40 protein-coding genes are annotated in these 52,586 nt (G+C 46.4%); 23 read left to right on the top strand and 17 right to left on the bottom strand.

The window, feature by feature from the left end:
* Positions 1-314: 314 nt before the first annotated feature.
* Entirely contained in the window at positions 315-1,061 is a 747-nt protein-coding gene (locus QUA42_RS18380; protein WP_333138909.1) for a 5-formyltetrahydrofolate cyclo-ligase, read from the bottom strand.
* Positions 1,062-1,178: 117 nt separating this feature from the next.
* On the opposite strand from QUA42_RS18380, the gene QUA42_RS18375 reads away from it, so the two are divergent.
* A complete protein-coding gene (locus QUA42_RS18375) occupies positions 1,179-3,866 on the top strand; it encodes an AAA-like domain-containing protein (protein WP_333138907.1) in 2,688 nt (895 codons plus the stop codon).
* Between the two features lie 46 nt (positions 3,867-3,912).
* Here QUA42_RS18375 and QUA42_RS18370 read toward each other — a convergent pair whose 3' ends face one another.
* Complete coding sequence (locus QUA42_RS18370) at positions 3,913-4,377, bottom strand: COP23 domain-containing protein (protein WP_333138905.1); 465 nt, start codon at positions 4,375-4,377, stop codon at positions 3,913-3,915.
* A 347-nt stretch (positions 4,378-4,724) separates the two neighbouring features.
* Between QUA42_RS18370 and QUA42_RS18365 the strand changes: the two genes are divergently transcribed.
* The 5 genes from QUA42_RS18365 (at position 4,725) to QUA42_RS18345 (ending at position 13,196) form a co-directional block, all read left to right on the top strand.
* Positions 4,725-5,222, top strand: a complete 498-nt coding sequence (locus tag QUA42_RS18365) for an HNH endonuclease (protein ID WP_006633674.1) — start codon at positions 4,725-4,727, stop codon at positions 5,220-5,222.
* A gap of 238 nt (positions 5,223-5,460) precedes the next feature.
* On the top strand, positions 5,461-6,735 hold the full coding sequence (locus QUA42_RS18360) for a bifunctional oligoribonuclease/PAP phosphatase NrnA (protein WP_333138903.1): 1,275 nt from the start codon (positions 5,461-5,463) through the stop codon (positions 6,733-6,735).
* Between the two features lie 874 nt (positions 6,736-7,609).
* On the top strand, positions 7,610-11,251 hold the full coding sequence (locus QUA42_RS18355; RefSeq protein WP_333138901.1) for a diguanylate cyclase domain-containing protein: 3,642 nt from the start codon (positions 7,610-7,612) through the stop codon (positions 11,249-11,251).
* 70 nt (positions 11,252-11,321) lie between these two features.
* The gene (gene sixA / locus QUA42_RS18350; RefSeq protein ID WP_333138911.1) at positions 11,322-11,816 is read left to right on the top strand and encodes a phosphohistidine phosphatase SixA; all 495 of its coding nucleotides are present in this window, start codon (positions 11,322-11,324) and stop codon (positions 11,814-11,816) included.
* A gap of 234 nt (positions 11,817-12,050) precedes the next feature.
* Positions 12,051-13,196 carry a citrate synthase gene (locus tag QUA42_RS18345; protein ID WP_333138899.1) on the top strand — a complete coding sequence of 382 codons (1,146 nt, stop codon included), beginning with the start codon at positions 12,051-12,053 and terminating at the stop codon, positions 13,194-13,196.
* 353 nt (positions 13,197-13,549) lie between these two features.
* Here the strand turns inward: QUA42_RS18345 and argZ are convergent, their stop codons facing one another.
* The 3 genes from argZ to QUA42_RS18330 form a co-directional block, all read right to left on the bottom strand.
* Positions 13,550-15,664 (bottom strand): bifunctional arginine dihydrolase/ornithine cyclodeaminase, encoded by a 2,115-nt coding sequence (gene argZ, locus QUA42_RS18340; protein ID WP_333138897.1) that lies wholly within the window; start codon positions 15,662-15,664, stop codon positions 13,550-13,552.
* 377 nt (positions 15,665-16,041) lie between these two features.
* Positions 16,042-19,194, bottom strand: a complete 3,153-nt coding sequence (locus tag QUA42_RS18335) for a PAS domain-containing protein (protein WP_333138895.1) — start codon at positions 19,192-19,194, stop codon at positions 16,042-16,044.
* A 585-nt stretch (positions 19,195-19,779) separates the two neighbouring features.
* On the bottom strand, positions 19,780-20,718 hold the full coding sequence (locus QUA42_RS18330) for a glycosyltransferase family A protein (protein ID WP_333138893.1): 939 nt from the start codon (positions 20,716-20,718) through the stop codon (positions 19,780-19,782).
* 309 nt (positions 20,719-21,027) lie between these two features.
* Between QUA42_RS18330 and QUA42_RS18325 the strand changes: the two genes are divergently transcribed.
* Entirely contained in the window at positions 21,028-22,236 is a 1,209-nt protein-coding gene (locus tag QUA42_RS18325; RefSeq protein WP_333138891.1) for an argininosuccinate synthase, read from the top strand.
* Between the two features lie 285 nt (positions 22,237-22,521).
* Here QUA42_RS18325 and QUA42_RS18320 read toward each other — a convergent pair whose 3' ends face one another.
* The 3 genes from QUA42_RS18320 to QUA42_RS18310 form a co-directional block, all read right to left on the bottom strand.
* Positions 22,522-23,991: a GTP-binding protein gene (locus tag QUA42_RS18320; protein ID WP_333138889.1), complete on the bottom strand. Its 1,470-nt coding sequence runs from the start codon at positions 23,989-23,991 to the stop codon at positions 22,522-22,524.
* Positions 23,992-24,179: 188 nt separating this feature from the next.
* Entirely contained in the window at positions 24,180-24,590 is a 411-nt protein-coding gene (locus QUA42_RS18315) for a hypothetical protein (RefSeq protein WP_333138888.1), read from the bottom strand.
* A gap of 183 nt (positions 24,591-24,773) precedes the next feature.
* On the bottom strand, positions 24,774-26,894 hold the full coding sequence (locus QUA42_RS18310; RefSeq protein ID WP_333138887.1) for a hypothetical protein: 2,121 nt from the start codon (positions 26,892-26,894) through the stop codon (positions 24,774-24,776).
* Between the two features lie 252 nt (positions 26,895-27,146).
* On the opposite strand from QUA42_RS18310, the gene QUA42_RS18305 reads away from it, so the two are divergent.
* On the top strand, positions 27,147-27,977 hold the full coding sequence (locus QUA42_RS18305; RefSeq protein WP_333138885.1) for a type II CAAX endopeptidase family protein: 831 nt from the start codon (positions 27,147-27,149) through the stop codon (positions 27,975-27,977).
* An 81-nt stretch (positions 27,978-28,058) separates the two neighbouring features.
* Positions 28,059-28,433: an S-layer protein gene (locus tag QUA42_RS18300; RefSeq protein WP_333138883.1), complete on the top strand. Its 375-nt coding sequence runs from the start codon at positions 28,059-28,061 to the stop codon at positions 28,431-28,433.
* An 81-nt stretch (positions 28,434-28,514) separates the two neighbouring features.
* On the opposite strand, the gene QUA42_RS18295 is transcribed toward QUA42_RS18300, so the two are convergent.
* From QUA42_RS18295 to psbH, 4 genes are all read right to left on the bottom strand, one after another.
* On the bottom strand, positions 28,515-28,781 hold the full coding sequence (locus QUA42_RS18295; protein WP_333138881.1) for a DUF3146 family protein: 267 nt from the start codon (positions 28,779-28,781) through the stop codon (positions 28,515-28,517).
* Entirely contained in the window at positions 28,778-29,440 is a 663-nt protein-coding gene (pth, locus tag QUA42_RS18290; RefSeq protein ID WP_015176009.1) for an aminoacyl-tRNA hydrolase, read from the bottom strand. Before pth ends, QUA42_RS18295 begins: the two co-directional genes overlap by 4 nt.
* A complete protein-coding gene (locus tag QUA42_RS18285) occupies positions 29,441-29,701 on the bottom strand; it encodes a TatA/E family twin arginine-targeting protein translocase (RefSeq protein ID WP_172189683.1) in 261 nt (86 codons plus the stop codon).
* Positions 29,702-29,852: 151 nt separating this feature from the next.
* Positions 29,853-30,056 (bottom strand): photosystem II reaction center phosphoprotein PsbH, encoded by a 204-nt coding sequence (gene psbH, locus QUA42_RS18280; RefSeq protein WP_015176007.1) that lies wholly within the window; start codon positions 30,054-30,056, stop codon positions 29,853-29,855.
* 213 nt (positions 30,057-30,269) lie between these two features.
* On the opposite strand from psbH, the gene psbN reads away from it, so the two are divergent.
* The 7 genes from psbN to QUA42_RS18245 all read left to right on the top strand — a co-directional run bounded on the left by psbN (position 30,270) and on the right by QUA42_RS18245 (position 37,143).
* On the top strand, positions 30,270-30,401 hold the full coding sequence (psbN, locus tag QUA42_RS18275; protein ID WP_006633693.1) for a photosystem II reaction center protein PsbN: 132 nt from the start codon (positions 30,270-30,272) through the stop codon (positions 30,399-30,401).
* Between the two features lie 246 nt (positions 30,402-30,647).
* Entirely contained in the window at positions 30,648-31,748 is a 1,101-nt protein-coding gene (gene aroC / locus QUA42_RS18270; protein WP_333138879.1) for a chorismate synthase, read from the top strand.
* A 1-nt stretch (position 31,749) separates the two neighbouring features.
* Positions 31,750-32,661: an MBL fold metallo-hydrolase gene (locus tag QUA42_RS18265; protein ID WP_333138877.1), complete on the top strand. Its 912-nt coding sequence runs from the start codon at positions 31,750-31,752 to the stop codon at positions 32,659-32,661.
* A 561-nt stretch (positions 32,662-33,222) separates the two neighbouring features.
* Positions 33,223-34,218, top strand: a complete 996-nt coding sequence (locus QUA42_RS18260; protein WP_333138875.1) for a hypothetical protein — start codon at positions 33,223-33,225, stop codon at positions 34,216-34,218.
* Between the two features lie 865 nt (positions 34,219-35,083).
* A complete protein-coding gene (locus tag QUA42_RS18255; RefSeq protein ID WP_333138872.1) occupies positions 35,084-35,683 on the top strand; it encodes a class II aldolase/adducin family protein in 600 nt (199 codons plus the stop codon).
* Positions 35,684-35,945: 262 nt separating this feature from the next.
* Complete coding sequence (locus QUA42_RS18250) at positions 35,946-36,500, top strand: Npun_F5560 family protein (protein ID WP_333048655.1); 555 nt, start codon at positions 35,946-35,948, stop codon at positions 36,498-36,500.
* On the top strand, positions 36,493-37,143 hold the full coding sequence (locus QUA42_RS18245) for a hypothetical protein (protein WP_333138871.1): 651 nt from the start codon (positions 36,493-36,495) through the stop codon (positions 37,141-37,143). Before QUA42_RS18250 ends, QUA42_RS18245 begins: the two co-directional genes overlap by 8 nt.
* A 44-nt stretch (positions 37,144-37,187) precedes the next feature.
* Here the strand turns inward: QUA42_RS18245 and QUA42_RS18240 are convergent, their stop codons facing one another.
* Positions 37,188-37,532: an STAS domain-containing protein gene (locus QUA42_RS18240; RefSeq protein WP_333138869.1), complete on the bottom strand. Its 345-nt coding sequence runs from the start codon at positions 37,530-37,532 to the stop codon at positions 37,188-37,190.
* A gap of 346 nt (positions 37,533-37,878) precedes the next feature.
* On the opposite strand from QUA42_RS18240, the gene QUA42_RS18235 reads away from it, so the two are divergent.
* Together QUA42_RS18235 and QUA42_RS18230 are read left to right on the top strand one after the other, a co-directional pair.
* Positions 37,879-38,502: a DedA family protein gene (locus QUA42_RS18235; protein ID WP_333138867.1), complete on the top strand. Its 624-nt coding sequence runs from the start codon at positions 37,879-37,881 to the stop codon at positions 38,500-38,502.
* A gap of 298 nt (positions 38,503-38,800) precedes the next feature.
* Positions 38,801-38,986 carry a Uma2 family endonuclease gene (locus QUA42_RS18230; RefSeq protein WP_333138865.1) on the top strand — a complete coding sequence of 62 codons (186 nt, stop codon included), beginning with the start codon at positions 38,801-38,803 and terminating at the stop codon, positions 38,984-38,986.
* Between the two features lie 799 nt (positions 38,987-39,785).
* Here QUA42_RS18230 and purM read toward each other — a convergent pair.
* On the bottom strand, positions 39,786-40,814 hold the full coding sequence (gene purM, locus QUA42_RS18225) for a phosphoribosylformylglycinamidine cyclo-ligase (RefSeq protein WP_333138863.1): 1,029 nt from the start codon (positions 40,812-40,814) through the stop codon (positions 39,786-39,788).
* Positions 40,815-41,285: 471 nt separating this feature from the next.
* Between purM and QUA42_RS18220 the strand changes: the two genes are divergently transcribed.
* The 3 genes from QUA42_RS18220 to QUA42_RS18210 all read left to right on the top strand — a co-directional run bounded on the left by QUA42_RS18220 (position 41,286) and on the right by QUA42_RS18210 (position 45,601).
* A complete protein-coding gene (locus QUA42_RS18220) occupies positions 41,286-42,386 on the top strand; it encodes a septal ring lytic transglycosylase RlpA family protein (protein WP_333138861.1) in 1,101 nt (366 codons plus the stop codon).
* A gap of 195 nt (positions 42,387-42,581) precedes the next feature.
* Positions 42,582-44,171, top strand: a complete 1,590-nt coding sequence (locus tag QUA42_RS18215; RefSeq protein ID WP_333138859.1) for a bifunctional pantoate--beta-alanine ligase/(d)CMP kinase — start codon at positions 42,582-42,584, stop codon at positions 44,169-44,171.
* Between the two features lie 494 nt (positions 44,172-44,665).
* Positions 44,666-45,601: a polysaccharide deacetylase family protein gene (locus QUA42_RS18210; protein WP_333138858.1), complete on the top strand. Its 936-nt coding sequence runs from the start codon at positions 44,666-44,668 to the stop codon at positions 45,599-45,601.
* A 377-nt stretch (positions 45,602-45,978) separates the two neighbouring features.
* On the opposite strand, the gene QUA42_RS18205 is transcribed toward QUA42_RS18210, so the two are convergent.
* Positions 45,979-47,046 (bottom strand): FAD-dependent oxidoreductase, encoded by a 1,068-nt coding sequence (locus tag QUA42_RS18205; protein WP_333138856.1) that lies wholly within the window; start codon positions 47,044-47,046, stop codon positions 45,979-45,981.
* A 272-nt stretch (positions 47,047-47,318) separates the two neighbouring features.
* Here QUA42_RS18205 and QUA42_RS18200 point away from each other — a divergent pair, with 272 nt between their 5' ends.
* Complete coding sequence (locus QUA42_RS18200; RefSeq protein ID WP_190659331.1) at positions 47,319-48,164, top strand: YaaW family protein; 846 nt, start codon at positions 47,319-47,321, stop codon at positions 48,162-48,164.
* Between the two features lie 43 nt (positions 48,165-48,207).
* The gene (locus tag QUA42_RS18195) at positions 48,208-49,707 is read left to right on the top strand and encodes an O-antigen ligase family protein (RefSeq protein WP_333138853.1); all 1,500 of its coding nucleotides are present in this window, start codon (positions 48,208-48,210) and stop codon (positions 49,705-49,707) included.
* Between the two features lie 831 nt (positions 49,708-50,538).
* Here QUA42_RS18195 and QUA42_RS18190 read toward each other — a convergent pair.
* Both QUA42_RS18190 and QUA42_RS18185 read right to left on the bottom strand, forming a co-directional pair.
* Complete coding sequence (locus QUA42_RS18190) at positions 50,539-50,772, bottom strand: hypothetical protein (protein ID WP_333138851.1); 234 nt, start codon at positions 50,770-50,772, stop codon at positions 50,539-50,541.
* A 55-nt stretch (positions 50,773-50,827) separates the two neighbouring features.
* Positions 50,828-52,586 (bottom strand): tail fiber domain-containing protein (locus QUA42_RS18185; RefSeq protein ID WP_333138849.1); only part of this gene is annotated, 1,759 nt, incomplete at its 5' end.

The following is a 52,586-nucleotide window of genomic DNA, read 5'->3' as shown; positions in this document are numbered from 1 at the left end:
TACGTCAATATACTTACACACAGAAAATTATTTAGGATTGTTTATAAATATAGAAAATCATTTAGGATTGCTATAGCTATATAAAATTACCTTCTTTTTCTTCTTGTTTGCTTCGCGTCCTACCCTACGGGAACGGCTTCGCCGAACGCGCCTTCGCGGTTCGTTAAATAAATAGTAAAATAAGAAAATAATCAACTACACCATACAGTAACTTGTCGCGTGAGTCAGACGAAGTTTTATGGCGCTTTTTCAAAGCTTTAAAGCTGAGGCACTTGAATTTCCTAACTTTTTATGTAAAAAAACAAAATATTTATCTAATCTTGCTGCCTCAACTTTCGCAAAATTGGAATTTGTTCCAACTGTTCCGGCCGTATACTATCCCAGTTTAACCCCATTGGACGCGGATAACTTGTATTAGTTTCAATTACCTCCTCAGCAGTAACAATCCAATTCAGTGCCCAATCGTGGGCTTGCATTGGTAAACGCGAATCTGCGACTATTTGCAAAGGATGCACTGTTGTGACAATTGGCGTATCGATTTGTACTAACCCGAATTCCTTCAACATAGCCAATTCCAAATCCGCAAATCCTGCACCTTTACCGGTTCTTCCACCGTTGGTGCCTGCCGCTACACAGCCGACTATTACTAAATCAATCAGCTCCATCTCTGCAAAACTTACCAATTTTCCGCAAGCAAGTGCTTTGCGGGCGATCGCACTTTCGGCAATAGATATATTTTGCCGCTGCAAATCTTCAGCAGTTAACTCTACAAAACAGCGATCGTCTGTCAATCGCGGTACTGCCATATACAGGCGTTTTCCATCTTGCAAAGCTTGCATCCGCACCGGAATTTGCGCCGAATCAGGATTGCACTTAATCGTTTTTGCTTGTTGCCATATTGGTAAAATTGCCAATCTTTCGGCCGCCCACTCAGCACCCAAAAAGTTGGGGATATGACCAAACGGATCGCCAATAGATACGGCTTGCTGCTTCAGCAAAAACCAAATTTCAGCTCTTAACTGGTCTTTGTCTTGGTGATATCCTGTCCAATCAGTTTTCATACTGTATTGTGCTACAATTTATCATACAGAATTATGCTTTAATACCGCCTTACTTCTTCAGTCCGCGAAGGCGGATTTTGTTTGTGTAGTAGCGGTTTCAACCGCCGAATAACTTATATGAATTTTACCACAAAGCCCAGTTACTATCAAGTCGGTGGCAGTCTCACCAATAACGCTCCCAATTATGTGAAGCGGCAAGCCGACGACGACCTTTATAACGGATTGAAAGCCGGGGAATTTTGCTATGTTTTGAATTCGCGCCAAATGGGCAAATCTAGCTTGCAGGTGCGGACAATTCAGCGGCTGAGAAATGAAGGAATTGCTTGTGCTGCGATCGACATTTCGGAAATTGGCAACCGCGGTGTCACTCCTGAACAGTGGTATGCTGGTTTGCTACGCATTCTGGAAAATAACTTTAACCTGTCGGATATTGTCAACGTGCGGACTTGGTGGCGCGATCGAAATTTTTTAACCCCGGTTCAAAGATTGAGCGAATTCATCGAAACCGTACTGTTACCAAACATTTCCCGCAATATTGTCATTTTTATTGACGAAATCGACAGTATTCTCGCCCTAGATTTTCCCGCCGACGATTTTTTAGCCTTAATTCGATCTTGCTACAACAAGCGCGCCAATAATTCAGAGTTCGATCGCCTAACTTGGGCTCTTTTAGGCGTAGCATCGCCGACGGATTTGTGCCGCGAGCAAAATGCCAGCAGCAATACCCCTTTTAATATTGGCAAGGCGATCGAATTAACTGGTTTTGACGAAACAGAAGCTCAACCGCTAGCAGCGGGGTTGGCAGACCTTACAGACAGCCCTCATGAAGTTTTGAGAGAAGTATTGTATTGGACGGGCGGGCAGCCTTTTTTGACTCAAAAGCTGTGCAAACTTCTTTTTGAAAATGCCGAATTAATCCAAAATCCCCAAGAGTGGGTGGAGAAAGTAGTGCGCTTGAAAGTCGTGGAGAATTGGGAAACTCAGGATGTGCCCGAACATTTGTCCACAATTCGCGATCGGCTTTTCAAAGAAAACCAGCGCATTGTCAGGAGACTGGGATTCTATCAGCAAATTTTAGAACAAACTGAAATGGTCCCCGATGGTAGTGCCGAACAAATGGAGTTGCGATTAAGCGGATTAATCGTTAAGCGGGGGGAAAAATTAACAATTTCTAATCCTATTTATGAAGCTGTATTTAACAAACAATTAATTGAAGAAAAATTAGAAAAACTCTCGCCTTACTCGGAAGCGATCAAACTCTGGCTAAATTCTAGCTGTGAAGATGGTTCTCAACTGTTGCGAGGGAATGATTTGCAGTCAGCATTAGTTTGGGCGGCAGGAAAAAGTTTGAGAAACGAAGACTTTCAGTTTTTGACTGCTAGCCAGAAAGTTATTTTGAGCGAGCAAAATAAGCTGCTGCATTCAGCTACACTCGAAACCAAAAAAGCTGTCTGTGATGCCGAAAAAGCTTTGAGTGAAGCTGACTCTGCCAAACAAAAAGCCAAACAGTGGATCGGCATCGGTTCTGCGGTACTGGCAGCATCGTTACTGGCAGCGATCGGCTTTTCAACTCTCGCTTACCAGCGGTTTAAACTAGCACAAGCAAGTATTGAAATTGAACAAAATGGCAGCGATGCTTTACTGTTAGCCGTATCTCAAAAGACAGAAAACAGCGAAGCTTTATCAGAAGCTTTATTGAGGGCGATCGCCTCCGGTAAAAAATTAAAAACTTTGGTAGCCCACAAACATAAGCTAGAACAATACCCGGCAACTAGACCGCTGTTAGCTTTACAAATAATTCTCGATAAAATTAGCGCAACACAGCAGATTAAAACCTCATCAATTCCGAAACCAAAAATAACGTGGCAAGCTCATAAAGGTGCCGTTACCAGCGTCACTTTTAACCCAAACAGGCAGATTTTAGCAACCGCAGGAATAGATGATCGAGTTCGGCTATGGAACTTTTCCGGGCAAAAAATTGCTGAATGGAAAGCTTTGCAGCAGTCAGTTAATATGGTAAACTTTAGCCCGAATGGTAAATTTTTAGCGACCGCCGGAAGGGACAGCACAGTTAAAATATGGAATTTATCAGGTAAAAATATTGCTACTTTGAAAGGAATTCAAGGCTCTGTTACCAGCATCAGTTTTAGTCCCGAAGGAAAGTTATTAGCGGCGGCAGGGATAGACAGCTATGCTGCAATTTGGGATTTGTCTAAACTGCCACAATTAGTATCACCTAGCCTGAAACTCCCAGGTCACAACGGCTTAGTGAGAAGCGTAAATTTTAGCCCAAAGGGCGATTTCATAACGACTTTAGATGGCAAATCTACAGTCCGACTTTGGAATTTGTCCGGCAAGCTGAAAAAAACACTGCCTATTCAGGCAATTGGGATCAGTTTCACTCCGGCTCAACACCAGTATCGGTTTGCTACAGTAACATTGAATGGCAAAGTTGGGATGTGGAATCTGTCAGAAAAAGAATTAGTTAAGGAATTTCAAACCTTGCATTTTGATGCGAAATCAATTAGTTTTAGTCCCGACGGAGAACGGCTGGCTACAGTGGGAATTGACAAGACTGTACGGCTGTGGAATTTAGCGGGGCGGCAGGTTGCTCAATTTGAGTTTGAGGAGAATGTTGTTAGTGTCAGTTGGAGTCGAGACGGAAAGCAAATTGCTGTAGCTGGAAGCAACGGCACTGTCTGGCTGAGGCAGGTTGAAGGGTTAGAAGAATTGCTGAAGCAAAGCTGCAATTTTTTCACCACTCAACCGAAGTATTTTACAAGAGTTTCAACTCTCTGCAAGTAGGACACGGCAATGCCCTGTCCTACCCGTAGCTAATGAGTTATTACTATCAATTTACTTTAACAGGCGAAACACTTACATTAGGATTTGTAACTCTTTTTAAGAGTTCTTGTCGGGCTTGTTCTGGATTTTGGCCTTTGGGTACTTGATATAATAATCTACAGGAACCATCTTGAGGATTAGCTGCACAAATAATTACTTGACCTGTGGTCGATGCACCTGCTGTGACAATATTCTCCCAGCTTCCTTGCGGTTGCGAGTTGTTGAGAATTCCTGATACTCTGGTACACCGAGTAATCGCATCTTCTCCAGATTCATTGAAATAGTTATCAGCTAGCCACAAAATAACGGGAATATTTTTGCCTTGTTGGACAGCAATTGTAGCGGGGCGGCCGCCAGCAGCGCCGCAGAAGAATGAAGGCGTTTGGGCCAAGGCTGGACTGTTTGCTAAAATCGGAGCCGCAAGAGCAATAATTGACGCGCTAAAAGCTGACTTTAAGAGCCAAAATTTCATGAGCAGTAATAAGCTTTTTCATTTAAGGTTACTAATAGTCTAAAAAGTTAAACTGTTTGTTGCCGGGAAGATTAGGCATTTAGAGAAAAAAATAAAATTTATTCTGCAAATTTTTGCGATCATCGCACACACTGACCTCATCTAAGCCAAAACTCCGGGAAAAAAGCTCGCTGACCAACACCAAAGGCAGAAAATAGATGCAGCCCTAGGGGGCGCAGGCGCCAAGGTATAGGGTAAAGGAGTGGTTTTTCAGCGTTTTTTGCTGAGCCTCGCTGTTCTTGATGCCGTCCCACCTAAAGTGGAACCTGTGTTAACATCGAAAAAAATATTCTCTTTAATAATCAACAATGGGCAATGTTCTGGTGCTGAACGCCTCCTACGAACCCCTTAACATCACCAATTGGCGAAGGGCGGTAGTTTTGTTGCTGAAAGGAAAAGCAGAACAGGTAGAACACAACGGGAAATTTATTGCGCCAAACTTCCCGCTACCAACTGTGATCCGACTCCGGCATTACGTCCGAGTTCCCTATAAGGATATTCCGCTAACCCGCCGGAACATCTTGCACCGGGACGCACACTCTTGTCAATACTGTAGTTATACGGGGGACGATTTAACCCTGGATCATGTAATTCCCCGATCGCGCGGAGGGGGGGACAGTTGGGAAAACCTCGTCACCGCTTGCGTGCGCTGCAATGTCAATAAAGGCAGCCGCACGCCGAAAGAAGCGGGAATGTCGCTGCGCTATCCGCCTAGGAAACCTCACAGCGGTCTTTATTTTGAAGTCACTAAACACGTTAAGAGCGGTATGCACAAAGAATGGCAAAAATATGTAATAGGCCTTTAAAACCCCTGTCAGCGCAAGCGCGGGGGTTTTTTGCGGGAGTTATTAGTTATGAGATTGCTTGGTTCCTGGCAACACACACTCTCTGCATGATTTAAAAAAGTAAACAGAAAATTTACGCTCTTAAATCAGGTTTGTCGTAAAAAGTATGGGCTTTGACAAACAGGCATCTACAAAGAAGCCGGGTTTAAGATCGAATGTCGTGCAAATCCTGAAATAGTTAAATTGTTAATTTTCAACGATGAAAGACCATCTCCCTAACAATTCCGATGAAACATCCGGCAACCGCGAAGGTGAACTTGAGGCCAGCAGCGAGGCTGTACCCGGAGTGAGTGCGCCTGGGAAACGGCGCAGCAAAGCCGAAGTTGCTTCTGAAGAGAATCGCGGCCGTCTCCGCGAGGAATTGCACGATCGCAAAGTTGAGCAATTGCGCCAAATGTTCGATCGGCACAAAGGCACTCGCCAGTTAATCTTGCTGCAAGATTTTCCCGACCCCGACGCACTTTCAAGCGCTTGGACGTACAAATTAATTGCCGAACAGTACGATATCCAATGCGAGATTATCTACGCCGGCGCCCTCAGCCACCAAGAAAACATTGCCTTAGTTAAATTGACAGGGTTGCCGTTGCAGCGGTGGACGCTGGAAACAGTAAAAACTAAGGATTTGTCGGTGTTTCAGGGCTGCGCTTTCATCGACAACCAAGGGACGACTTGTAGCTTAACCGAGTTTATTTTAGCCGCGGGAGTTCCGATCGCCTCCGTCATCGACCATCACAATTTGCAGGGGGAAATGAACGCAGAATTTATCGATTTGCGCCCTCAAATCCGCGCTACAGCCACGATTTTTGCCGAGTATTTACAGGCTGGACTTCTAACTCTCGATGCCAGCGTCAGTCTGCATATCAAATGTGCTACAGCTTTGATGCACGGTTTACGATCGGATACGATCGCCCTCAGACAAGCTCAGGAGGAAGACTTTTTAGCTGCGGCTTATTTGAGCCGATTTTACGACCCCCAGTTGCTGAATGCGGTGTTGCAGTCGTCTCGTTCTAAGTGGGTGATGGATGCGATCGAGCGATCGCTCAAACACCGCACGGTCCAGAACAATTTTTCGATCGCCGGCATCGGCTACCTGCGCTATGACGATCGCGATTCTATTCCCCAAGCGGCGGACTTTTTAGTAACAGAAGAGAACGTACACACAGCCGTTGTCTACGCAATTGTTCACGACAAAGACGAAGAAATTGAAGTAGTAATTGGCTCGCTGCGAACTAATAAACTTACTCTAGACCCCGACGAATTCATTAAAGAAGCCTTCGGTCAAGATGCTCAAGGACGCTTTTTTGGTGGCGGCAGAAGTCAAGCAGGAGGTTTTGAAATTCCGGTGGGATTTCTTTCTGGTGGGAATGAGAAGAGCGATTATGCAAGGTTAAAATGGGAAGTATTTGATGCTCAGATTAAGCAAAAATTGCTTAATTTAATTAGTCCTAAAGATAATCCTGTTTACGACCATTAACTCGGGAGTTTATAGGTGCGGTGTTGATTCCAGCAACCGTCTGGGAAGGCGATCCCTTTTCGACCTCCGGTTGCTACCAGGTTTTGACGTATTTTTTTATCATTCCGAGCAAAATCTTAACTTGGCAATCTGTCCTGCCCGCACTCTAACTCTCATCAACCGGGTTTTTTAACTCTTATTGAGGGTTTGAACTCACGCCCAGTGCACCTCTGTAATGAACAGGCTTTCCGGCCTGTTCCACAAAAATTAAATTTTCTTGGGGGGAGTAGGGGTTGGGCAGGAAAACCCGCGCATAAAAAGCTTATTGAAAATGGTGCAAGATGTCAGTTTGAACGAAGTAAGGGGGTTGAAAAACCCGGTTTATCCCTCCAGTACTAACAGTAATAAATTTTCTCCGCTTGCCCTAAAATACACACCCAAGAAACCGGGTATTTTAACTATTGTCAAGGGATGCAACGAAGTATATTCGTAAAAAAGCCAGGTATTGGGAAAAATTTAGTTTGCTTTAATTTACTAAACTTCACAACATAATTCTTAAATTATAACACTTCTACAGGGTTAATTTTTTGATATTTCCTTATAAATTAGCTAAATCAATCATAATTTATTAGAGTGGGTGCAGGATATTTTAGATAATAATTAGCAAAAAAACGCTTGAGAACAAGCAAAATAGATACAGAAACACCTAAACTATTGACTAAATGACATAAAAATAGGAATTCCGTATCTTCAACAAACTCTGGATTACAACCTAGATATGGGGTTTTATTCCTAACTTAAGCCAGGGATTATTACGAGGAAAAACAAATTATTCTATTTATTTGTTGCGAGGTAGAATACTAGAAAATAGCTTAACAGAAAAAGGAACACGGAGATGTCTACAAAACAGACTTTCTCTAGCTCGTTAGAGAAAATACTAGAAAAAATTTCAGAAATTGCACTTCAAATCAACGAGGTCGGCGATCGGGAGACAATTTTGCAATGTGCGCTAGAAGAAACCAGGGTGCTGCTGCAAACAGATCGCGTAATTATTTATCGCTTCCTATCCCATAGAGATGGCGTAGTATTTGCGGAATCCGTTGATGCCCAGTGGTCGCGAATCCTAGGAAAACAGATTTATGCTCCTTGCTGTGAAGCTACCTGGGTAGATCGTTACAGCCAGGGACAAACGAGCAGCATTTCTGATACTCACAGCGGTTCTCTTCAAGCTTGTGATGTCGAATTGCTCGATCGCCTCCAGGTTCAGGCAAATTTAGTTGCGCCAATCTTGCTAGATGGCAAACCGCAGCAATCTCCGAAGCTTTGGGGACTGTTGATTGCTCATCACTGCCGAAGTCCGCGTCAGTGGGAACCTCTCGACGTTCAGATCCTGCAACAGGTTGCAATGCACATCGGGTTGACGATGCGGCACTTGGAATCTCACCGCCCGGTACTGGGGCCAAATCAACCGCCGGAACTCGAAACAGAACCAAATCAAACTGCGACCAGTACAGAAAGCGCGCCCAGAGTCAATCATCAAAATTGTCTACCACTAGAGTTTGCCTATTCCCTGAGCGGCGATATTGTCGAGCTCAAAGCTTTTGACTTGTTGCAAAACCCGATCTGGATATTTGATATTCAGCATTTGCAAATGCGGTGGGCAAACCAAGCATCCTTGTACCTGTGGAATGCTTCTAGCCGACAAGAACTTGTGAGCCGCAACTTTAGCGATGTGTCAGAGTCTACTGGGATTCGCTTGCAGACATATCTGCAGCAATTTCAGCAAGGCAAAACCTTGTCCGAGCAGTGGACGTTTTACCCGGGCGGTCAGCCTGTTTCTGTCCGCTGTCGGTGTTCTGGGATCAGGATTGAGGGCGGGCGTTTGGCAATGCTAGTCGAGGGTACAGTCGAAAGCGCCGATCGAATGGAGCCGGAAATCCTGCGATCGATCGAGGCACTCCGGCACACCACGCTCATGGTTTCCCTGTACACCCTAGAAGGCTTACCGCTGCTGGAAAACCCGGCGGCATTGCGCTGTTATGGGGATGCGCTGCACCCTCGCTCTGCGTCAGATAATGCTTTTCTAAGCCACTTTGTTGACCCTCAGGTAGGAGAGCGCGCAATGGGAGTTCAAAGGTACGGCGAGGTATCGATCACTGAGGCTCAAGTGATTACTCTGGCTGGGATTCGCTGGCACAGAATCGACGTGCGGTGTACCAAAGACCCGGTAACAGGCAACCCGATGTTGGTCGTCAACGAAAATGACATTACCGCTCGTCGCCAGCAAACAGAAACTGCCCTGCAACAGAATGAAATCAGGTTGTCAGAAGCCCAGCGAGTTGCCCAAATCGGTAACTGGGAATGGGACGTGATTAGGGGTAAAATTTCCTGGTCTCCCCAACTATTTGAGATTTTGGGACGCGACAGGGCAATGGGCGAACCTACCTATGAAGAAAACCTGCGGCTTTACCATCCCGAAAGTGCCAAACAGCTACACCTGGTAGTTCAACGAGCGCTGGATCGGGGAGAGCCTTATCTATTGCGCCTCCAAGTCTTGCGCCCGAATGGTTCTATCCGCCATACTGAAGCCAGAGGACAGGCCGAACTCAATGCAGAGGGACAAGTCATTCGGTTGTTTGGTACATCCCAAGACATTACGGATCTTGTCAAGGCGGAAACAGAACTCAGAGAATTGAGTACAGCTCTTGCTAATGCAGTTGAGGGCATCTCGCGGCTGGATATTTTCGGACGATACCTCACCGTTAATCAAGCCTACGCGAATATAGCAGGTTATCAGCCTGAAGAAATGGTTGGTATGAATTGGCAGAAAACAGTTCATCCCGACGACTGCGACAGGATGATGGCCGCTTATCAAAAGATGCTAGCCGAGGGCCGAGTGGAGGTTGAGGCCCGGGGTATCCGGAAAGATGGCTCGATCTTTTACAAGCAGGTGGTGATGTTGGCGGCCTACGACTCGCAGGAGCGATCGATCGGGCATCACTGCTTTATGAAGGATATCACCGATCGCAAGCAAGCAGAAGCAGCATTACAACTAGAGTTCCAGCGTCTGAGTAGAGTGATTGCTACCCAACAGGAAATAGCCATCCGCAATCCCAATCTCGATGCAGTCATGGCTGTGATTGCAGAGAGGACTCAAGATTTGACCCGCGCCGATGGAGCAGTGATTGAAATGGTTGAAGGGGATGAAATGGTGTATCGGGCAGCCAGCGGTATCGCCAGCGCCTATGTTGGATTACGGCTCAAAGTAGGGACAAGTTTATCAGGAAAATGTATTGCGACCGGTCAAATCATGCTTTGCGACGATTCAGAAACGGATGCACGGGTGGATCGGGCTGCCTGTGAGCGCATTGGTCTGCGGTCAATGGTGGTTGTTCCCTTGTTCTATCAAGACGATCGGGTTGGGGTCTTAAAAGTGCTTTCAGCTAAACCCTCTGCCTTTACAGAGTCAGATATCCAGACTTTACAACTGATGGCCGGGTTTCTGGCAAACAGCCTGCATCTGGCTTCAGAGTTTGAAGCCAAAAACATTCTCCTGAGTCAATTACAGGAAAGTGAGGAACGCTACCGTTCTGTGATTACTAGCATGACAGAAGGTGTCGTACTCCAGCTAGCAAACGGACAAATTACTGCGTGTAATGCTAGTGCCGAAAGAATTCTCGGGCTGACCCCCGAGCAAATGATGGGGCACACATCCGTAGATTTAGACTGGCGAATCGTTCGGGAGGATGGCCAACCGTTCCCGGGCCAACAGCATCCGGCAATCCTCACCCTGCGCACGGGACAAGGGCGATCGAATGTGGTGATGGGCATTCACAAATCGGATAAAACGCTGACTTGGATTTCGATTAATTCTCAACCGCTGTTCCATCTCAATCAGTCTAAACCCTATGCAGTAGTGACGACTTTTGCTGATATTACAGAACGGAAGCAGGCAGAGGAGATGCTGATAAATCAGGCTCAGGGAGACAGATTAATAGCCGCGACAGATGGCTTAACACAAGTAGCAAACCGCCGCTGTTTTGATGAGCGATTGCAGTCGGAATGGCATCGGCTGATGCAGGGCAAACAACCGCTTTCGTTGATTATGTTGGATGTAGATTATTTCAAGCGATATAACGATTTATACGGACATCAAGGTGGGGATACTTGTTTGGTGAAACTAGCCAAAGCCGCAGCAGCCGCGGTTAAACGTTCTACCGATTTGTTTGTGCGCTATGGGGGCGAAGAATTTGCGGCTCTCCTGCCGAGTACGGATGCTGCAGGGGCGATCGCGGTTGCTGAGTCGATGCGTCAGGCAATCCGACATTTGGCAATTCCTCACGAGCAATCTGATGTGAGCGCGATCGTGACCGTTAGCATGGGAATTGCAACTGTGATTCCCACTGCGGAAACATCACCAGATGAACTCGTTGCCGTCGCCGATCGAGCATTATATGATGCGAAACGACAAGGGCGCGATCGCTACACAAGCGCCAACCAGATGACGGTGCCAGATTTCAAGACAGTTGTAGAATAGGCAAAAGATGTCGATCGCGCCAAACTTCACCTATAAGTTCGATCGCAAAGCTATCAAAAGGACAGCGACAGTGCATTTATATTTGATCCGTCACGGCATCGCAGCCGACCCCGAAAAATATGATACAGATTTAGAACGCCCGCTGACTAAGGAGGGCGATCGTAAAACCCGGAAAATCGCCCAGCGGCTGTACGAACTCGAAATTCAGTTTGACCTGATTCTCACCAGTTCCCTACTGCGGGCGCAGCAAACCGCCCAAATCCTGCAAACAGTCGGTTTGAGTTCCCAAATAGAAGAATCCGCCACCCTTGCACCTTCAGGAGACATCGGAAACTGGCTGGAGTGGTACAAACAGTGGCAGGAAATAGGTAGCCGCAGCTTGGCCCTGGTGGGTCACCAACCAGACTTAGGCCACTGGGCAGAAACTTTGCTTTGGGCTCGATCGCAAGATGCCCTGATTCTCAAAAAAGCAGGCATCATCGGGTTAATCCTCCCTGAAACAGGCTCCCCAGTGGGCCGCAGCCAAATGTTTTGGCTAACTGCGCCCAAGTTTTTGCTGCACTAGAAACAGCGAACCGCCCCGACATTAACAGGACGCGCCAGCCCTCTTAAAACCGCATTCTGGGACGGAGAAACCGGGTTTGAGGGGCGACAATATGCAGCGGTGCGATCGGCCTGTCTGTTGAAAAACTCGGTTTCCCAAGCGCAATTAAATGATTATTTGTCAAGACTGCGACACTATCTTGGTTTCTGGTAATGTACTTTTATGTAGATTGAACTCACACAAAACGGTATCGCAATGGTCGTCGGCGAATTCAAACCAGGTTTAGAAGGTGTTCCCGCCACCTTGTCCAGCATTAGCTACGTCGATGGACAAAAAGGGTTGCTGGAATATCGCGGGATTAGCATCGAGGAACTGGCATTGAAAAGTTCCTTTCTTGAAACTTCATATTTATTGATCTGGGGTGTACTTCCGACAAAGGAAGAACTAGAAGCTTTCGAGCATGAAATTCGCTATCACCGCCGGATCAAATATCGCATCCGCGACATGATGAAATGCTTTCCAGAAAGAGGACATCCCATGGACGCCCTGCAAGCTTCAGCGGCCGCCCTGGGCTTGTTCTACTCCCGCAGAGCTCTGGCTAACCCAGCATACATTAGGGAAGCTGTAGTGCGTCTGCTAGCGAAGATTCCCACAATGGTAGCAGCGTTCCAGCAAATGCGACGGGGAAATGACCCGGTGCGGCCGAGGGATGACTTGGACTACTCGGCTAACTTTCTTTATATGCTCAACGAGCAAGAACCCGATCCCCTGTTAGCTAGAATTTTTGACACTTGTCTGACTCTCCACGCTGAACATACAATTAATGCCTCTACATTTTCGGCAATGGTAACAGCTTCGACGCTGACAGACCCTTACGGAGTGATTGCTTCAGCAGTTGGCACTTTGGCAGGGCCACTGCACGGGGGAGCTAATGAAGAAGTGATTGATATGTTGGAGCAAATTGGTTCGGTAGAAAATGTGCGGGCTTTTGTCGAGAAGAGCGTGGCAAATAAGGACAAAATCATGGGCTTCGGTCACCGAGTTTACAAGGTGAAAGATCCGAGAGCAACTATTCTTCAGAGGTTAGCGGAACAGTTGTTTGAGAACTTCGGCCACGACGATTATTACGACATTGCTATCAAGTTGGAAGAAGTGGTTGAGGAGAAATTGGGTCACAAAGGAATTTATGCAAACGTAGATTTCTATTCTGGTCTGGTTTACCGAAAAATGGGAATTCCGCTCGACTTGTTTACGCCGGTTTTTGCGATCGCCCGCGTTGCTGGCTGGCTGGCTCACTGGAAGGAACAACTAGAGGCAAACCGCATTTACCGCCCGACTCAAATATATACGGGGACTCACAGTGCCCCTTATATTGCGATCGAGGACAGACTCCCATCCTAAAGCAAAATTATCAAGCCAGATCTGAAAATGGCGAGAAGAATTGTTTTGCTTTCGTGAAGTGTTGAATTAAAAATTGCTTTCGCCTTCGGAGTCACGAAGCAATCTCTGTCTGCCACAAGCTGCCGTGCTGGGTTGCACCCCTCTTGTATGTTGTGTTGTTTGTTGGCGACAATAGTAAGAAGTGACGATTTTCAGGAACTCCGGTCCTCAGGCTTGCGGGTCTGAGGTTTTTTATTGGAATATCAAAGTTGCAGCCGATTTAGGGGCGAATTCACCAAATAGGTAAAAGTGGAGGCAGAGCCTCCGCATCTGCGTTACCAGGAAAAGCCTGGTAACGAGTAGACTAGCTAAATCTAAACAGATTGAGTTACATGATGGCGGCTGGTCAATTTATCCAATTGATTAACTAACAAACTTAGGAACAATCCCACATCGGTAACAACTCCAATAGACTCGATCGAACCCCGATCGCTCAATTTCGTCACCACCGCCGGATTAATGTCTACACACACCATCTTCACACCAGCCGGCGTCATATTTCCCACACCAATTGAGTGCAGCATAGACGACAGCATTAACACCATATCCGCACCTCGTAACAGCTCAGTATATTCTTCTTGAGCCTTAACTAAATCCATTTGCGTGTCAGGAAGTGGCCCGTCATCGCGGATCGAACCGGCAAGAGAAAACGGTATATTATGCTTCACGCACTCGTACATCACACCGTTAGTAACCAGGCCTGCTTCAACAGCTTTTGCTATACTGCCGTAACGGCGCACAGCATTAATTATTTTCAAGTGATGTCGGTGTCCACCGCGCACAGCAACACCGCGTTTCATGTCAACCCCTAAAGAAGTTCCCATATTCGATTGTTCCATGTCGTGAACTGCGATCGCATTTCCGCCCAACAACGCTTGTACGTAACCTTCGCGAATCAAATGCGCTAAATGTTCGCCACCGCCGGTGTGGATCACAACAGGCCCAGCGGTAACTACAACTTTGCCACCGCGATCGCGAATTTGGCGCAATTCCCAGGCTACTTGTTCCACCACCAATTCTACGCGGCGCTCGCTAGAAACGCTGCCGGACATAAAGCTGAATTCTTGAGAATTGCGCTGTTCCCGCGATTCTGTTTTGCGGATGGTGCGGATGCCGACCACATCAACAACGACTTTTTCTCCTACTTTTAAGTCGCGCAATAATTTGCATTTAGCCACTGGGCCATCAGCAGTTTCAGTAATAGCAACAGCACCATCCATCCGCTGATTTTGCGCTTTCACCCACTGACCGTTTACCCGCACTTCCGTGGGATAAATTGTACTCACATAAAAGTCGTCTGGACCGACACCATCTTGCACTACAGGTTCTAAAATAGCGTCGCAAATCTCTTGTGGTGGCGGGACTGCACCCAAGTCAATCAGCATTCCCATGATTTCTTCCATCACATCGTGGGAAGGAGCCGAAACTTTAACGTCCGCAGATGATGTGCTTTGCCGCTGCTCTCCTAAATTGAAATTGAGCACTTGGAAACTGCCGCCGTTTTCGATAATTAAGTCTAAAGCACGACTGATTAAACCGGCATCGAGCAGGTGGCCTTCCATGCGAATTGTGCGGCTTTCTACCATTACATTTGCCGATCGATCTTCTTGCACCGGTTCCGTTACCCGTAGCGTCAAACACTTACAGGCGCCGCCCGCTTTCAGAAATTCGGTCATCGGCGTTTCAATTACTTGAAAACCGGCCTTAGTAATGCGTGATTTTAAGGCTTCGCTAACCTTGTTCATTACCACAACTTTGTCAATATTGACGGCATTACAGGCAAAATTTGCGGCATCGGCTTCTTCAATAGCAATGCGTTTTTCCGGCGCAACTCGCATTTCGATTAAGCGGTTGGAGTAGGAGTCAAATGCTGCTGGATAGTAGAGCAAATAGCCACCTGTCAGAGGACAAAAACAGGTATCTAGGTGATAGAAACGTTCGTCAACTAAACGCAGCGAAAGCACTTCAATGTTGAGCCATTTTGCTAGTAACGGGTGCGAGTCGAGTTCGGAACGGAAGCCGTATCCTGCCCACAACCAGCGTCCTTCGCGATCGAGCAAGGCATCACCAGCGCCCTCAAACGGCAAGTCTTTCGGGAGTTCGTGCACGGTGAAACCTTTGCTTTCAAACCATGCTTTGAAATAGGGTTCTTCGCCTTGGCGTTCTTTGTGATAGAAACGGCTGAGGACGAAGGTATTGCCTAAAAGTAAGCCTGCGTTGGCGGTGAAAACCATATCCGGCCAGCCTTTTTCGGGCGGTACGAGGTCTACAACGGCGTTGTCTTTGAGGACGTGGTAAAGTTTTTCCCACTGTTCGACGGCGCGATCGCGCGATGATTTGTGCACATTTCCTTCCATCCACGGATTAATCACGTAATCCACATCGTAGTGGTCGGGAGCACACATGAGGAAGCGAATTGAGTCAGTCATAATTCAGTTAAAATGTGGTAGACGCTACAGCAGACGTATGTTGACAGAGTTTGTATAATAGCAACTGTAATATTCACTACTAATTTTAGCAGCCCAACCTCTGGAGCCTCAAAAGGCTAACTCTTGATTATATCATGTTTAAGATGAGATTACATTAAATGGCAGACCGTTGGCAAGAAATACTGGAGAAAATCTCAGGTTATGACGCACTCTAAAATAGGTTCTGAGAGACGATTAATATGAGCTCCGTTGAATTGCCCCAACTCTTACGGTCGGAGCGGGTTTAAGCTCATCTTTGGCTTATATTATAGATGGTTGGTGAACCGCCCCCTACAATAATTATGGTTAATTTACCGCACATGATTTAACAGCTTATCCTAACTTTCAAATTTTAACTTTTGCGAAATCGGCAGTTCGATCGCAAATTCTGTTCCTCGACCAACTTCTGAATGACACTCCAACTTACCGCCGTGGGTGTCTTTAACAATTTGGTAACTAATCGATAACCCCAAACCAGTGCCGCTGCCGATCGGTTTTGTAGTAAAAAACGGGTCAAACATCCTTGACTGAACTTCGGGACGGATACCGGGCCCGCTGTCAGAAATCCGCACACACACTTGATTTTCGCTGCTGACTTCAGTAACAATGCGAATCTGGTTAACTTTGCAAGTACAGTTTGCTGAGGACTCTTCCACAGCGTCGATCGCATTCACCAGCAAATTCATAAATACCTGGTTTAATTGAGCCGGATAACACTCGACTTTTGGCAGTTTGGCATAATTTTTAATGACTTGAATTTCCCCACGTTTTACCTGTGACTGCAATCGGTGCTGCAAAATCACCAAAGTGCTCTCTATCCCTTCATGAATGTCTATTACTTTGCGAGCTGTTTCGTCGAGTCTTGAAAAATTTCGCAACGACAGCACTATCTGCTTAATTCGGTTAGCACCTTCTTGCATTGAAGCCAGGATTTTGGGGAAATCCTCAGCGATAAAATCTACTTCGATGTCTGCCAATTCTTCGTCAATTTCGACAACGGGCTGGGGATAGTGTTGCTGGTATAAATATATCAATTTTACCAAATCGCGAGCGTACTGTGCGGCGGGAATAATATTGCCGTAGATGAAGTTGACGGGGTTATTAATTTCGTGAGCCACTCCCGCTACCATTTGCCCGATACTTGACATTTTTTCGGCTTGAATGAGCTGAGATTGAGCCTTTTTTAATTCTTCCAGAGTTTGTTCTAACTGTTGCGCTTTTTCTCGTTCTCGCTGTTCGCTAAATTGCAAATCTGCTTCGGCTTGTTTGCGATCGCTAATATCAATATGCGTGCCCGTCATCCGCAAAGGATTTCCCGAAGCGTCGCGTTCCATCACCTTCGCTTGAGCTAAAATCCACTTCCACTCGCCGGATTTGGTCAGCATCCTAAATTCCACTTCGTAAGTAGGATTTTTGCCTTCCAGGTGAGCATTTAGCGCTGCTTTAGCCGGAGACAAATCCTGTGGATGTACCAGTTGCTCCCAGGATGCAAAAGTATTTACTATTTCCTCTACTTCATACCCCAGCATCATTTTCCACCGCGGATTAAAATAGACTTCTCCTGTGGCAAGATTCCAATCCCACAAGCCCATGGCACTGCCTTCAAATGCCAGATAAAAACGTTCTTCGCTAATTTGCAAAGCTGCTTCTGCTTGTTTTCTATCGCTAATATCCATCACTGTTCCCAACAGTTTGATTACTTCCCCGCTTTCGCTAAAAACAGCTTCTCCCCTTCCTTCGACGTATATAATTTGAGCGCTAGGATGCAAAAATCGGAACTCTCTTTTGTAAGAAATTCCTTGTGAGATAGTCAGGCTGACTGTTTGTTGAAATAATTCTCTGTCGTCGGGATGACACATCTTTAACAGTTGGGCAGATCTCGGTTCAGTTGCGCTTGAGTCAAGACCAAAAATGCGGAATACTTCTTCTGACCAAGTAATTTTATTGGTGACTAAATCAAATTCCCAACTGCCGATATGAGCAATTTTCTGGGCGGCTGCGAGACTAGCTTCGCTTTGTTGAAGTTTAAGTCGTTGTTGTTTATCTTGTTCGAGAAGATTGGCTTGAGCTCTGGCAATTCCCATTTGTGCCGCTACAGCTTTCAATAATCTGCTCTCATCTTGCGTCCAGTGGCGGGGGCTATCGTACTGGTGCAAACATATCATTCCGTTAGCTTTTCCCTGGTAAGAAGTGCGGATGGATATCATTGACTTCAAACCTATTTGAGAACACAAATCTCTGACATTTTCTAGCAGCGGTTCGGCAAAAACATCATCAGAAACTACAGCTTGATCTTGGGATAATGTAAATTGAGCGTGAGGATTGCCATGTACAGGAATTTGTAGATCTAAAAGCGATTGGGATGCGGTTTTTCTGTACTCAGCCACATTAGATAGGCGGGGAATTGCGAGTTCTGTGTAGGTGTGAATCAAGCAGCAATCGGCATTAAAAATTCGACCTATTTGGGCGGCCGCTGTTTGAAAAACTTGATCAGGCTTTAAGCTGTAGCGAATTTCCAGAGTAATTGTTTCTAGCAGAAATCTTTGCTTGATTTGCCGTTCCAAAGCAGCTAAAGCTGTTTTAAGTTCGAGTTCTGCTTGTTTGCGAGCGCTAATTTCAGCAGCAGTTCCCAGAATTTTCCAAGGTTTGCCATCCGCGGTTCGGGAAAACACGCTCTCCCGGCTCAAAAACCAGCGATATTCACCATTCTTGTGCTGTATCCGGTATTCAAAATCAAAGCTTTCGCCATCTTTTGCTATCTCAATTTTTTTTCTTTGTTCTAAGAATGCAGGGATATCGTCAGGGTGTATTAACTTAGGAATAAATGTGGCTGCCATCTCCTGTATTTCTTCAAATGTGTAGCCAATATCGCTATAAATTTCGCGGTTTATATAGAGACTTTTATCTTCTATCAAATCGTAAACGTACAATAGATTAGGATTCGTTTTAATTACTGCCGACAGCCAGTGCTGGCTTTCTCGTAGTTGTGCTTCGATCCGCTTGCGTTCTTCTATTTCAGCTTCTAGCAGCGCATTTTTTGCTAAAAGTTCTTTAGAAAGCCGACTGAGCAGCAGTTGATTTTCTACGCGAGCCACAACTTCTTCTATTTGAAACGGTTTACTAATGTAGTCTGCCCCCCCCAACGAAAAAGCTTTGACTTTATCAAAAACTTCATTTAAAGAGCTAATAAAAATCACAGGAATATGTTTGGTTTGCGGACAAGCTTTTAGCTGTTCGCAGACTTGATAGCCATCCATACCGGGCATCATAATGTCCAGCAAAATCAAATCCGGTGGACTCGACCGAGCAAAGTTAAGAGCCAATTTGCCATCTCGTGTCGGCCGCACTTTATATCCTCGCTTAGACAAAAGCTGGGATAAAAGTCGCAAGCTTGCTGGATGGTCGTCCACCATTAAAATATTTTCTTGTAAGACAGTGTTTTGAAGTCTAAGTGTTTCTAGTCTTGGATTTTTATTGTCAGTTGTATTCACAGCAGACCCTCAAACTATTCAAGTTGTATATGTGGGAATATTTTTAAAGTCATTAACCGCTTGTAGCTAACACTCTCAGGTAAACCAGCACAACTATTGGCTCTATAGCACACTCCTAAATTATCTGTCATTGTATCAAAAGTAATGCTCGTTTGAAAATGTTGGTGGCTCAAATTATCGGAGCCGACTGAGAAAACAGCCTAGATGCCTCAAATCACAGGCTAAGCAAGGAGTTTTGATTAAAGGTCAAACTTTTTTTTACAAAGTCTATAACCCGGTTTGGACTCCCTTTATCTGGTGGCTTTGTGTCGTTTTTTTTCAGTAGATATCCTCACTGGAAAGGTTAATTAAAACAGGCAGAACATGGGTGTCAACTTAAGACTAAAGTTCTTGTTTTTTTTGGTTTGTATCCAAGTCTTGAATTCCCTAAATCCCCATTCTTAAGCAGTGCAAGGGCAGTGTAGGCATAATTGTCAAACAGTAGTCAAACAGTATACCTTTACTAATTATGAGCTTAAGTTGACACCCATGGCCACTGAAAAACCCCAACAATATCTTATATTTTATGGGCGCTTTCGGGCTGATTTATGGTATCTTTGTCTCGGTCGGCAATTCCCCACCAGCGGCGTACACGGCTTTCACGTTATACCAATTCAGAAAAATCCGAGCAATTTCTAAAGCTAGCTGGGGCTTGCCTTGGTCAATCAACCACTGCAAAAAAGGAGTCATCGTTCGCTCGTTAAGCATCCCCCCTAATGATAAAACTCCCCACAGTATTTGGTGCAAAACAGTCATTTGAATCATCATCCGTACTTCCCAACTTGGGTGTTTTTGATAAAACAAAACTCCCATTCTCCCACGCTGAATTTCTCGGTCAATCATGCCCGGAATTTGCTCTAAACTAAAAGGGGGATGCCAGTGATAACCGACAGCAGCCGGACATTTAATGAGTTTCAAACCTAATTTTTTTAACCTAACTCCCAACTCTAAATCTTCCCATCCGTACAGTTGAAACCGAGTGTCAAAAAGTCCAGCATCCAGCAGCCAGTGGCGGGCGATCGCCACATTTCCCGTAGCAAAATAAGCCGCCGAAAAATCGGTGATTTTGTAAGGTTCTGAGGTAGGATTGTCGAAATTGCAAGTATTAATCACGCTGCCGTAAGTAAAAACAGCATCAGTATCTTTGTAACCCTGTAGTAAAGCATCGGCGTGTGCTTGCAAAAAATGCTCTGTTACCACCAAATCGCTGTCAATAAAAATAATCGTATCGCCCTTAGCATCTTCAACGCCCAAATTCCGAGCCGCCGCCGGGCCTTGGTGAGATTGACAGATCGATCGCACATGAGGCAACAAGTCAGCATTTGCCACCAACCACTCCAGCGTCCCGTCCGTCGAGCCGTCGTCCACGACTATTACTTCATACTCTCTGACAATCTCACCGAACTGCTGATTTTCCAAAGCCAGTAGACATTTTGCCAAAATCGGTTTACGATTATACGTCGGAATTACAACACTAAAAAACACCGCTTTTCCCCATCGCCACAGTTACCGTATCCCACGGTAGCAGATTTTCCCCAGCAACTCCCGCGGTAAATAGCCAAGTTTATCAAAAAAAGAATATATAAATCTGTACTATTTCTGACAAGAATCGATCTCAATTAGGTGCATAATGAAAAGTCGGTTAAATCGGATATCTTGCACCATTCTCAAGAACAGGCTTTCCGGCCAGTTCCCCAAAAATGATATTTTTTTGTGGGGTGGCTATCTTGCCCGCCCTGAAAAGCTTAGTGAAAATGGTGCAAGATGTCAGTTAAATTCAGGATGTAAAGAGCAATGAGTCGCGCTAAAAAAGTTGTGCTAGCATATTCCGGCGGAGTCGATACCTCCGTCTGCATTCCTTACCTCAAAAACGAGTGGGGTGTGGAAGAGGTAATTACTCTGGCTGCGGATTTGGGACAGGGAGACGAATTAGAACCGATCCGCAAAAAAGCTTTAGCATCCGGTGCTTCGGAATCTTTAGTTATTGATGCTACCGAAGAATTTGTCAAAGACTATGCGTTTCCAGCGATTCAAGCTAACGCACTTTACGAAAACCGTTATCCCCTTTCGACTGCCCTGGCTCGCCCGCTGATAGCTAAATTGTTAGTAGAAGCTGCGGAAAAATACGGTGCAGATGCCATCGCCCACGGTTGTACAGGTAAGGGAAACGATCAGGTACGGTTCGATGTGTCGATCGGCGCACTCAACCCCAAGATTAAAATCTTAGCACCAGCGCGGGAGTGGAAAATGAGCCGCGAGGAAACCATCGCATACGGCGAGAGATGTGGCATCCCGTCGCCGGTAAAAAAGTCTTCGCCTTACAGTATCGATCGCAATTTATTGGGAATGGCAATTGAAGCCGGTATCCTCGAAGATCCTTGGGCAGAACCGCCGGAAGAGGTATATTTGATGACAAAGGCGATCGAGCAAACTCCCGACACACCCGAATACATAGAAATCGGTTTCGATTGCGGAAATCCTGTCAGTTTAAACGGCAAAGAGTTATCACCAGTCGCCTTAATTTCTCAGCTAAACGAAATAGTTGGAAATCACGGAGTCGGCAGGATTGACATGATTGAAAACCGCCTCGTCGGGATTAAATCGCGCGAAATTTACGAAACACCAGCGATTTTAGTTTTGATGCACGCGCACCGAGACTTAGAAAGTTTGACGCTGACCGCAGATGTGACGCGGTACAAGCGAGGCATCGAAGAAACCTACAGCCAAATGATTTATAACGGTCTTTGGTACAATCCTTTGAAAACAGCTTTAGACGCATTTATTCAGGACACGCAAAAGCGAGTAACTGGAACCGTGAGGCTCAAACTGTTCAAAGGAAATGCGACTATTGTCGGTCGCAAATCTGACAATTCTCTGTACAGTTTCGACTTAGCAACCTACGGCGCAGAGGATGAATTCGATCACAAAGCTGCCGAAGGATTTGTCTATGTTTGGGGACTACCAACCCGCATTTGGTCGGAGAAAAATAGAGGTTACAAATAGGAGCGAATTAGGGTTGAAAACCTGATGTTAAGCCGCCGATTCGTGGAATTAGAGTAGGGTGTGTACGGCGCACCTTATTTGCCGCAATCGCCCAACCTGTGCCAATTGCCTAAGTCCTGAGTTAGTAAGATACAGTAATAATTGGTAATTGGTAATTGGTGGTTATCCTAATAATTTGTTAAATTGTCTTCCGACAAATTTAGCGTTGAAGCAGGGGTTTAAACCCCTGCCGCATTGTGGCAGGGCGACGCCAGGATTGGTGGCTCAACGTAAAACAGCCGATCGCTAAGATTTCTGTTTTTCCACACTTCCCAAATCCAATTTAGCCCGCAACTCCTCCTTAATCCGATTTAAAATAGAATCCTCATCCAAAGAAGACAAAATCTTGCTCACCACAGCCTTTGGCCCATCATCTCCCCAAGAAGCACCATTAGCCAAATAAGCCTTAGTAACTTGACCAATTCCGTAGGAAGAAACCCCCGCGATCGCAGCTTGCGTCACCGCCACAGACAAATAAGGCCCTAAAGCCAAACCCCCCGTCGCTGGCGTCGCCAAACCCAACAATCCTTTCAACGAGCTCAAACCAAAATTAGCCAACAATTCGCCGGCCGTAATCCCGCCCATACTAATCGCAATCTTTTGCAGCAATTCCACGGCGCCCGCTTCCGTCATCGCAATGCCGTAAACTTTAGATAAAGTTAAGATCATCACCACATCAATTACCGCACCGCTAAGAATATCAACTACAGTAATTGGATTAAGTGCGATCGCCACAGCTTTAGTCATTACCCCGTTCCAGATAATTCGATTAGCCGCGTCATCTCGAATTTCCATTTTTCGCTGCACCAACTGCTCGTTAATATCCCCTGCACAGAGCATCGTATTCAGGGCAACCAAAGATTTGCCTTCCCGGTCTAAAATCTCCAAAATCTTTAATTTTAAATCTTGCACTTGTGGCAAACTGCGAGTCATTTGCACACCCATACTGCCGTCGGGACGGCGCACCGCCCTCGCCGTCAAAGGGGAAGCCGCCGCCATCACAATTTCATCGGGAGACAACAATTCTCTCACGCGATCATCTCGAATTTTATGATAAATTGCCAGCCTGTCTGCATCAGGATACTGGTCAATTTTATTAAACACTAATAACATCGGTTTTCCGGCTTCCCGCAACTGCGAAAGTGCTGCGTATTCCACCTTCGTAATGTCGCCAGCAACTACAAACAAAATCAAATCTGCTTGTTGAGCAACGCGGCGGGCTAAAAGTTCGCGAGTTTCGCCGTCAACTTCATCTATTCCCGGAGTATCGATTAATTCAACTTGCGACAAACGGTAAATAACTGGCGAAAGTCGTAGCGTAGCGGGGTGTAAGCCATCCGGTAAATTCTCATCAATACCCTCTCCGACATCCCACTGCCCGATAGTCGTAGTGCGAGTCACGCCGTGAGTCGGGCCAGTTTCAAACACATTTTGACCCAAAAGCGCGTTCAAAACCGAAGATTTTCCCCTTCCCACCATCCCAAACACAGCTATTTGCACGCAAGCGCGCTCTAGCTTGTCGAGCATTTTCTCCAACCCGCCAATTTCTGGTTCTAGTCCAGTTCGCTCTTGAACTGTCAAGTCGAGATTTTCTACTATATCTCGCAGAGCATCTTTAGCGTGGCGCAGGTTGAGTTCTGCCTGAATGTCTGCGAAGCTTAAAATTGTGTCATCTAATTCTTGATCGACATTGGAAAAATCGGAGGCTTCCGTCATTGTCACCTGGCTTGTTAAGCTTGTTTTACCTAAATTTGCAATTGATACGATACCATTCTAGCTGTTTCTGCCTGCTGCGTACAGCCCGCACCAGTTCCCAGCTTCAAAAAATCAGGATTGCAAAATTAGGAAATAACCTCACAATGTCAATGTTTAATCTGATGTAGAATCGAGGAATTGCTAAATTGCTAAAGCATCGGCATTTCTTCCTTGGATGCTTGCAACTCCATTTTGCCGTTAAGAATCCAGACATCAACAAAAGGAGTCTCTTGCACTCGAATTTCCTTGGTTTGCGTCTCGCCACCCTCCACCGTCACCTTCAATTTAACGGTGGATTCTTCAACAGGAACTTCCACCGCATCCGCGAAGGAAATCGTCAAATCTGTAGTCACGCCTGACTTGCGATAGACTTGCTGTCCGTTGACTTCTATAATGACCGTACTATTGCTGAAACCGTCGCGAAGTTTGATGGATAAACGCATATTGGTACTCGCTTGGTAATGGTAAGGGTTTAAAAAATCGGCTTGGGGACGATCGGGTACGCAGGTAAACCCGATCGCCAAAATTGCTAACAGAATTATTAAGGCTCGAACAAACAACAGACTTATCCTTAATACAGTGAGGTTTTTGTCGGTAGTGTTTTGTACAAATTCAAGACTTAGGCGATGAGTTGAAAACACTATTTGTAGTGGTAAGGTGGGCACTTCCCACCCTACAAATAGTGTTTGTGCGTCTACTAGAAATGGTAAAGCAATCTTGAGAGTAATGCAGCAATTTAAGGCTTACTTTTTGTCTGCATATCGCATTGTCTTGACTTCCATTGCTGAGATTTTGCTCAAGGTTTTGTTGACCGCATCCTCATCTCCGATTTTAGCCTGAACCTCGGCTAAACAGGAAAGGGACATCTGTGCCGAAACAGGGTCGAGAATATTGGAATCTGCAACTGCTGTCAGCAACTTAGCGCTTTCATTCAAGTTCGGAGGGCGTACAATCAGCCGGTTTTCACGATCGTCCGTGATCGTTTTAAACTCACGGCTAGCGTTGATACCCTGCACCATCCGAACATAGTTTGCCATTGGCTGTTTCGGATACTTCGCCAGAACTTCCTCAAAAGCATCGTTACCACTTTGCAAAGACTCATCATCCGAACCCAGCAAATAGAACAAAGTACCCTGTTCGTCGCCCATAAACAGAGCGGCCAGTTCTTCCTCAATTGGCGTCACAGGATAGCGAACTCGAATAGTCAGGATATCGGAGAATACCTGCGAACCGTCCATAGCCCCATAGACCGCCCGTACCTGGTAATTTCCGGGTAGATCGAAATAGAGTCCATCTTTGCCATAGCCGATATACGCGCTTTCAGGAATCACATCATCGCGGGCGATCGTACTTTCTTGCTGACCAACTAAATGATCGATTAGCGGTTCATAAACAACAACCGCGCCACTAGGCTTGCGAATCACGATTTTGACCAAGCCGTAATTCGGATGCAACCAAGTATGCACCCGGCGCCCGCCCGCAGTCGTCGTTCCCAGCATTAATTGCAGTACCACAGGCTCACCCAGCGCGAAGCTCTTTTGGTTGGTAGAGATCCTGAAAGTCAGTCCCGACTCATCGCGAATGGGATCGGCCATCACTTCCTGCCCCAGACCAGAGCCGACTGTAAAGTTGTTTCCACCCACGATAATATTGTTGCGGAACGCATGGCGGAGATGGATTACCTCCTCATTGTCGAACTGAAACGCAAACTGGCTCCAGTAGGTGGCCTCGCCACCTGGTGCTGGGTAATTAAAGGGATAGTTCATCCAAGACAGCGCCAAGGGGCGATTCGTACCAGGGGGCGTCGCCAAGGACTTTTGCCACGAGTGAAGTAAGTTAAAACTATGTCCCAGCTCGTGAACGTAGGTATAGAGCTGCAATCGCAATTTTTCGGCAGTTTCCCCGCCAATACCTTGATGAAATACGGCGCAACCTTGCCGCTGCTTCCCTTGCTGGTCAAACATGATGCCGTAGAGTCCAGGGCCGTTGTCGTGAAGTTGAGCAACTACCTGCCAAACAGCCCACTGCGGCAAATCCTGCCACAAGGTGAAGTGTTTTTGCATCGAAGCGTGCAGTTCGGAGTTGCTCCATTTAGCACCCGCACCAGCTTCATCGATATTGATAACGTTGTTCCCTGCTGTTGGGATCATCTCGATCCCAGCTTCTGCATAGGAACTGACGACGCTGAGGTTGCGCGCTGGCCCCCCCGACGGCAGCGATCCGGTGTTGTAGCTGCTGAATGCGGGAGTGACAACATCGGAAACCCGGTCTGTTTCGAGCCGCAGACTTCGGAAATAGATAGACTCGAAGACACAAGTGTAAGTTGCTCCGGCTACTCCGCCATTTGTGAAAAATTGCACCGTTGCTGGCGCCTGCGGCTGGAAGATGACCTTTCGTGCAATTGTTACCTGCACCACCGGAGATCCGGCGGCAAAGCTAAAGCTTCCGAGACCCTTGATGACGACTTGAGAAGCAGTTACCGTTATCGTCGGCGCATCGACGATAAAGGAGCCAAAATAGGTGGTCGTACCGCCGCTGATTTGGAAAAAGTCGCCGCTTAACCGCTTCATCGGTCGAGTGCGGTCTACGTCAACCCGCAGTTCGAGTTGAAAGCTGCCTAATGTACCGCGGTAGCGCCCACTGACCGGCCGTTTGGGGATGGGAATTGGCGTCGGAAATGGGATAGGTGCGATCGGTAACGGTGGGATGCTAGGTATTGGTGCAGTTTCGCCCTGGATTGGATGCGTTGGATCGCTAATTCCAGCCTCTATTGCTGCGATCGCAGCGATGTCATCGACTGACATTTCTCCAAAAGAAAAGTCACTACTGGTTAAATCGATACTTGTAGGATCTTGCTGTGACATTTTGATTTATCCTTCCATATTCTGATACTCCATATATAAGTGGCAGTGTTGGCGAGTTTACAGTCGCTTTTTCTAGTGACGCTTATTTGTGCTACACCAAAAGTAGTGCCCTCGGGGGTTCGTCTCCTCGATGCTGTCGGTAAGGCAAGGAGCTATAGCCACAGCAAGTTGACCGTTTCACTGATGCGCCCGGCCCGTGTTATGTTTATTTTTACTAAAAATTAAAATTTCTCAGCGAATAACTTGTAAGCAATGACTACCCGGAGCAAAATAGCCACGTATCCATTTCTTTTACGCATCGCAATTTTTCTGTTAATTTTGCTCTCAATCTGGTTGCCGTTAGCAGTACCAATTTACTTGTTAGTTAAAGATAGTAACCTCGCAACTATTCTCACAATGGGATTGCTGTTTGCTGAGTTTCTGTTCCTAGTGCCGCGCTGGGGAAAACAGGTTTACGGACAAACCCAATTACTCAAAAGTTACGGGTTAATCAATACGCGAAAAAACGGTTTTGAGCTTTTAATTGGATTGGCGATCGGGCTTTTGCTCACTTTCAGCTTATTTGCGGTGCAAGGGCTGTTCGGCTTAGTCGCGTGGCAAAATTATGATAATTTGCCTAGAATCATCGCAGAAGGGCTGTTAAGCGCCCTTGGAGTCGGTTTTGCGGAGGAGTTGGTATTCCGTGGCTGGTTGCTGGACGAGTTGCAGCGGGATTACAATTATAAAATATCTCTGTGGGCGAATAGCCTGGTGTTTGCCCTATCTCATTTTATCAAACCTGTAGGGGCAATGCTGGGGAGTTGGCCACAGTTTCCGGGGTTGTTGTTGCTGGGTTTGATTCTGGTTTGGGGAAAAAGATCGCGCCAAAATCGCCTCGGTTTGTCGATCGGGCTTCATGCAGGTTTAGTCTGGGGATATTACATAATTAACATCGGGCAGTTAGTGCGATATTCGGCATCGGTTCCTGACTGGGTGACAGGAGTTAACGGCAATCCGCTAGCTGGCGCAGTGGGGCTGTTGTTTTTGAGTGTCTTGGCCTTGGGAATGCGAAAAATGTCTGAACATTCCAAAGGTTTGTATTAAGGACCAAGAGTCCTTATTTCTAACAAGTTTTAGGACTAAAGTCCTCACTACCACCCAACTAATTCAGAAATTTATAAACTTATGAAACTCAGCATCTTTGGCACTGCTACACTATTAATTTATACAGGTTTGTTAGCTCCGGCAAACGCACAAAATACCGCACAAGTCAAGCCAAATAATTATTTAGTTCAAGTGCAGCAAACGCGAGAACAAATTCTCAATGCTTGCGTGCAGAATCGGGCTGAAACCCTGCCAAATCCTTTTACCGATGTACCTTCCAATCACTGGGCTTACAAAGCTGTTTTGACAATGTATTATTGCGGCCCTTACCGAGAAGCGACGCCACCTGCTTTAATTAAAGAATTACGGGAATCGGGAGATTCTATTAAAGAAAGTTTCCCTTCCCGATTACCGTTTCCCAATTCCCCATTACAGCAATTTCCCCTGATTAACTAAAGAATTACTGGAATCGGGAGATTCTACTAGACGAAGTTTTTATTCCCGATTACCTTTTCCGCATTTCCTATTACCAATATTTTAAAACTGGGCCCGAACCGTAAACGAATAATCCCCACCTGGTTCTAATTGATAATCCCATTTTTCCAGAAAGCGGTGCAGCGGTTCCTGAATCAATGCCCTACCCTGAGAAGGCTCAAGTATCAGTGTTTTTTCTGACGTGAAACGCCACTGAAACTGCCACTCAAAATTGCCGGCACTTACTTCACCCTCAATCGTGCCTTTTTGCCAAGATTGGCCAGTAACCCGGACATATGCAGTTGTTTCAGGCAAACGTCTCGAACTCACCTTTTTGTTTCCGCGTTTGTTTCTGCAATTGTGCGACTATTGTAAAGGCTCATGGCTTTTTCTACTCCTTGGTGCAGACTTAGTTCCACAGCTTCTACAACCAGTTTAAGCACTTTTTCTACTAACTGACTTTCCTCTGAGGAAAACTTTCCTAACACGAAGGAAATCGTATCTTTCTCATTTTTAGCAGCATCGTTTTGAGGTTTGCCGATGCCAATCCGCAAGCGGGGAAATTTGTCTGTGCCCAAATGAGAAATTGTCGATTTCATGCCGTTGTGTCCGCCGGCAGAACCGGCAAGCCGCATTCTCAATTTCCCGATCGGCAAATCCATATCATCGTATACTATTAATACCGACTCTGCAGGTATTTTGTACCAATCCGTCGCTGCCCGAATTGCTTGACCGGAGAGATTCATGTAAGTAAGCGGTTTCAACAAGCGGATTTTCTGTCCCCGCGGCCGATTTCCCTCGCCAAATATGCCTTGAAATTTGCGATTTTCCGACAGCGAAATCTGCCAAGATTTAGCCAAGGCATCGACAGCATTAAAGCCTATGTTGTGTCGGGTGCGATCGTATTTAGGTTCGGGATTGCCTAACCCAACAATTAGCTGGGGAATCACTAACTCCGCTGGTGTTTCCGACTTCTGAGTGTTGTTCATTTAACTGTCTGTGCTATCTTCCTTGGGAGTAGCCGCCGCGAGTTTTTCAGTTTCCGGTTTGCTGCTAGTTGCTACTGCTTCTTCTAACTGCTTGGCTTCCCGTGTGAACTCCGACTCAAAATCCCGCGAAGCATCTTGAAATCCCCGAATTGCCTTGCCCATACTCCGGCCGATTTCGGGTAATTTTTTCGGACCGAATACCAATAGGGCGATCGTAAAAATAACGGCCATTTCGGGCAAACCAATGCCAAAAATATTCATGGTTTTTCTCCAGCAATTTGTTTAGTTACTTCTTGTTTATTTATGGCAAAAGTAATCGGAAAGGGTAAGGAAAAACGGGAAAACTTAGCTTTTGCCCTTTCTCCTCAACCCTCAGCTTTTACTTTTAGCCTTACTGTTTTGTGATCAATTTTTAGCGGCCTAGGCTCGACCAATCCATATCCACACTCTCCAGAATCAGAGAAGAGTTGTAGATTTGCAAAATAATCAACAAGAACACGAAAAACAGTCCAATGAAAACGCTCATCAACAGCGTGGTGCCCCAACCCGGAGCGACCTTGCCGTACTCTGAGTTAAGGGGTTTGAGTATATCTCCTAACCAAGTCCGTTGTGCCATAAGTCACCTACAATGAATCTCTACAGAGAAGTTTGACATATTTTCACCGCTAATTGCGATCGCAATTTCTCAGAAATGCCACATGGGGGACTGGGAGAAGGCGGAGTGGGGGTTGGCGGTCATACCGTATTGCGCCTAAAATCACTAGACTTTCAGACGGATTGTTATTTTTTGTAATATTATAGAGTGGAGCACTCATCATCTATCAAAAATATGGAACCCGCAGCAGTTCTAGGCATTTCACTGGGCGTGTGTCTGGTGGCAATCACCGGTTTCTCGATCTACACCGCTTTCGGTCCCCCCTCTAAGGAATTGAGAGATCCTTTTGAAGAACACGAAGACTAAAGAAGAAGGAAGACACAACACGGATTCGGACACGGATACACGGATGAATTTAAGTGTGTTTCCAGATATCTCCTATTCTCTGTCTCTCCCTCTCTCTCCCTGGTAGATATTCTTCTAGGGGTGGGAAGGGAGTGATTCTGTGGGGCGATCGCCTGTCGCCTACTCGTCAATGGTATATTTTTCAGAAATACAGTAAATCTCTATTCCATTTAAGCTAAAAATTATTAAGTTTCAGGGCAAAGCATAATGGGCAATACCTTTGGGCATTTATTTCGGATCTCGACATTTGGCGAATCTCACGGCGGCGGTGTCGGAGTAGTAATTGACGGTTGCCCGCCCCTAGTGTCGATCGACGCATCGGAAATTCAAGCCGAACTCGATCGCCGCCGCCCCGGCCAAAGCAAAATTACCACACCTCGCAAAGAAGCAGATACCTGCGAAATTCTGTCGGGGGTGTTTGAAGGAAAAACTTTGGGAACGCCGATCGCAATTTTAGTCCGCAATCAAGACACTCGCCCCCAAGATTACGGCGAAATGGCGACAACTTACCGCCCTTCCCACGCTGATGCTACCTACGATGCTAAGTACGGAATTCGTAACTGGCAAGGCGGAGGTCGATCGTCCGCGAGAGAGACAATAGGTAGAGTAGCAGCAGGGGCAATTGCTAAAAAAATTCTCAAACAAGCAGCAGGAGTCGAAATAGTCGGCTACGTCAAACGCATCAAAGACTTAGAATGTGTCGCCGACCCAGGCACTGTTACCTTAGAACAAGTAGAAAGCAACATCGTCCGCTGTCCAGATGCCGAATGTGCCGAAAGAATGATTGAACTCATCGAAAAAGTTCGCGACAGTGGAGATTCGATCGGCGGTGTAGTCGAATGCGTCGCCCGCAATGTACCCAAAGGACTGGGAATGCCCGTATTCGACAAACTCGAAGCCGACTTGGCAAAAGCCATCATGTCCTTGCCCGCCAGCAAAGGCTTTGAAATTGGTTCAGGGTTTGCCGGGACTCTGCTCAAGGGCAGCGAACATAATGATGAATACTATACTGATGATAAGGGTGTAATTCGTACAGTGACGAATCGCTCTGGCGGAATTCAGGGTGGCATTGCTAACGGCGAAAATATCATTTTGCGGGCGGCATTCAAACCAACTGCAACAATTCGCCAGCAGCAGCGCACCGTTACCCGAGAAGGCGAAGAAACGCTGCTGGCTGCCAAGGGACGGCACGACCCTTGCGTTTTGCCAAGAGCTGTGCCAATGGTGGAAGCGATGGTAGCTTTAGTGTTGTGCGACCATCTGCTGCGCCATCACGGACAATGTGGAACCTTAAAGCCTGAATTTTAAAATGGAAATCAGCTTGTCCTCTGTAGCGGCAACTCCCCTTGATTGCCCTCAACCCTCCGAATCAATAAAAGGTATAGATGATTTTGTAGTACAGTTTTGGGGCGTACGGGGCAGTGTTCCGACACCCGGACAGGAAACTGTTCGCTACGGCGGCAATACTTCTTGTTTGGAAATGCGAGTCGCTGGCAAACGCTTGATTTTTGACGGCGGAACAGGCTTGCGGATGCTGGGAGACCAGTTGGTGCAAGAAATGCCCGTGCAAGCTTATATGTTTTTTACTCACTATCACTGGGATCACATTCAAGGTTTCCCGCTGTTCGCCCCAGCTTTCATCCGCGGCAATAGCTTTGATATTTACGGGGCGACTCCGCCGGATGGAGATTGCATGAAAAGGCACTTTGTCGAACGGGTCCTGCACTCGAATTCGCCGGTGCCGCTGATGGGTTTGCAGGCAGATTTGAATTTCTACGAACTCCATCACAACCAGACGATGATGCTGGACGATATTGAGATTAGGACGGGTTCTCTGAATCACCCGAATACTGCTATGGGCTATCGGGTGACTTGGCAGGGACGATCTGTTGTTTATTGTTCGGATACTGAACATTTTCCCGATCGGCTAGATGAGAATGTCTACAATTTAGCCCTCGACGCTGATGTGCTGATTTACGATGCGATGTACACAGACGAGGAATATCACAACCCCAAGTCTCCGAAGGTGGGTTGGGGACACTCGACTTGGCAGGAAGCGGTGAGAATGGCTAAGGAAGCGCGGGTGAAACGAGTGGTGATTTTTCACCACGATCCGGCTCACACAGACGATTTTCTCGATCGCATCGCCGAAGACGTGCAAATCGCTTTTCCGAAGGCTGTCATGGCCCGCGAGGGTCTTATTTTGCCGATCGGCTTCTGAACTTTCGCCTCTGACGATCGATCGAACCATCAACCGATCGAACCATAATTGTTATGTGAATATGTGGATCTGGGAGCGAGACCAGCTCCACAATTTTTTTTAATACGCAGCAAACTCTTAACTGCATGGTATAATTCTTGCTTGTTAAGTTTTTAGGTCGAGTATTTAAGGTTTTTTTTATTCTTCAACCGCGTCCGCAAGACGCCAAGACGTAAGATAATTGGAGAATTGCCAAGGGTGAAAAGGAGACTGTTTTGAATGTCAACAAACACGGGGAGGCGAGGCGATCGCACGCCTGAGTGCTAGTCTGATGCCAGTAGACTTCCAGAAGCCTTGTTACAGATTAATTATTAAGGACAAAAACTGAAGTTATAGCTCGGATCAAATAAAAGCGCAATCGGTTTTTTCGGATCGTGAATATTGACAAGTCTCAAAAGCTAATAGCTTTTAGATAGAAACTGAGAAAATTTTCAGCAGTCAATTTGACTAACCAGAAAAAAACGATGGTTCTTGGGTTTGGCAGGAGCTGCGGCAAGCGAATGTTATGACTTGACTATCAAAATGGGAAATTTACGTTTTAGATCTTCAGCACATCAATACAGATGGATTGCCTTAGGCAGTTTTGCTGTAATTATGGGCATTTCAGGCGCCCTGGCCTACCGCCTCGCCCCGCCCCCCGGATTCATGGCTCAAGGCACTCTCACTTCTAATAATCCGCCAGTCAAATTTTCGAGTACGGGCACGACAATTCTCAAGCAGGGAGAGCAACTCACCCCAGAGGTTCTGCTGGCAGATAATGTTGTCAAAGCAGTGGCAGATGCAGTTAAGCTGTCGCCCCAGCAAGTGCGACAAAATGCTAGTGTCAAGATTTCTAAGCCGGAACAACCCCTAGAGATTGTGGTTGGATATCGCTCGCTCGATCAGGAGCAAGCAATCCAAACGGTGGATATGTTGATGAAGGGCATGGTGGAAAAAAGCCGCCTGATTAACAGATATCGGTGGCAATCAGTCAATCAGTCGCTCAACCAACGCTTGGCACAAGTCACTCAAGACCTGAAACAAGCTCAGCAAAAACTGGACCAATACGAAAGAGAACGCGCTCGGCTGTTGCAGCAAATGAAGCTTCAGCAAGACTTTTACAACAAAACTCAGCTTGCAATGGCGGATACGCAAGCTTCGGAAAAAGAAATGGTCAGCAGTTTGGCCGCCGCTACAGTGCCACAAATTGTGGCGACGCCCACGAGCGATCCGACAGTGCCTCTGATTGTGGGAATTGGCTTACTGTTGGCGATTTTGGTCAGCCGCGGTTTGATTCCTTCAGTGGCGGATTGGAGATACAAAGCAGCTTTTCAGCGAGAAGAGAGCGAAAGGCTCCAAAGTGCTTTGTACCGACTGATCAAAGAAGGCCGGGGCGAAATAACTCTGGTGCGGTTTGCGATGGAAACGCGGCTGTCGCCGGATGTCGCTCAGCGTTTTTTGAACCAACAAGCTGAAGTCTTTAATGCCAATTGCGAAATTAAAGACGACGGCAGCATTTTGTATCACTTCCACATTTAAAGGGCTGCGAGCGATCGCGCTCCACAGAAGACTTTAGCCGATCGGGGCATCACTGCTCGATCGGCTAGTTTTTTTCTTAATAGGACTTATATCTCGTTCGGTCGATCGACTATCCCCCTTTAGGTAGGCGCGGGTTTACGGGATCTATAACTTATACTACTACTACAGATTTGGGTCAACCCGCCAACGCCAGCTCGCGTTGCGGTGATTATACCCGACATGATATTACGCTCAACCCGGTTTCTTAGCTTGTAGGATGCCCTGGATCTGAAAATTGCTCGATTAACGTGTTGACTAACGTAGAACACCCGAAGATTGCGCCCGTTCCTCCCAGACTGGCTAAAAAATATTTTTTGTGTTCCGCTTGCTTTTTACTTAAATATAGATATAATCGTAAAAAATAAGTAAATGTACGGTTGCTTTTTACCGGAGTTACCGGATTAAGGGGTACTTTATCCTTAAATATTTATTAAGGTAGAGTTCAACTCAGTAGAAATGCTGTAGTATAGAGAGATAAGTGATCAGGGACGTTATGTAGTTTCACATCAGAAACTCGAAAGGGCAAAAGCCTGGAATCAAACTGCCTGACTGAAGGCGTACATTTTCATATTGAACTTTTGTAATCACCTAGAGGCTAAACCATGATTTTTGGAATAATTGGTTCTTCTTTCGTAGCTTACTTTTTACTAATGTCGATCGCTAATTACGGCGACACTGGAATGTAGATTAGTTAAGGCACTTATGCACGGAGACATAAGGCAGCAGGCAAAAAAAGCTGTTTGACAACTTCTTGACAACTTTAATTAAGTCTCAGCTTCGGCAATGTCTGTCGTGTCAGAGTCGTGTCTGATCAAACTAAAAATGGATGGATGAAGGAGTCGTTAAGTACCGCTGTGACTGGGAAGAAGCAGACCCTGTAGCTGCCCGGAACATAGCAGATTTGATGGACTGGCGCGATCGGCTCCACTCTTGGGGATTAATTGGCGTCTACGAAAATGGCATAGGGTTTGGCAACGTCAGCGTCAGACTCGGCAATTCTTGCCAATTCGTGATTTCGGGAACCCAGACTGCACACTTGAGGACTCTGGGACCAGAATTCTACTGTACTGTTACCGAATTTAACTTAGAACAAAATTTCCTCGGCTGCCGGGGCCCCGTACAAGCTTCGTCGGAGTCCCTGACTCACGGGGCCCTGTATCTTCATAGACAGGATGTGGGCGCGATAATTCATGTCCACAATCCTAAACTATGGCAGCAACTGCTGTTTAAGATTCCTACTACTAGAAAAGAAATACCTTACGGCACTCCCCAGATGGCCTTAGAAATGTTTAGACTTTTTGAGGAGGAGAATTTGGCAGAGCGCCAAATTCTGGCGATGGCCGGTCACGAGGACGGCATTATCTGTTTTGGCAGCACCGTGGACGAAGCTGGTAAAGTGCTTTCGGCTGTGATTGGTTACAGATGAGATCTTGCACTATTCGCAGAAAAAGCTAAGAAACGGGGTTTACTCACCAAAAACCTAGGATTTTACCTGTGTCTATGGCGAGAAACTAAGGTGATGACGTGGATGGCTGATTTGAGTTAGACTGAGCTTTACCATTGACATCGGGCCGCTGGCTCGATTTAGCCTAATGGGTTCAAAACTTTTGAAGTGCCTCTTGCCTCTGCGGTAAGGGGAAGATATTTTTAAATAGAAACACATTATATAACAAAAGCTGAGAGTCATCGTGAATCAAACTAAACTTGTAAGCTCAAAAGAATTGCAATCAGAGGTATCTCGTCTCACCGAAGAGCTGCAAATGCGCGACCAATTGGTGCAACAGTTATCTCAAGAACTTTTCCGGCTGGTGAAGGGCAATTCTAGTTTTGTGCCGGCGCCGGAAGTTTCCGATCGCCACCAAGCTCAAATGCAGGCAATGCGGGAACAACTCCAAGCTGTTGAAGAACAGGTGGGTTTTTATCAAGAACAAATCGCCGAGCGGGATGCTGAGGTTTACCAACTGCGGCAGTCGGTGCAAGAATTGACGGATCGCTCTAGGATGCTAGAACAGGTGGTTCAGGAATTGCCAGGGGTTTACCGCCAGAAGTTTGCCGAGCGCATCGAGCCGATTAAGGAAAAGTTGGAGCAACTGCAAAAGGAAAACCGCCAGTTGCACACAGAGTTGCAAAGCGTAACTTACCGTCTAGCTGTGCGGAACCGCAAGGCTAAGGGCTTGGATCTGCCGAGCGTCGATGCTGAGGACGATCGAGGAATTCAAATGCCGAGCTTTGGCAATGTCTAAGGTTTTGATTGTCGCGGGTGGTGAGAAAGGCCCGGCCACAAGTCTCAAGGCGGCGATCGCTCAATCTCATCCTTTAACTGAAGTAAATATCTGTGGGGTTTCGGAACTCAATTCTGGCGCGATAGCTTCGGATGGGGCGATCGTTTGTCCTTTGACGCTGGATGTGCCAGAAAATTTGGTTTTTCCGGCTCAAGATGTGTTTAGATTTTGCGGAAATGTTTCGCTGGCGCGCGATCGAGTATCTCAGGACTTGCTTTTTCCCGTCGGGGGTGGCAATTTGTGGCTGCCTGTGGTGTTGACGGCAAAGGGGCCACTGTATGCTGAGGTGATCGGTGGGGAACCGGACAAGCAGTCTGGCGAGTTGAGTTACTCTCAGCCGGTGCATTTGTCGGATGTTTGGCGACAGCAGTTGTATGAGTTGGCTTACGGCTTGCTGAATCTTTTAAATGCGCCGCCTGCGACTTATTTGATGCAGTTCGGGTTTGTAGGGGAAAGGATTTGTTTCGATCGACTTTGGCCTTTTCCGGCTGCACCTGCGATCGCTTCTGTCGGCGTTCAAGTGCCGGATTTATTTCTTTGTCATTGGTATTGCTTGACAAATAAACCTATTTATGATATTGAAATTAACTCTGCGGTTGCTTGAAGTCTCTTGGAAATTTGAGATTTAAACTAGGGATCTCATTTTAATCAAGCAACTAAAGCCGGAGTTTCAGTGGAGATAACTTGCTCGAAACTGTCGAAGATTTCAAAGAGTTGGTCGAGTTGAGTAATTTCAAAAATTAGCTTGACTGTGGCTGAGAGGTTGCAGATGACGAGGCGGCATCCCCGGTGGCGGGCGGCGTTGAGTCCGCCGACTAAGGCGCAAATCCCGGAACTGTCGATGAAATCTACGGCGGCCATGTCTATTACCCAGAGTTTGTGGCGATCGGGCACAATCTCGGCTAGCTGTTGCTGGAGGAGGCTGCCGGCTTGGGAGTCGAGGCAGTTGTGAGGTTGAAGGACGATGGGTGGGTTGAGGTTGGGAAATTCCATAGCAGTTATCCTACGATCGTAAAGTATGAATAAGTTAGTTTAGTTGCTGACTCTCAAGAGAGACTCAGGGAATTTCAGCGTATGTTTTAGGAGGCGCGATCGGGCTAGGGAATCGGTGGGGAGATGCGTTGTGATAAATTTAGTAGAAAACTGACTAGCGATCGCGCGGAACGCAACCGCAACAATTCTCTATTCCTCTAGTATGCCTGAAAGGCTAATTTTTAGTTGGATTAGCGATCGCGACAACAGTGTGTTCTTCATCACAGCGAAAGATTGCACTATTGGCTGAATCGAGCCAATATATAAATGTATTGAGCTTTGCAAAAGTTTACGAAGGCAGTATCGAATGTCTTTTGAGTTTTTATCGTTAGAGACTATTCAGCAGTTTGCGCGTGATTACGGCTACTGGGCAGTGTTTCTGGGAATTTTGCTGGAAAATCTGGGAGTTCCTCTTCCAGGCGAGACTATTACGATTGCTGGCGGGTTTTTAGCTGGCAGCGGGGAACTGAATTACTGGTTTGTGCTCGGCAGTGCGATCGCCGGTGCTACATTGGGGGGAAATTTTGGTTATGCGATCGGCAGGTACGGCGGCTGGCCACTGCTGCTGAAGCTGGGACAATTTTTCCGCTTTCGAGAAGAACAACTGTTTGACTTAAAAGAACAGTTTAGCAAAAATGCAGCTAAAGCCGTATTTTTGGGCCGTTTCATCGCATTGCTGCGAATTTTTGCTAGCCCCCTAGCAGGTATTGCAGAAATGCCTTTTTGGAAATTTTCGCTGTTCAATATTCTGGGTGCTGCAAGCTGGGCATCTGTAATGGTAAGTTTGTCCTACTTCTTGGGACAAGTTGTGTCTTTAGAGAAATTGGTAGCTTGGGCTGCTCAATTTGCGGTATTTGCTTTGCTGTTAGCAGTTGCTTGGATTGCAATTCCTATTTGGTTGGAGTCGCGGAGTTTGGACAAGACTAAGTAAGATTAGTGGTTAGACTTTTTGCAAGAATTCGGGATTTTCTGTTTTTAACCGCAGACAAACGCAAATGAACGCAGATATTATCTATTTTTGCAAAAAGTCTAATGGTTGCCAATCCCCTATTAATAAGTCATGACTTCTGTCCTCACAATCATCAAGTTTGTAGGGATAATTTATGGCATCACAATCATCAAGTTTGTAGTGAGTAATTCGGTCATGAATAGGGAAAATATTAGTCAACAAAGACTAAAGTCCTTACTACAAAATATTTTTATTGGTAATTAACATAACATCATATAAAGTGGAAGTCTTATCTCCCACAACTGAGGCGTTTGACAGAGGAGATAAATTTGCGGATTATCGATTGCTCTCAACTATACAAGAATATGTATTCATCAGTCACCCAGTGATGAATGTGGATTGTTACCGTCGGGATGCGACCGAACGTTGGGTTTTTTCTTCCTGCGGCGAGGGGGAATGTGTATAGTTGGCTAGTATGAATTTTCACTGTCCAATCTCTGGTTAGTATGAGGATGTTCCTCGATTGAGTGAAATAGGATTTCAAAAACTCGATCGCTATAATTATAATTCACAGACTGCTGCAAACAAGGGAGGAGAAGAAGTGCGATCGCAATAATCAGGATGTTCGCTGAAAGGCGATGTAATAAATACTCTAGCTCTTCAATTACTTTAAACAGTCCATTAGCAATATATTCAGGACTTACGTAATCAAGGGCGTTAAATCAAAGCTTTGAGATTCCTTCAATAGGCTATTTTCGGACAGAAAATAGTAGTATACATTTCTAGATTCTCTGGATGTTCCTGAATACACCAATTAAACACCTTATTTACGATGCAACCCAAAATTTAAGCAATTTTAGCTTGATCAGTTCGGTCATTTAGAAATAACAAAAGCATATTTTTTGATATAAAATTTCCTTTTTTATCTTATTTTAATGCTTATTGCAGTTGCTCTATTTGTTTGGGAGTAAGAGAATTCTTGGCGGGTAGTTTTGCACTAATTAACTCAAATAATTTGGAATTATACCGTATTTAAAAGCACAACAGATTATTTCTATCTAATTTAAAATTGTAGCAACAAGTCATCTGTTGTGAATTCCTTTTTCTCTTTCTTCCTCTGTGTCCTCTGCGGTTACTTTCATAATTATAAATTTAACCGCAGATATACACAGATGAAGGCAGATTTAGATTGTCTGTTAACGAATAAAAAAAGCGAAGCAATCTTCAGACCATGTGATTGCTTCTTACTAATTACCCATTACCCATTATCCATTATCCACGATCAATTCTCCTTTCCCCTCAATCACTTCCCCGATCGCGAACGCACCAATTCCCTGAGATTCAAACCATTTAACAGCCTGTTCTACTTCCCTGGAATCGAGCAACAGCACAAAGCCAATCCCCATATTAAAAGTATTGAACATATCTGCTGTGGCAACTTGGCCCGCTTCAGCAATCCACTGGAAAATTGGCAAATTTGGCCAGCTATTGCTGTCGATTTTCACAGATTGATTTGCTCCCAAACAGCGGGGCAAATTTTCCGGCAAACCGCCGCCCGTAATGTGAGCCATGCCGTGAATATCTAAACCGCTCTTAATTGCTTCGAGGACTGGTTTAACATAAATTGTAGTCGGAGTTAGCAGCACTTCTCCTAAGCTTTGGCCGCCTAACTTTTCGGGTTGGGAATTCCAATCAAAACCTAAATCGCCCGCAATTTTTCTCACCAAACTAAAACCGTTGCTGTGTACGCCCGAACTCGCCAGCCCCACAGCCACATCTCCTACCCGCACCTGCGAACCGTCTAACAATTTACTCTTTTCGACAATTCCCACACAAAACCCAGCCAAATCGTACTCACCCGCTTGGTAAAAACCGGGCATTTCTGCCGTTTCCCCGCCCAACAAAGCACAGCCCGCTTGCTTGCAACCGTCAGCAATCCCGGCCACCACGGCAGCTAATTGTTCGGGATTTAACTTTCCCGTGGCTAAATAATCGAGAAAAAAGAGGGGTTCGGCCCCGGATGTCAGTACGTCGTTGACGCACATCGCCACCAAGTCGATACCTACCGTGTCGTGCCGATCAAGATTGTGGGCCAATTTCAACTTAGTCCCAACGCCGTCAGTACCCGAAACCATCACCGGCTCTTTTAAACCCTCCGGGACGCTGAAAAACCCGCTAAACCCGCCGAATCCGCCCAAAACTCCCGATCGGTGCGTGCTCTTGACCATACTCCCGATGCGCGAGACAAAAGCTCTGCCCGCCTCAACATCCACACCTGCTTCTCGATAATCCATAAGTCCGCCAAATCGATTTCTTCTAATTTTTAGTTTATTCCCATAACAGTTGACAAACAGCTTTTTTAAGACTAGCCATTTCGTAGCCCACAAAATACACTAAATTTTTGTAAATTTTTGTAAATTTTTCCGTAATGACTGAAACCGCTGTAAGCACTGGAACTAAAGGATTTTATGATAGAGGGTTTTGAGAAAATTTCATGAAGATTTGGTGAAAATCGCGATCGCAGCGATCCCCAACCACAAAAGTTTGTGGTAGTCTGTTGCAGTTCGTGAACAAAACACAAATTGCGGATCGAGTACGAGTTGTCAAGTGTCAGGGAAGTTTCCGCCAATTTTTTTTGGGGCGGAAGCATTAAAGCAAAAACGCACCCGGATACTTTGCTTTGACTCACGGGGGAATGGCGAAGGGCAAGAGAGAAATCCTTGACGCCCGCCGCCAAATGGCCAATCCTCCAATCTCGGTTGGCAATGGCTATTCACAAAAATGGACGTATGAAGGAAAAATTTGTTGGTGGTCTACTCGCTGTCCTGTTAGTTCCTGTGGTAGGAACGGCATCCTCTTGTCACGCACAAGCAACAGGTGCCGACAACCAAAACTCTCAGGTTTCCGAGCAAGTAATTGCCACCCAACCGTCCCAGCAGTTAAACGCTACTCGGGTCGAAGCGCAAAAAGTCGGACAGTATCAGTATCAAGCAAGAGCTGAAATTGCCCGAGACTCGATCGCCAAAATTCAGCCCCACGACTTAGGCGGGCGACAAGCAGCGACAGTCTACGTGCGAAACATTCCAGTCATCACCTTTCTGAACGCGAATCCGGAAACAAACACGCCTTTGGGAGAAACTGGCAACAGCCAAGCCGGTGTTAGCAGTCCGTCAAAAGTAGCGGGCGCCAGAGAAAATCCCAAAGTTGGAAACATTGCCAGCAACTCTAGCAACCAAGAACCCGATCCAGTTTGGCGGGCATCAAGCTTAGCAGCAAGACTCAATGAGCTAGCCCGCAACAACATCGATCCCAACAGCATTACCGTTAAGTGGGAAAAAGGCGATAGCTACATTATCCAGGCAAACGGCGAGGACTTGGTAAACATCAACGCCGAAACCATCCTCCCCGACACCACCAGCGACTTTAGCCGAGACGCCCTGCAAGCAACCAATCGCCTCCGCCGACTTCTGGGCAACGCCCCACCCCTGGAAGAAGTCGCAGGCCAACCCCAACCAGAACGGTCCGTGCTGTCTCTGGGCCCAGTTCAAGTGCGCCTCAGCGGCTGGGCTTCCTGGTACGGCCCAGGATTTAACGGCAACCTCAGCGCCAGCGGCGAGCGTTTCAACCAAAATGATTTGACCGCAGCCCACCCAAATTTGCCATTCGGAACTAGAGTCATGGTGAGAAATCTCGACAACGGCCGCACCGTGGTTGTCCGCATTAATGACCGCGGCCCCTATGTGGGCGATCGGCTCATTGACTTGTCCGCCGGCGCAGCCAACGTGCTAGGAATGATCAGCAGTGGCGTTGCCAGAGTGGAAATCGAAGTGATCGAACCGCCACAGCAAACAACTGTTGGACGCTGAAGGCCACTCTCAGGCAGAATACAAAAGTTATCCGAAGTGTAGAAGGCAGAAAGTAGAATAAAACTGACATCTTGCACCATTCTTTGTGGAAGAAGCCCGAAAGCCTGTTCTTGAGGATGGTGCAAGATGTCAAGTCGAACAAATTCTGACAAATAAACTCTGCATTCTGCCGAATGCCTTCAGGAGATTCTACCGGTGCGCCTGTTTACTACCATTGCAGCACTTCGCTGCTACTTAAATTTACAAAAGTCTGCTGAACCTCATGTGACAGTCGGTTTGGTGCCGACGATGGGAGCTTTGCACGCAGGACATCTGAGCTTGATCCAGCGGGCAAGGCAAGAAAATGCGGTCGCCCTGGTCAGCATTTTTGTCAACCCGCTGCAATTTGGGCCGACAGAAGATTTTCAAGATTATCCTCGGAATTTTGAGCAAGATCGGCTGTTGTGCGAACAAGCTGGGGTTGACGCCATATTTGCTCCCTCAGCAACGGAAATGTTCGGCCATCAAGCAGTCGGCGCAGAAACAGAGCAAACCGCCCAAAAACAGATAGAGATTCACCTTTCATCCTTAACTCAAGTAGTGCCGCCACCAGCCATGACATCGGTTTTGTGTGGCAAAGCAAGGCCCGGTCATTTTCAGGGAGTCGCGGCAATTGTTACTAAACTTTTGAGTTTGGTGCAGCCGACAAAAGCTTATTTCGGTCAAAAAGACGCCCAGCAGCTAGCAATTATTCGGAAGCTGGCCTTTGATTTTAACTTGCCTGTAGAGATTGTCGCTTGTCCGATCGTCCGCGAAGAGTCCGGACTGGCAATGAGTTCTCGCAATCAGTATTTAACAGCAGAGCAAAAACAGCAAGCCTCCGTACTCTACCGCGCGCTGCAACAAGCCTCGGAAACTTTTGCTTCAGGGGATCGCAGCGCAGCGGCCGCACTCGCTGCCGCCCACGCAGCAGTCGCAGGAGAGTCCGCAGTAAAGCTCGAATACACCGAACTCGTCGATCCCGACACTTTGACGCCGTTGCAGGTTGTGGAAACAGCGGGACTTTTAGCCGTGGCCGCCAGAGTTGGCTCTACTCGTTTGATTGACAATATAATTCTCAGGAATCGTCGGCCCATTGTGGCGATCGACGGCCCGGCGGGAGCAGGCAAATCTACAGTAACTCGCCTTGCAGCAACAGCTTTGAACTTGTTTTATCTCGATACCGGCGCGATGTATCGGGCGCTGACTTGGCTGGCATTGAAAACAGACACGCCGATTTCCGACGAATGCGCGATCGCCGAATTAATCAGTTCCAGTTATTTGGAATACAACCTCGATCCCGCATCAAAGATGTTGAAGATTAACGGCGAAGACGTAACCGAGGCAATTCGAAGTTTGGAAGTGACTTCCCGCGTCTCGGAAATGGCGGCAATTCCCGCCGTGCGGCAGTTTCTGGTGGAGGAACAGCGGCGCTGCGGCACAAAAGGCGGGATTATAGCAGAAGGCCGCGATATCGGCACTAACGTCTTTCCCGATGCGGAACTCAAGATTTTTTTGACGGCTTCGGTACAAGAGCGATCGCGCAGGCGGCTGTTAGAACTTAAAGATACCGATCGGGCTAATATTAGCTTGGCCCAATTGGAACAAGACATCGCCCTGCGGGACGAAAAGGACAGCACCCGCGAGGTTGCACCTTTGCGTAAAGCGGCGGATGCTGTGGAAATTCAAACAGACCATCTGACTGTTGCTGAAGTTATCGATCGGATTGTCGGCTTGTACAAAGAGAGAATCGGCCCTAAAAGTTAATTTTACGACCCTGAGGGCGCGCGATCGCCCTCATATCAAATCGGGTTAAACTCACATCTTGCAGCATTCTCGCTTAACAGGCTTTCGGGTCTATCCCACAAAGACTAAATTTTATTGTGGCGTGGGATCTTCTAGCCCGCCCTTGAAAGGCTTATTAACAATAGTGCAACATCTCACGTTAAACCAACTTGCAGTGTCAGGTAGGGACGCGCGCCGCTGCGGGCTGAGTCTTTAAGAATATCGTGCCATGAATCCGATTTGAGCACCGTCCCCCTGGCTGGGAAAAAGTTCAACCATCCCGCGTTTTCATGGGTTAGGGCATTTCTGGCGCACAAATCTTAAATTTTTTTATCCGGACGGACTTACCCACGATCGGTTATTTCCAGTAGCATTTTTACTGGCAGTCCAATTTAAGATTATTCTCTTAAGTGGATTAACTTGATATCAACATAAAATCTCAAATTAACTGTACAAGGTGTGAAGGAGACAATGACGTGACAAAATTGAAACGGCTGTGGAGGCGGCGAAAAAATTTAATCGTTGCTTTGATGGCAGCAACAGGAAGTTTTTTGCTGGGTGTGACATGGCCAATTAACTTCCGGGCCAATCAGCCATTGCAACCGATTCAGGCGCAAGTCTTAGCCGTATCCCAGTCGCAAGAACAACAGCCGATGTCCACTATTAATAAGTTCTCCCAGGCGATCGCCAATCGAGTTCAATTTTCCCAAAATGCTCTAGCCCAAGTGCAGGCAATCCGATTTCAATCAGCCGTACCGTCGCAGTTTCAAGGTACAACCATTCGTCATGCGAAACTCGACTCCCAGCGCAAGGCGATAGCCCTGACATTTGACGACGGCCCCTGGCCGAAAACAACTACACAAATCCTAGATATTCTCAAGGAAAATAATATTAAGGCTACATTTTTCTGGGTAGGAAAATACCTTAAAAATTCTCCCGAAATTGGCCAACAGGTCGCAGCAGCCGGTCACGCGATCGGCAATCACACTTGGAACCATGAATACCTTCAGTATAACGAAGACGGTGCCGCTCGCGAGATCGATCGCACTTCATCCTTAATTGAGGAGTTGACCGGCATCCAAACATCCATGTTCCGCCCACCGGGAGGCATTTTAAACAATGGATTGGCCACTTATGCTCAAAATAAAAATTATGCCGTTGTGATGTGGTCTGCTGATTCTTTTGATTGGCGAACTCTTACGGAATCTTTGATAGACAACGTGATGAGGCAGGCAAATTCCGGCGGCATTGTGCTGATGCACGACGGCGGCGGCAATCGAGCGAGAACTGTCAAAGCTTTGCCGGATATTATTGCTCGATTGAGAAATGAAGGGTACAGTTTCGTAACAGTTCCCGAGTTATTGCAGATGCAAGAACAAGACTTAGAACAGCAGGAAACTGCACAAAAATAAAAATTGGGAAAAGTGGGATATTACACCATTTTTCCATTTTTTTGTATGTCGTTAGATTAATTTTTCATAACTCTAGCCGAACGAAGAAGGAAGAAGTAGTAACCGCGCCCGATTCCAGGCGACCTTCTTAACTACTGAAACCATTGCTATAATTGCATTTCCCTTCTTCCTTCTTCCTTCTTCCTTCTTCCTGACATCCGTTACATCCGAAGAAAGCGAATCCGTTGCCGAACTTCCTTATTCCTTCTTCCTAACATCCGTTATTCATGCCGGACGGTATTATCAGGTTCGAGGGCAAGGTGATTTTCTTGGCTAAACCCAGACGGGATGGCAATCATAGCGTTAGAGGAAAAATCGATACATTAACTTTAGCCATATTACCAATTTAGGGTTGAATCTAATGGCAAATCCTGCAACTGAGAATTCACCCAAATAGCCGCCGCCAAACCCGATCGCAAAGCAGCTTCTATTTGACCTTCACCGCACAAATCCCCCGCACAAACTAGCGGCAAATTCCCCCCAGCAGGCAAACAAGAAACAGGCAAAGGATTTCCACAAAAAGCATAGCGCCAGCGGTGAACCTGCAACCATTCTGGCTTTTTGAGCCAAGGGATTAAATATTCAGAAGCTCTCGAAAGCAATTCCTGACCGACAGTTTCCAAATCAGCAGCTTCTAAATAGCGTTCTGCAAAATTTGCGCTGCTGTGAACCACAAACACCGGCGGCTGCAGATTGAGCCGTTTGCTGTTGTCCAAACCAACCCAAGCTAAATCAGCATTATCGGGAAAAGAAACAGATTTCCACTGCGGATTTAGATTGCTTAAATCTTGCTGTTTTGCCGCAGAATAGCCAGCCATAACAGTAATGCAAGGGTCGTACTCCACAGAACGCAATTTGTCAATAAAATCAGATTGCAAACCGATTTCAGCATCCAAAAACATTAAAGCTTGAGGTGCAGGAATTGCCACCACAACAGCCTTAGCAATCAATTCTTGAGGCGTCTGTAAATTGTCATTAGTGACTTCTAGGGAAAGATGCCACATTTGGTTATCTGTAGTAGAAATAGCTTGTACGCGGCGGCCAAACCAAATCTCTAAATCCTCAGCCAGATACTTACCGATAGCATTCATACCCGCAGGTGCGACATAACAAGAATTAGGAATAGCAGAAAGTTCTCCCTGTATGAATTCCCAGACAGTATCAGTCCAGAGTTTGAGGATATCCCGATCGACCAAAGCGTCAATTAACCCCTGCACCGCCTCCCCCTGCGGTTCCAGATACCGCGCGCCGTGATCTGCCCTAGTACCCTGTACGCGGCGGGTAGCAACACGTCCCCCCGCGCCGCGAGATTTCTCAACAACAGCCACAGAATAACCAGCTTGACGCAACCGTTGAGCGCAACTGAGCCCCGCCATACCCGCACCAATCACCGCAACATCGAACATAATCAATCAGTCAGCCTTGTGAATCTAAACATCAGCTTAAAGGCTGCGAGCTGAATTTGTACCTTACCCACGACTCAAAAGAGCCGTAGCTTCCGGGGCCCGACGCCATCGCCCTGCACCAAGTAGTAGAATAAAGGACAGCACGAATCCATGATTAAGACCAAATCAAAAAATGCCACTGTAGGTAAATCCTAAATCCTAATGGTTGTCAACCAGCAGCAATCTAAAATCTAAAATCTAAAATCTAAAATCGCATAGGGGAGGGCCAAATTTTGGACGAACTCAGAGCAGCACTCGAATTGACAACAGAAGAAGAATTGCAGCAACTAACAGAACTTCTGTTCAGTCGCAAGTTTAACCCTTTAGATTACGTGCAAACCCCCGCACCGATAGATGTACAAAGTCGCGATCGCCAAGCATGGCTCGACGCGGTAGAACAGCGGTTTCGCTATCTTGCAGCCGACGGGTTGACGGTACTCAGAGGGCGAACCCAACAAGTAACTTACAGACAAGCACTAATTCAAGTTTGTCGCTATCTCAAAATCCCTTATCCCAGACAGTTGTCAACCACCGACTTAGAGGCAGAAGTATTTCTGCACTTAATGGGCCGCGCGTGGAAGCGTTTACCGGCAGATGAACAGCAAGCGCTGACAGTGCGCGTACAGCGAGCGATCGTTGATTCTAAACTCTCAGAACCCCTGCCAATTTCGGCAGAAAAAGACCCGCTCGGTTTGCTGTTCAAAGGTGGCAGCGCTTTAGCTGTTAGTTCCATCTTAAAACCAATGCTGCTCAAACTAATGGCCAATCAATTTGCGCTGCATTTTGCCACCTATCAAATGGCAAAACAAGGAGTGCTTGCAGGCACTGCAACTGCAGCAACCCAGTTTCAAAATTATGTCGCAATTCAGACGGCGCGGCGCGGTATGGCGGTGAGTGCAGCTCGTTACGGTGCGACGCGGAGCGTATTTTCGTTGGTCGGCCCGGTGATGTGGACTTGGTTTTTAGCGGATTTGGGTTGGCGATCGATTTCCACGAACTACGGCCGCATTATCCCGACCATTTTTGCCTTAGCTCAAATACGCCTGACGCGATCGGAATGCGTCTGGGAACTAGCTTAACGATGGTAAATTGTAGATTTTAGATTTGAGATTGGGAGTGTGGGTGAATATCAAAAATCGGTTGAAATTAGCTGCCAAACAGACAGCCGAAAATCTCAAGTTTAGCCTCCAAAAACATCCAGATCCCCGCCTGCAAATCCCTTGGAATTTCGCCCAAGTGGGGATGCTGATTTTTCCCTTAATTCCGATTTTGGGAGCTTTAGGTTTATTCCTGGGATTGGCCGGCACTTGCAAGCAAAAGTTCCCTCAAATTAGTCGCCGCCCGCTGAATCAAGGATTCGCAATTCTGAGCGCGTTGCTAGTCATCACAGCCGTTTTTGCCCACAACCGCATTGAGGCTTTTATAGGGTTGTACAATTTCTTGCCATTCTTTATATTGTTTGCTGCTTTCAGCAGTTTAATTCAAACTTTGCCTCAATTGCGACAATTGTCTTGGATTATTTTAATTAGTTCAATTCCAGTGATAATTTTAGGCCTGGGACAGCAATTTTTAGGCTGGAGTGGCATCGAGCAATTGCAGCCTGTTTTTGGCTGGGTACTCGCACCCCAAGGCAATCCCCCCGGCCGTATGGCTTCTGTATTTATGTACGCTAATATTTTAGCTTGCTATCTGACAATTGCTTTTATTTTAGCACTGGGACTGTGGATGGAAGAAGTCAGTTGTCAGTTGTCAGTTGGCAGTTGTCAGTTGGCAGTTGTCAGTCGTCACCACTTACCAATGCCCAATTCCCAATTCCCAATTCCCAATTACCGCTTCCTATTGTTAAGTTTGGCCGTGTTCGGAAATGCTGTGGCTTTGATTTTTACTAATTCTCGCAATGCTTGGGGACTGGCAGTTTTGGCAGTTTTGGCTTTTGCATTTTATGCGGGTTATAAAAAATTCTTAGCTGCGGTTTTGAGTGTGGCTAGCACAATTTTTTTGTCTGCCTTTGGCCCAGAACCACTGCGGCAATCTTTACGAAGAATTGTTCCGGCTTTCTTTTGGGCTAGACTCACCGACGAGATGTTCCCAAACCGGCCGACTGCCACTTTGAGAAAAACTCAGTGGGAATTTGCTTGGTCTATGACTCAGCAGCGTCCTTGGACTGGTTGGGGACTGCGAAATTTTACGCCTCTCTATCAAGCTCAAATGCAAGAATGGCTTGGTCATCCTCACAGTTTGATACTGATGTTGACGGCCGAAACGGGAATACCGGCAACGCTTCTGTTGTTTAGTTTAGTCGGCTGGGTTTTGGCTAGGGGTGTTTGGCTGCTGGCGAATTGGTCGCTTTTTCCTGCGAATATCAAACACGAGAAAATAGCAACACAGGAAGTAGCAAAAAATGCTTTATTGAGCCATCAAAAATCTATAATTCATATCACAAACGAGGTTGCTTATCAAGATGTAATAGCGGCCGATCGCCTAATTTTTTTCAGTTATTTATTAGCCTTCGCCGCCTGTACGCTTTTTAACACTGTAGATGTGACGCTGTTTGATTTTCGACTCAATACTACAAGCTGGTTGCTGTTAGCCGCAATTTGCGGAGTCAGCCAGAGGGAATAGGCGATCGGGCATTGGGCATCGGGCATCGGGCATCGGGCATCGGTTATTGGTTATTAGAACGAACAACCAACAACCAACAACCCACTAATGATGTTAAACGCAAATAAAGTTGTACACTAATCCGAAACGCTTATTGGGCAAAGCTTTCAGCGCTTAGCGTACAACTTTAACCTTAAAATTTTGTAGGCTGTGTCAATAGTTCCAGCTATTTTCAGCGTACAACTTTATTTTCAGCGTACAAATGATGTATTCTGAAAATAAAGTTGTACACTGAAAATCGAGCAAATCACTGCTATGGCGTAAGTTAGTACGGAATTTTAGAAATTAAAGTTGTACACTAGCGGAGAATTAGTGCAGTGAATGAGTCAAAGTTGAGAAAATAAAGTTGTACACTGTAAATCTGGGGCTTGCTATAGCGGGAGTGAATCTTGGGCTTACCTGAATGTAAGACCACGATCGCCTACCCGATTGTTTTGACCCACGACTATCGATTGATCGCTAGGGAGTCAAGACAGGAGGAGGAGCGTGACAATCAGCCCTCTGATTTGTCGAGCATTGACGTTAATTAACTGTCTACCGTATCGCGGTCAATAGACCGGACATGATATGACTCGCATACGTGCCTGACAAAGCTCATTTTCGGCTCTGATAATGGCTTGATTGAGCGCAAGCCTGTTACGTTCGGTTTTGGTGGCAGACCAGTCTCGAAAAATGTGATGTTGCAGGTTAGTGAACCATGCCCTGAAAAATTTGGTAAAGGAGTATTTCATTTTTGCTCATTCCTTTGAGAAACCGAACAAAGGGCATCAAGCATCAAGCTTACCAAGCTGGCTAGACTACTTCTGTTTTTGCATTGACAGCCTCTACTGGAACCGCTTCATTGTCAGCCAAATCTGATTCGTTTGCTTCGCTGAGGGCTTCTTCTAACACCTGAATTGCCCCGCTGATGCGGAGGAGCGTGTCTCGCAAGTTGGCTTGTTTAGCTTCCAAATCCGCCAGCATTTTTTGACCTGCCTCGTATTCGGTTTTAAGGGATTGGAGGCGCTGTTGCAGTTTTTCTTGCATGGTTTATGAGTTCAATGAAGCCGTTTCTATCTCAGTTAGTGTTCTCGCCCGAATGCTAGGGAAGATCAGAAAGGATTGCGGTGGCATGTTGACCATTGCTTGCCTGATCAGCCAGCGTTTCTGGCTTAACTTGATAGAGACTAGCTTGGAGCTGCTCTACCTCCAATTGTAGTCTGTCAAGCCGTTTGTATAGTTCCTGTGTTGCCGAAACATTGAGCATGGCAATGGCATCATAGTCCACGATACGAAAGTCGTTCACCTCGCGACCAAAAACGAATACTTTGTCCCCCTTTGGCTTAAAAGCGGTACGAAACTTGTCTTCGGCTACCTCTATTACCTCGTAGATACCTTCTTCTCCCTGCTCCGCAATCAACTTCACACGATCGCCTAGTTTCAGGTCTGTCGCCAACGCCACCAAGCCGTCCGTTATTGGTGCAAGTTGATAGATATCAGGTACTACGTCAATATGCTTGCTGACGGATTGAGGAAAGACTTTTTCGACCTGCTGGCCAATGACTTTCTTATGCGAGGCGTTGCTTTTGCCACTCATATCTTTGTAACGGAAGTCGGTTATCTCGATCCCGAGCAACGTATTAAGATCTGAGGCGCTCTCTGAGCGGCCTTGAATATTTTTAATCCGCTTGTCCGAAAACACACTAACTGCGTCACAGACAATCCGATTGCTCGCATAAATGGACACGCCCAAACTTGTTCCAAGATTCTCGACCAATGGCGACTGGTTAAGGTAACTCTTGGTAGCCCCCGTCACATTCCAACTCCTTTGACCCTCTACTTCCAGCTTAGCCTTTGAGGACTGGCTATAAATAGTACCAATGCTAACATTACCGTCTCGCTTTAGAATAATGCCCTCCCTCCACGCCCAGTTTCCATCAGCTGCATCAGAAGTTATCTGAAGAAAGTCTCCAGAGTGGGATGTCCTTGGATGTATGACAAATTTTTGATTATTGGTATTATTTCCTAGATATAAGTCGCCTGCGATCGCGGCATCTCCAGTTACCTTCAGCTTCTCTGTACCTGTGCTTGTATCACCTCCAATGCCAACCTTCCCGGTTAACGTGCTAGTACCTGCTACTATCAAATTACCATTACTACCTGTGACGGAGAGAGTGCCTGCGATCGCGGTATTTCCTCTGATTAGGAGGCTGCTAGCTATTCTTTTATAGCTCGTTCTAAGCACCGCGACGTTACCATTTCTTTCAAACATCTCTTGCGCACTCATTTTGCGTCCTTTCACAAACACCAATGCATAGGAAACATTGGCTTGGAAAGCTGGGCTGAACGGATAAACTGCACCACTAAATTCGAGTAGTGTTGTGACGGCTCTGCTTTCTGGTAAAGAAAGAACAGGCCTCACTGCACCAGAACTGGCAACGACGACGACATCTCCATCTGCTGCACTGGCGGTTACAAAAGTCTCCCACGCTTGCCAGTTACCCCAAGTTTCCCAAACGTCGTGAGTCACCTTAGCTTTATAACTTCCGTCCGGGTTTAAAATAGTGGTATTGATGCCTGTTCTATTGTCTATAGAAATAGAAGCAGTTCTAATTCTTAAAGAAGTAGATGTATTAGCATTGCTCGATGAGCCAGTTACCTCAATAGCATAATCATCTCGTATTCCTATTATAGAGAGGGTGTCTGCGATCGCGGTATTCCCGTTCAATGTGCTAGTACCTGCAACAGTCAGATTGCCATTAGTACCTGTGGTGGAAAGAGTGCCTGCGATCGCGGTATTCCCGTTCAATGTGCTAGTACCTGCAACAGTCAGATTGCCATTAGTACCTGTGGTGGAAAGA

The sequence above is a fragment of the Microcoleus sp. Pol11C2 genome (assembly GCF_036701505.1).
Classification (GTDB): Bacteria; Cyanobacteriota; Cyanobacteriia; order Cyanobacteriales; family Microcoleaceae; genus Microcoleus.
Note: the sequence above shows the minus strand (reverse complement) of the source record. Positions and strands in the feature narration are given on the sequence as shown.

Coding starts and splice junctions, on each gene's coding strand:
- psbN (WP_006633693.1), top strand. CDS start 30,270: ATGGAACCCGCAGCAGTTCTAGGCATTTCACTGGGCGTGTGTCTGGTG.
- QUA42_RS18220 (WP_333138861.1), top strand. CDS start 41,286: ATGGCTATTCACAAAAATGGACGTATGAAGGAAAAATTTGTTGGTGGT.
- QUA42_RS18190 (WP_333138851.1), bottom strand. CDS start 50,772: ATGCAAGAAAAACTGCAACAGCGCCTCCAATCCCTTAAAACCGAATAC.
- QUA42_RS18285 (WP_172189683.1), bottom strand. CDS start 29,701: ATGAATATTTTTGGCATTGGTTTGCCCGAAATGGCCGTTATTTTTACG.
- QUA42_RS18365 (WP_006633674.1), top strand. CDS start 4,725: ATGGGCAATGTTCTGGTGCTGAACGCCTCCTACGAACCCCTTAACATC.
- QUA42_RS18265 (WP_333138877.1), top strand. CDS start 31,750: ATGGAAATCAGCTTGTCCTCTGTAGCGGCAACTCCCCTTGATTGCCCT.
- QUA42_RS18235 (WP_333138867.1), top strand. CDS start 37,879: ATGTCTTTTGAGTTTTTATCGTTAGAGACTATTCAGCAGTTTGCGCGT.
- QUA42_RS18245 (WP_333138871.1), top strand. CDS start 36,493: ATGTCTAAGGTTTTGATTGTCGCGGGTGGTGAGAAAGGCCCGGCCACA.
- QUA42_RS18375 (WP_333138907.1), top strand. CDS start 1,179: ATGAATTTTACCACAAAGCCCAGTTACTATCAAGTCGGTGGCAGTCTC.
- QUA42_RS18310 (WP_333138887.1), bottom strand. CDS start 26,894: ATGTCACAGCAAGATCCTACAAGTATCGATTTAACCAGTAGTGACTTT.
- QUA42_RS18380 (WP_333138909.1), bottom strand. CDS start 1,061: ATGAAAACTGATTGGACAGGATATCACCAAGACAAAGACCAGTTAAGA.
- purM (WP_333138863.1), bottom strand. CDS start 40,814: ATGGATTATCGAGAAGCAGGTGTGGATGTTGAGGCGGGCAGAGCTTTT.
- QUA42_RS18370 (WP_333138905.1), bottom strand. CDS start 4,377: ATGAAATTTTGGCTCTTAAAGTCAGCTTTTAGCGCGTCAATTATTGCT.
- QUA42_RS18320 (WP_333138889.1), bottom strand. CDS start 23,991: ATGACGGAAGCCTCCGATTTTTCCAATGTCGATCAAGAATTAGATGAC.
- QUA42_RS18325 (WP_333138891.1), top strand. CDS start 21,028: ATGAGTCGCGCTAAAAAAGTTGTGCTAGCATATTCCGGCGGAGTCGAT.
- QUA42_RS18360 (WP_333138903.1), top strand. CDS start 5,461: ATGAAAGACCATCTCCCTAACAATTCCGATGAAACATCCGGCAACCGC.
- QUA42_RS18305 (WP_333138885.1), top strand. CDS start 27,147: ATGACTACCCGGAGCAAAATAGCCACGTATCCATTTCTTTTACGCATC.
- QUA42_RS18300 (WP_333138883.1), top strand. CDS start 28,059: ATGAAACTCAGCATCTTTGGCACTGCTACACTATTAATTTATACAGGT.
- QUA42_RS18255 (WP_333138872.1), top strand. CDS start 35,084: ATGGATGAAGGAGTCGTTAAGTACCGCTGTGACTGGGAAGAAGCAGAC.
- QUA42_RS18345 (WP_333138899.1), top strand. CDS start 12,051: ATGGTCGTCGGCGAATTCAAACCAGGTTTAGAAGGTGTTCCCGCCACC.
- pth (WP_015176009.1), bottom strand. CDS start 29,440: ATGAACAACACTCAGAAGTCGGAAACACCAGCGGAGTTAGTGATTCCC.
- QUA42_RS18205 (WP_333138856.1), bottom strand. CDS start 47,046: ATGTTCGATGTTGCGGTGATTGGTGCGGGTATGGCGGGGCTCAGTTGC.
- argZ (WP_333138897.1), bottom strand. CDS start 15,664: ATGACTGACTCAATTCGCTTCCTCATGTGTGCTCCCGACCACTACGAT.
- QUA42_RS18260 (WP_333138875.1), top strand. CDS start 33,223: ATGGGAAATTTACGTTTTAGATCTTCAGCACATCAATACAGATGGATT.
- psbH (WP_015176007.1), bottom strand. CDS start 30,056: ATGGCACAACGGACTTGGTTAGGAGATATACTCAAACCCCTTAACTCA.
- QUA42_RS18240 (WP_333138869.1), bottom strand. CDS start 37,532: ATGGAATTTCCCAACCTCAACCCACCCATCGTCCTTCAACCTCACAAC.
- QUA42_RS18355 (WP_333138901.1), top strand. CDS start 7,610: ATGTCTACAAAACAGACTTTCTCTAGCTCGTTAGAGAAAATACTAGAA.
- aroC (WP_333138879.1), top strand. CDS start 30,648: ATGGGCAATACCTTTGGGCATTTATTTCGGATCTCGACATTTGGCGAA.